The sequence below is a fragment of the Cryomorphaceae bacterium 1068 genome (assembly GCA_027214385.1).
In the GTDB taxonomy this organism is placed as follows: Bacteria; Bacteroidota; Bacteroidia; order Flavobacteriales_D; family Cryomorphaceae; genus JAKVAV01.
The window spans coordinates 57,672-115,342 of sequence record JAPVXR010000001.1 but is presented as its reverse complement, the minus strand read 5'-3'; the positions used below and the strand labels follow the sequence as shown (position 1 = coordinate 115,342).

Annotated in this window: 41 protein-coding genes (2 of these 41 cut by a window edge); 23 read left to right on the top strand and 18 right to left on the bottom strand. The window is 44.0% G+C overall.

Annotated elements, in window-relative coordinates; genetic code table 11:
• The 10 genes in view from O3Q51_00420 to O3Q51_00375 are tightly spaced (at most 16 nt apart) and all read right to left on the bottom strand, a layout consistent with a single transcriptional unit that may run on beyond the window.
• A protein-coding gene (locus O3Q51_00420) for a nucleotidyltransferase family protein (protein ID MCZ4407252.1) crosses the window boundary here: on the bottom strand, window positions 1-452 show its start. It extends 595 nt beyond the left edge of the window; the window shows 452 of its 1,047 coding nt (coding positions 1-452); its start codon is at window positions 450-452; the stop codon falls past the left edge of the window.
• Window positions 449-1,120, bottom strand: a complete 672-nt coding sequence (locus tag O3Q51_00415; GenBank protein ID MCZ4407251.1) for a PIG-L family deacetylase — start codon at window positions 1,118-1,120, stop codon at window positions 449-451. Before O3Q51_00415 ends, O3Q51_00420 begins: the two co-directional genes overlap by 4 nt.
• A 1-nt stretch (window position 1,121) precedes the next feature.
• The gene (locus O3Q51_00410) at window positions 1,122-2,006 is read right to left on the bottom strand and encodes a formyltransferase family protein (GenBank protein ID MCZ4407250.1); all 885 of its coding nucleotides are present in this window, start codon (window positions 2,004-2,006) and stop codon (window positions 1,122-1,124) included.
• Window positions 2,003-3,169 (bottom strand): UDP-N-acetylglucosamine 2-epimerase, encoded by a 1,167-nt coding sequence (gene neuC / locus O3Q51_00405; protein MCZ4407249.1) that lies wholly within the window; start codon window positions 3,167-3,169, stop codon window positions 2,003-2,005. Before neuC ends, O3Q51_00410 begins: the two co-directional genes overlap by 4 nt.
• A gap of 16 nt (window positions 3,170-3,185) precedes the next feature.
• Window positions 3,186-4,208, bottom strand: a complete 1,023-nt coding sequence (gene neuB, locus O3Q51_00400; protein ID MCZ4407248.1) for an N-acetylneuraminate synthase — start codon at window positions 4,206-4,208, stop codon at window positions 3,186-3,188.
• 2 nt (window positions 4,209-4,210) lie between these two features.
• Window positions 4,211-4,840: an acetyltransferase gene (locus O3Q51_00395; protein MCZ4407247.1), complete on the bottom strand. Its 630-nt coding sequence runs from the start codon at window positions 4,838-4,840 to the stop codon at window positions 4,211-4,213.
• Window positions 4,824-5,969 (bottom strand): LegC family aminotransferase, encoded by a 1,146-nt coding sequence (locus O3Q51_00390; protein MCZ4407246.1) that lies wholly within the window; start codon window positions 5,967-5,969, stop codon window positions 4,824-4,826. The genes O3Q51_00395 and O3Q51_00390 overlap by 17 nt, the downstream gene beginning before the upstream one ends.
• A complete protein-coding gene (locus O3Q51_00385) occupies window positions 5,962-6,948 on the bottom strand; it encodes an NAD-dependent 4,6-dehydratase LegB (protein MCZ4407245.1) in 987 nt (328 codons plus the stop codon). The genes O3Q51_00390 and O3Q51_00385 overlap by 8 nt, the downstream gene beginning before the upstream one ends.
• Window positions 6,920-8,176, bottom strand: a complete 1,257-nt coding sequence (locus tag O3Q51_00380; GenBank protein MCZ4407244.1) for an ABC transporter ATP-binding protein — start codon at window positions 8,174-8,176, stop codon at window positions 6,920-6,922. Before O3Q51_00380 ends, O3Q51_00385 begins: the two co-directional genes overlap by 29 nt.
• Before the next feature lie 4 nt (window positions 8,177-8,180).
• Window positions 8,181-9,035 carry an ABC transporter permease gene (locus tag O3Q51_00375; GenBank protein MCZ4407243.1) on the bottom strand — a complete coding sequence of 285 codons (855 nt, stop codon included), beginning with the start codon at window positions 9,033-9,035 and terminating at the stop codon, window positions 8,181-8,183.
• Between the two features lie 150 nt (window positions 9,036-9,185).
• Between O3Q51_00375 and O3Q51_00370 the strand changes: the two genes are divergently transcribed.
• The gene (locus O3Q51_00370; protein ID MCZ4407242.1) at window positions 9,186-12,494 is read left to right on the top strand and encodes a PKD domain-containing protein; all 3,309 of its coding nucleotides are present in this window, start codon (window positions 9,186-9,188) and stop codon (window positions 12,492-12,494) included.
• 60 nt (window positions 12,495-12,554) lie between these two features.
• On the opposite strand, the gene O3Q51_00365 is transcribed toward O3Q51_00370, so the two are convergent.
• On the bottom strand, window positions 12,555-13,889 hold the full coding sequence (locus tag O3Q51_00365) for a HAMP domain-containing sensor histidine kinase (protein ID MCZ4407241.1): 1,335 nt from the start codon (window positions 13,887-13,889) through the stop codon (window positions 12,555-12,557).
• Window positions 13,890-15,275, bottom strand: coding sequence for a sigma-54 dependent transcriptional regulator (locus O3Q51_00360; protein ID MCZ4407240.1), 1,386 nt, complete (start codon window positions 15,273-15,275; stop codon window positions 13,890-13,892).
• A gap of 161 nt (window positions 15,276-15,436) precedes the next feature.
• Between O3Q51_00360 and O3Q51_00355 the strand changes: the two genes are divergently transcribed.
• The 14 genes from O3Q51_00355 to O3Q51_00290 all read left to right on the top strand — a co-directional run bounded on the left by O3Q51_00355 (window position 15,437) and on the right by O3Q51_00290 (window position 31,765).
• On the top strand, window positions 15,437-16,681 hold the full coding sequence (locus O3Q51_00355) for an HlyD family efflux transporter periplasmic adaptor subunit (protein MCZ4407239.1): 1,245 nt from the start codon (window positions 15,437-15,439) through the stop codon (window positions 16,679-16,681).
• Between the two features lie 338 nt (window positions 16,682-17,019).
• On the top strand, window positions 17,020-17,706 hold the full coding sequence (locus O3Q51_00350; GenBank protein ID MCZ4407238.1) for an ABC transporter ATP-binding protein: 687 nt from the start codon (window positions 17,020-17,022) through the stop codon (window positions 17,704-17,706).
• Between the two features lie 10 nt (window positions 17,707-17,716).
• Window positions 17,717-20,131, top strand: a complete 2,415-nt coding sequence (locus tag O3Q51_00345; GenBank protein ID MCZ4407237.1) for an ABC transporter permease — start codon at window positions 17,717-17,719, stop codon at window positions 20,129-20,131.
• Window positions 20,132-20,237: 106 nt separating this feature from the next.
• Window positions 20,238-21,176, top strand: coding sequence for a hypothetical protein (locus O3Q51_00340; protein MCZ4407236.1), 939 nt, complete (start codon window positions 20,238-20,240; stop codon window positions 21,174-21,176).
• Between the two features lie 8 nt (window positions 21,177-21,184).
• Window positions 21,185-22,060 (top strand): TraB/GumN family protein, encoded by an 876-nt coding sequence (locus tag O3Q51_00335; protein MCZ4407235.1) that lies wholly within the window; start codon window positions 21,185-21,187, stop codon window positions 22,058-22,060.
• A 486-nt stretch (window positions 22,061-22,546) separates the two neighbouring features.
• Window positions 22,547-22,747: a hypothetical protein gene (locus O3Q51_00330; GenBank protein ID MCZ4407234.1), complete on the top strand. Its 201-nt coding sequence runs from the start codon at window positions 22,547-22,549 to the stop codon at window positions 22,745-22,747.
• A 48-nt stretch (window positions 22,748-22,795) separates the two neighbouring features.
• Window positions 22,796-25,384, top strand: a complete 2,589-nt coding sequence (locus tag O3Q51_00325) for a gliding motility-associated C-terminal domain-containing protein (GenBank protein MCZ4407233.1) — start codon at window positions 22,796-22,798, stop codon at window positions 25,382-25,384.
• 208 nt (window positions 25,385-25,592) lie between these two features.
• Entirely contained in the window at window positions 25,593-26,294 is a 702-nt protein-coding gene (locus O3Q51_00320) for a DUF2807 domain-containing protein (GenBank protein MCZ4407232.1), read from the top strand.
• Window positions 26,295-26,549: 255 nt separating this feature from the next.
• Window positions 26,550-27,206 (top strand): hypothetical protein, encoded by a 657-nt coding sequence (locus O3Q51_00315; GenBank protein ID MCZ4407231.1) that lies wholly within the window; start codon window positions 26,550-26,552, stop codon window positions 27,204-27,206.
• A gap of 99 nt (window positions 27,207-27,305) precedes the next feature.
• Window positions 27,306-27,848, top strand: coding sequence for a sigma-70 family RNA polymerase sigma factor (locus O3Q51_00310; GenBank protein ID MCZ4407230.1), 543 nt, complete (start codon window positions 27,306-27,308; stop codon window positions 27,846-27,848).
• A complete protein-coding gene (locus tag O3Q51_00305) occupies window positions 27,845-28,414 on the top strand; it encodes a hypothetical protein (GenBank protein ID MCZ4407229.1) in 570 nt (189 codons plus the stop codon). Before O3Q51_00310 ends, O3Q51_00305 begins: the two co-directional genes overlap by 4 nt.
• Window positions 28,386-29,462: a hypothetical protein gene (locus tag O3Q51_00300; protein ID MCZ4407228.1), complete on the top strand. Its 1,077-nt coding sequence runs from the start codon at window positions 28,386-28,388 to the stop codon at window positions 29,460-29,462. Before O3Q51_00305 ends, O3Q51_00300 begins: the two co-directional genes overlap by 29 nt.
• Window positions 29,463-29,708: 246 nt before the next feature.
• Window positions 29,709-30,146, top strand: coding sequence for an SRPBCC family protein (locus O3Q51_00295; protein MCZ4407227.1), 438 nt, complete (start codon window positions 29,709-29,711; stop codon window positions 30,144-30,146).
• Between the two features lie 35 nt (window positions 30,147-30,181).
• On the top strand, window positions 30,182-31,765 hold the full coding sequence (locus O3Q51_00290; GenBank protein MCZ4407226.1) for a T9SS type A sorting domain-containing protein: 1,584 nt from the start codon (window positions 30,182-30,184) through the stop codon (window positions 31,763-31,765).
• Between the two features lie 42 nt (window positions 31,766-31,807).
• Here O3Q51_00290 and O3Q51_00285 read toward each other — a convergent pair whose 3' ends face one another.
• Genes O3Q51_00285 through O3Q51_00270 form a run of 4 tightly spaced genes read right to left on the bottom strand, consistent with a single transcriptional unit; the run spans window position 31,808 to window position 37,907 of the window.
• Complete coding sequence (locus O3Q51_00285; protein MCZ4407225.1) at window positions 31,808-33,019, bottom strand: hypothetical protein; 1,212 nt, start codon at window positions 33,017-33,019, stop codon at window positions 31,808-31,810.
• Window positions 33,020-33,030: 11 nt separating this feature from the next.
• Window positions 33,031-34,047: a hypothetical protein gene (locus tag O3Q51_00280; protein ID MCZ4407224.1), complete on the bottom strand. Its 1,017-nt coding sequence runs from the start codon at window positions 34,045-34,047 to the stop codon at window positions 33,031-33,033.
• Window positions 34,048-34,074: 27 nt separating this feature from the next.
• The gene (locus O3Q51_00275) at window positions 34,075-35,862 is read right to left on the bottom strand and encodes a hypothetical protein (protein MCZ4407223.1); all 1,788 of its coding nucleotides are present in this window, start codon (window positions 35,860-35,862) and stop codon (window positions 34,075-34,077) included.
• Between the two features lie 8 nt (window positions 35,863-35,870).
• Window positions 35,871-37,907 (bottom strand): hypothetical protein, encoded by a 2,037-nt coding sequence (locus tag O3Q51_00270; GenBank protein MCZ4407222.1) that lies wholly within the window; start codon window positions 37,905-37,907, stop codon window positions 35,871-35,873.
• 230 nt (window positions 37,908-38,137) lie between these two features.
• Between O3Q51_00270 and O3Q51_00265 the strand changes: the two genes are divergently transcribed.
• Window positions 38,138-39,427, top strand: coding sequence for a hypothetical protein (locus O3Q51_00265; protein MCZ4407221.1), 1,290 nt, complete (start codon window positions 38,138-38,140; stop codon window positions 39,425-39,427).
• Between the two features lie 140 nt (window positions 39,428-39,567).
• On the opposite strand, the gene O3Q51_00260 is transcribed toward O3Q51_00265, so the two are convergent.
• A complete protein-coding gene (locus O3Q51_00260) occupies window positions 39,568-42,384 on the bottom strand; it encodes a triple tyrosine motif-containing protein (GenBank protein MCZ4407220.1) in 2,817 nt (938 codons plus the stop codon).
• Window positions 42,385-42,698: 314 nt separating this feature from the next.
• On the opposite strand from O3Q51_00260, the gene O3Q51_00255 reads away from it, so the two are divergent.
• The 7 genes from O3Q51_00255 to O3Q51_00225 all read left to right on the top strand — a co-directional run bounded on the left by O3Q51_00255 (window position 42,699) and on the right by O3Q51_00225 (window position 57,183).
• Window positions 42,699-43,568 (top strand): glycoside hydrolase family 16 protein, encoded by an 870-nt coding sequence (locus tag O3Q51_00255; GenBank protein MCZ4407219.1) that lies wholly within the window; start codon window positions 42,699-42,701, stop codon window positions 43,566-43,568.
• 40 nt (window positions 43,569-43,608) lie between these two features.
• Complete coding sequence (locus O3Q51_00250; GenBank protein MCZ4407218.1) at window positions 43,609-44,937, top strand: T9SS type A sorting domain-containing protein; 1,329 nt, start codon at window positions 43,609-43,611, stop codon at window positions 44,935-44,937.
• A 151-nt stretch (window positions 44,938-45,088) separates the two neighbouring features.
• Window positions 45,089-46,654, top strand: coding sequence for a sugar porter family MFS transporter (locus tag O3Q51_00245; GenBank protein MCZ4407217.1), 1,566 nt, complete (start codon window positions 45,089-45,091; stop codon window positions 46,652-46,654).
• Window positions 46,654-47,940 carry a family 16 glycosylhydrolase gene (locus tag O3Q51_00240; protein MCZ4407216.1) on the top strand — a complete coding sequence of 429 codons (1,287 nt, stop codon included), beginning with the start codon at window positions 46,654-46,656 and terminating at the stop codon, window positions 47,938-47,940. The genes O3Q51_00245 and O3Q51_00240 overlap by 1 nt, the downstream gene beginning before the upstream one ends.
• Window positions 47,937-50,219, top strand: a complete 2,283-nt coding sequence (locus O3Q51_00235; protein MCZ4407215.1) for a glycoside hydrolase family 3 C-terminal domain-containing protein — start codon at window positions 47,937-47,939, stop codon at window positions 50,217-50,219. The genes O3Q51_00240 and O3Q51_00235 overlap by 4 nt, the downstream gene beginning before the upstream one ends.
• A 100-nt stretch (window positions 50,220-50,319) precedes the next feature.
• Window positions 50,320-52,932 carry a T9SS type A sorting domain-containing protein gene (locus O3Q51_00230; protein ID MCZ4407214.1) on the top strand — a complete coding sequence of 871 codons (2,613 nt, stop codon included), beginning with the start codon at window positions 50,320-50,322 and terminating at the stop codon, window positions 52,930-52,932.
• A gap of 342 nt (window positions 52,933-53,274) precedes the next feature.
• Window positions 53,275-57,183, top strand: coding sequence for a T9SS type A sorting domain-containing protein (locus tag O3Q51_00225; GenBank protein MCZ4407213.1), 3,909 nt, complete (start codon window positions 53,275-53,277; stop codon window positions 57,181-57,183).
• A 92-nt stretch (window positions 57,184-57,275) separates the two neighbouring features.
• On the opposite strand, the gene O3Q51_00220 is transcribed toward O3Q51_00225, so the two are convergent.
• Window positions 57,276-57,671: the 3' portion of a DUF2490 domain-containing protein gene (locus O3Q51_00220; protein MCZ4407212.1), read on the bottom strand. It continues 354 nt past the right edge of the window; the window shows 396 of its 750 coding nt (coding positions 355-750); its start codon lies beyond the right edge, outside the window; the stop codon is at window positions 57,276-57,278.

The window sequence follows — 57,671 nt, the reverse complement described above, 5'->3', positions numbered from 1 at the left end:
ATGGGCTTATCTCCTACCTTCAGCATGGGCTTCGGTGTGTGATCAGTGAGGGGTTTCAATCGAGCCCCACGACCTCCTGCCATAATCAATGCATCTACAGGTAAGTATGACTTTTGAGAACGGAAGTTTACAACATTCACAATACGATGATCTTTATCGACAATAGGAAGAATTTTGAAGTTCTTCTCTCTGAAAGCAATGATCTCACTTAATTCAAAGTTGGCCTTTTGTATAAACTTTGGGTCGGGCTGAATAAAATCACTCAATGGGTTTTCAAACCCCAGTCCGCGAATAAAACCTCTACGAAAGTCGCCATCAGTAATGGAACCGATTAATCTATCATCTTCATCCACCAGAAACACTATGGCATCTGCAGCAAGCTCATCTAATACCTTTAAAACGTCTTTAACAGTAAAGTCTTCTCTGACCAGATGCTTTTGATAAGGAATCATTTATCGATAAATTTGATCAATTGAAAAGCCTCAGCATATTGAACCCCGGCAATTGCCCCTCTGTGAATTGCCAATGCTTTGATGTGGTCTAGGGATCTTGGAAAAGGATGCTGTCCTAATTCTGATCCATAAACTTTCATTATTTCTAGTTTTTTATCCAAATGATCGCTGATATCTACGAAATAGTTTGGTATGAAAACCTTTTCGTGCAAGGCAGGGGCAAATTCAGTTTCAGAAATACACTCATACAGCAATACCTTTTTTATAAAAGGATATCGAAATGATTTGGTGCAAGCCATCACAGCCTCGAATAAGAGTCTGTGATCAGAGTGTGCATCAGACCGATTTATACAATAGATAATTTCCGGCTTTTCTAAATGGAAAATATCAGAAATTTCAGGCACCAAATCCGGTAGACTGGAACTCGTCAATGTCATTGTTGGATAATCTAATTGATAGACTTTGTTAAATCCAAATAATTCAGAAACCCGCTTGATCTCAGCTTCTCTCGAATCAATTCTATCCTTTGTGAATCCTTGACTTTCAAATATTCGGGTTGCAATCAGCCAAGTTATTTTATCGTCCTTTCGTGCATGTTTAAGCAAGGTTCCCCCAACGCCAAGCGTTTCATCATCAGGATGTGCCGATATAACAATTACTTTATTCATTTCAGAAATATAAGCCAGTTTTAGGTAAAGGATAAATGTTATGATCTGTCAACCAGACTGAACCATCACCCGTTTTCACTTCTATCGCATTTTCGTCTATCTGTAGCACTTTTCCCGGCTCTATGTTAGTCTCATGGTTATGGCCAATCCGAACAGCATTTACTTTAAAGCTCATTTCATTGAAAATTACTTCAGCATTGGGATAAGGTAGTGCCAATGCCCTGACTAAGTTGTAAATAGACAAGGATGCCATTCTAAAATCAATGAGCCCATCTTTTCGCGACCTCTTTCTCCACTCGTTCCCTTCTTCATTTCTCTTGATACCCGGTTCCGAGGACTCATTCCCCAAATTTTCGACAATCTCTTTAATTTGACTTTCAGCCGACAGGATTATTTTATCATAAAGCGATGATGCGTTGTCGTCAAAATCAATTGGAATTTCATTTTGACTTATTATGTCACCGGCATCTGCTTTCTCTACCATCTTAAAAAAAGATGATGCTGTCTTTTCAAGCCCAAGCACAAGTGCCCAAATAATGGGATGTCTGCCTTTATTACTTGGTAAAGCCGATGGATGAAATCCGATCACTCCTTTTGGTGGAATGCCCAAAACTTCTTTACCTAAAAGTGACGACCATCCCATGCAAAAAATTATATCAGGCTTCATTGATTCAATCCACCCATAATTATGTTCAGCATTAATATCCCTCACATATTTATATGGTATATTGAAGTTTTCAGCGATGGGAGCTAGGTTACGGTGATCACTGTTGAATTTAGAAAATTGTTTTGTGACTATTCCAACAACTTTAGCTTCGTCCATTTCAATCAGGACATTGAGCATTCTCTCTGAGAAAATCACATTCCCAATTAACACTATTCTCATAAGTCGTGAAATGATTTTTTCAGAATATCGGTCAAATCAACACTTTTCAAAGCGTCCGCAATTTTTGACGAAGCACCAGCACCTCCGTATGGATTGATAGCTCTATTTGCTACTTCCTTAAATTCAGAACTTGATGCCTTTTTAATGGACTGAATCAAGTCTTCCAAGAGAGGCTCACAATGAATCACAGATTCAGCTCTTATTCTTCCTTTTTGTCTATCTCCAATATCTATCGTAGGTATGCCAAATGAAGGTACTTCTATCAAACCACTGGAAGAATTACCAATTACAAAGCTCACATACTTTAAGGCCGAAAGGTACCGCAACTGACCCAGCGAAATAAATGAACAGGCCTTCTCAGGATTTCTTCTAACGTAATCATCAATCATCTTGATAATCACTCGTCCATCGGTATCCGAGTTTGGATTTGTGAAAATTATTTTTAGATCCTTGAAGGTATCTAACGCTTGTAATAATTGCTCAAACTGTACCGCTGAAGTTCCTATTTCAAGAGTTACGGGATGAAAAGTGAGCAAAGCGGTAGGATGATCCAGATTGAAATTCAATGAAGCTTCTAATTCAGCTTTGGTTAAAAGCGGAAGCTTGAATACATTGTCAATACCCGGTGAGCCAAAGTTAAATACTCTATTAGGATGTTCTCCAAGCTGGATCACTCGCTTGCGATAGGCGTCTGTCGCAGTAAAATGGAGCTGAGACATCTTGGTAATAGAATGTCTAATAGGCTCATCTATCAATCCTTCTGTTGCTTCACCTCCATGTATATGTGCAATTGGAATTCTGCAAATCATTGCTACTGATGCACAAGCAAACATTTCAAAACGGTCACCAAGTACTACTACAAGATTAGGTTGAAGTTCCTGAAATGCCTCAGACATTGAAATCATGGCAAGGCCCATTGATTTCGAAATCCCAATCGTTGAATCAGAGGAAAGCAGAATCTCCACCTTCTTATCTATACGAAACCCGTCTTTTTCAATTTGCTGATAGGTTAACCCAAATTCAGCAGAAAGATGCATCCCTGTAACCACCAATTGAAAGTGCACATCAGGTGCATCATTCAAATACTTCATTAGCCAATACAAAAGTCCGTATTCGGCGCGTGTTCCGGTTACTACACATATCTTCCGCTTGTTATTTGTCATCTATCCAATTTGCCTTTTATGAAAGATCTTCCAGTGAGAGCTTGTCAAATTTATTTAAATCAGAAGAAGCGCTCTTACCAATCACAGCATCAATTTTCATAGGAGATATACCATCACCAGGTCGAAGCATTATTAAATCGTCTTCATGAATAATATGGCCCTTATGTATTGATTTATTAAGATGAATGCTTTTCCGGACAACTGTAATATTCTTTTGTTCAGAAGGACTAGGCTTCTTTTTTCCATCCCCTGAAAGCGCCGCTTCAATATTCCTAATGGCTGCTACCATGGCTTTAAGTTCGTGTGGTTCGAGAGACGCGGCATGGTCTGGACCAGGCATCCTGCGATCAAGCGTAAAATGCTTTTCGATCACTTTCGCACCCAAAGCTACTGCAGCAATGGGTACTTCAATACCTAAGGTGTGATCCGAGTATCCGACTTGCACTCCTAACTCATCTTTGATTTGCAACATAGCCTTAAGGTTCACGTCGCTCATCGGAGTCGGATACTCTGTATTGCAATGCAATACTGTAATCTGATCTTTTACCAAACCCTTTTCGGTCAATATCTTCAAAGCATCCTCAATTTCCAGCAATTTGGTCATACCAGTTGACAATATCACCGGTTTGCCTTTCGATGCTATATGTTCAAGGTAAGGTTTATTGGTAATCTCCCCAGATGGGATTTTAAACAGTGGAGTGAAAAGTTTATCTAGAAAATCAATACTCTTTTCGTCAAAACCAGTGGACAGGAATTTAATTCCGCGGGATACGCAATAATCAATCAATATTTGGTGGTACTCCGGTCTCAGCTCTAACTTCTTGAGCATATTAAATTGATTCTCATCATTACCACCCAGATTATTCTTTTGATAAGTTGCTTTTTTAGCACCTCCGCTGACAATTCTTTCTGCACTAAATGTTTGAAATTTCACAAAGTCAGCGCGAGCTTCAGCAGCAGCATCAATAAGCATTTTGGCTTTTTCTAAATCACCATTATGATTTACACCAGCTTCCGCAATAATCAATACTTTTTCTATCATTATCTAAACCTGTAAGCAGGATTTCCTACCCATGTTTCATCTGAAGGTATATCTTTTAAAACAACTGCCCCTGCACCTACTATAACTCGATCACCAATTTGTACTCCTTCCTTTATACTCGAATTCATCCCTATAAAACACTCCTTACCAGTAGTAACATTTCCAGCGAGCACAGCGCCCGGAGCTATATGAGAATAATCGCCAATAGAACATTCATGTTCGACTATGGCACCTGTATTTATAATACATCCCTTCCCAATGTGTACTCCACTATTAACAATTGCACCAGGGGCAACAAGTGTCCCATACTTAATAAGTGAGTTTGATGAGATAATCGCTGCGGGATGTAGCAAAGTGCTAAGCGATAAATTCTTATCCTCCGCTATTTCCACCAATCTCTTTCTCAATTCAGACTTTCCAAGAGCTGGAAAGAAGACATCGTGATCGTCCAACCGGGTAAAATCAAATTGCGTTTCCTGCCCCATATATTTTAAGGCGTATGGATTCTTCTTCTTTTCTACTTGCTCAAAATATCCTTCCGGGGAAAGTTTAAGAGCCAGAGCTGTATCGAGCACGACGTAGGCATGTCCTGAGTATCCAAATATGTAGAGTTTACCTTTCCGTGACACTGCTCGGTAAATTTACAACTCTCTCTTCGAGCCATTCTGCGTTTGAAAGATCAGCCGATTGCATATTTTGAAACATAGGGGCTCTGTTCAGCAACTGCCATATAGGCCTGCATCCAATATTTTGATCATTGGAAAATTTAAGAAAGGCATCTCGCTCCGACTTGTCTCTCATTATGATGGCATTGAGCCAGTAGTTTGCATGTGCCTCGGGTAATTCATTTACCGTCGGGAATTTGTCAGATAAAAAAGATCGGTAGCTCAAGGCGGTTTCTCTTTTGTTTGCTATAAAAGTACCAAGCTGTTCCAATTGCGCGCATGCCAAGGCAGCACTCAGGTTCGTGAGCCGGTAATTGTATCCGACCATATCATGCATGTACTCCCAACGATGGGGGGTCTTGGCGGTCGTTGTGATGTGCTTTGCAAGTCGGGCTAATTTTTCATCATTGGTTAGGACGCATCCGCCACCGCCACTAGTGACCAATTTATTGCCATTAAAACTAAAAGTACCCGCGAGTCCGAAGGTACCGGTATGCCGGTCATTGTAAGTACTTCCCAATGATTCAGCTGCATCTTCTACAACGGATACCTGATATTCAGAACAAACAGATACGATTTCCTCAATTCTGCATGGAAATCCGAAAGTATGCATAGGAACTACTGCAGCAATTCGTTTGCCAGTGCTTGAATTGATGCAGTCTCCATCTGAATTGACCGTGGTATTGTTCTTTAAAAAATACTCGAGATGCTCGGGCGACAAGCCCAAGGTATCGCGGTCCACGTCAACAAAAACCATTCGAGCACCCGTATAGCTTATCGCATTGGCGGTAGCAATGAATGAAAGCGGTTGAGTAATGACCTCATCATCTCGCGTCACTCCTGCCAAAATTAGCGCAACATGAAGGGCTGCCGTACCATTCATGGTGGCCACGGCATACTTGGCACCTGTAATATCGCAGATCATTTGCTCAAAACGGTTCACGTACTGCCCAACCGATGAAACAAAAGTGGAGTCAATGACATCATTGAGGTATTTCTTCTCATTGCCCAAAAATCTTGGCTCATGGAGCGGGATAAATCCCTCCACATGACCATAATGTGCCCTGATGAAGTCCGTAATCTCCTTAAACATTGTAGATGTCTGCCTTGTATTTTGTCAAATTACGGCTATTGCTGAACCATTCGATGGTTTCTTGAAGTCCTTTTTCCAATGTGTATTGCGGTTGCCACCCTGTGAGTTCCGTAAGTTTTTGCCTACTTCCAAACAATCTGAAGACTTCAGATTTCTCGGGTCGGATTCTTTGAGCATCGGATACAATGCTTGCAGATGGATTTATCAAATTAATTAGGATTTGCGCCAAATCGCCAATGCTAATTTCAGATTCGGTGGCAATATTGACTTCCTGTCCAATTAGATCCGCGCATTCAGCAATTGCAAGAAAAGCACTTGCGGTATCCTTAACAAAAAGTAAATCTCTGGTTGGAGTGATATCTCCTAATTTCACCTCCGACGCTTGATTGAGCAATTGGGTTATTATGGTTGGAATCACTGCTCTGGCTGACTGTCTTGGCCCATACGTATTGAAGGGCCTAACGACGGTAATGGGGAGGTTAAAACTTCGGCAAAATGAATCGGCTATGGCATCCGCACCAATCTTCGAAGCGGAATAAGGCGATTGCGCCTGCTTGGGATGCTCCTCTGTAATTGGTACAAATTGCGCGGTGCCGTAGACTTCTGAAGTGGAAGTAATCAAAACTCTTTCGACATTATAATCCCTGGCCGCCTGCAGAATATTGAGGGTTCCTTTCACGTTGGTATCAATATAAGAATCGGGTGAGTGATAACTAAAGGGAATGGCGATTAAAGCGGCGAGATGATAGACAATGTCCACTCCTTCCATAGCGGTTCTTACCCCGTTGGGGTCTCTGATATCGCCCGAAAAGATTTCGATTTGTTCTAGTTTCTCTTTGGGCAGGGTGTCCAGCCACCCCCAGCTATTGAATGAATTGTAGTAGACAAAAGCCCTGACATCAAAACCAAGTTCCAGCAGCATCTCTACCAAATGGCTGCCAATGAAGCCGTCAGCCCCCGTTATTAAGACCTTTTTCATTTCTCCTTTGATTTTTCTCAATCAAAATTTTCCCATTCTGATAAACCTTGCCAAAAAGATGCACACTCGCAAATAGTGTATCACTCAGACCCATCATGCGGAATGTAGATAAATAGCGATAAGTGGCTAAAAACTCGTAGTTCCCATTCTCCTTTTCCTCTGCAATGAAATAGGTAATGGCATAATCTCCATCTATAAAGTTAATATCCTTCAGCTCAAAAGTTATTTGGCTTTTTTCTAAGGGCTCAAAATTATCATGGAACAGATTGCTAAAATATTGACCTACAATTTTCATGTCCTTATCGGTAATTTGAACCATGACATAAAAATTATCTGCGCTCTGCTTAAGGTTAATTTCTAAATCAATTTTTAAGTCTTCCCCATATCTTACTTGTGCCTTTGATTCACCACCATTTAAAAACACTTTATCAATTGTTGCTCCGCTGTCATATTCTACAATGGCTTTTTCTCCCTCAAAATCTGCGAAATATTGACCGATTGCAGTTTGAACACTGTTTCCCTGGTACTTTTGAATACCATGACTCATGTAAGAACCGTGATTACAAATTCGCGCAACAGAAGGCATTGAATGGCTTACGAATATAACTGCGGCATTTCGCATCATTTCACTAATCTTGTTAAAGGATTTTATTCTGAAGCCAGCATCACCTACCGCCAGTACTTCGTCCAAAATCAGTACATCTGGTTTAAGGTGAACAGCCACTGAAAAACCTAGCCTAACCTTCATTCCCGAACTATAATATTGCACGGGCGTGTCAATAAAATCCTTTAGTCCTGAAAACTCAATAATGGCATCAAGGGCATCATCGATCTCTCTTTTCCGAATTCCCAAAACGACACCGTTATTGTAGATATTCTCTCTGCCGGTAAGAATTGGGTTAAACCCTGCCCCTAACTCAATGATGGCGGCAACTCTGCCTCTAATTTTGATTAAACCTTTGTCAGGAGTTATCAGACCATTTAACATTTTGAGCAGGGTGCTTTTACCTGCGCCATTGTGCCCAATTAATCCGAGACAATCTCCTCTATTCAGGCTGAAACTCACATTGTCAACAGCCCAAAACTCATGCTTTCGTAAATGCTCATGATGTTTCCCCTTTATTCCAACTAATTCTGAAGAAATATCTTTCACCCCGTACCAAAGACTGGTTTTTAAATCTCTACAGAATTTTTTAGATACCCCTTCTACTCTGACTAATTCCTCCATTTAACTAAGAGCCGATACGTTCGATAAGTTTGGGCAAAGCTATACGAAAAGCTACAAGGCCTAAAATGAGAATTGAAAAACCAAGTAAAACAGAAACTAAGAAACTTGAGTCAATACTCAGGCTCTGACCTGTCAGCCAATATCTTGTCTGTACTATCAATGGCGTTAATGGGTTCAAGTCAACAATTCTAGACAGCACTCCTTTTGTGGGATAGACATAAACCACAGGAACCGAATACATAAGAAATTGAAGTAATAGTGGAAGCGCCTTTCCAATATCGCTGTATAAAACACCTATTGGTGTTATGATCATGCCGAGTGCAGTGCCTGTCAAAACCAAACAGAACAATCCAATGGGGACCAACAATAAACTTGCACTAGGCGAAATATCTAAAAACAAAAGAGCAGGAATGAGAATAACAAGTTTGATTAGCCCATTAAAAAAAGAGTGATACACGCCGCTTAAGATTATTCCCTCTCTTGGGAAATTCACTTTTGTAATAATAGCTTTGTTGAGTATTGTCTTATCCAATGGGGCATTAAAGCTATCAGCAAATATGGCCCATATCATGGTACCCGAAAGAAGGTAAGCCGGATATGAAATACCTGTAGATTGCGTATTTATAAATCCGGAACCGTTTAAAATCAACCACACCAGAGTAGTCATTAAAGGGATAATAAAGGCCCAAAGTATGCCCAGAAAACTCTGCCTATATGTAGCTTGTATGTCACGTTTTGCAAGTTGAAAGGCTAACTCATGGGAAGAAAATAAAGCTTTAATAGCGAAGATGATCTGAAACCAAATAGCACTTCTTACACCACCTGCTTGATATATGGTTTCGTTTAAATTATTTTTCATTCCATTCAAAATCTAGTTTTTACTGAAGTAAAAAAACCAAAATGAAGTGTCAAAGAAAAGACAACGGAATGATATATTAGAAGTCATATGTTATAAAGTATCCAGACAAGAAGGCTCGTTAATTTAAGAGTGTAGTACTTTCACAATTTAATGATCAGAAACTTCATGCGTTTTACCATAGCCCGAGCCAAAATATTTAGTGCGATTTCCAAGTGCACATTTCTGTTTTTTGCCGGGCTGATCTCTCCATTACTATTGAGTGCTCAGGATATTGACGACCTTATCAACTCGAGCATATTTTGGCTTGAAGCCAATACAATTTCTGATGACGTGGGTTCCAATATTAATCAATGGAATGGCCTATCAAATTCTGAATTCTTTAATCAAATATTTGAGATCAGGTTTCCAAGTTTAGAAGCTGGCGGATTAAATGACCAGAATGTCGTAGTTTTTAATAGGCCAGGTAACTTTGAACATCTTATCAATAATCAGGGTTTGGATATTCTTTCAGGTGACAGAACGTTTATAATGATCTATAAGACAGATGCATTAACACACGGTCTTTTTACCAGAGGTGCCTCTTTCGCGGCTTCACCTGGAGAAGGCACGTTTGGCATTTTCCCGTTTAACGCAAATTATCGTGTCATCTGGACTGAAAATTCAGTTACGAGAACTTTGGCTGGGCCAAACATTGAAATTGGCAAATACACTTATGTAAAAATAGAACTTGACAGAGAGGATGCTGAGGCTCGGCTATATTTCAACGGTACTTTGATGAGTTCAATCACAATATCCGAGGAATATTCATCAACTAATTTTTCATCTATGCAGATCGGAGCATACTCCTCGGGCTTTTCTTTCCCAGGTGAATTACAGTTTTTTGCTTGTCTGGATCGAGCTTTATCTAATGGGGAGCAAAATGCATTAGATCTCTATCTCGGAAATCAATATGGTAATTATCCAATCGACTTAGGAGAAGACGTATTGATCGCTCCTTCTTTGCCTTGTGAAAATACATTTTCCGTCCCTGATATTTATCTCTCATATGAATGGTCCACAGGTTCGGAATCTAATTCCGTGACGGTTTTCGGGACGGACACTATCTTTTTAACTTGTAGAGATACGTTAGGTTTTCTATACAGTGACACGGTTAGGACATTCTTTGATTATTCATCAATTGACAATTTGAATGTGGTTTGTTCTTATGATTCTTTGTTGTGGGACCTAAATCTTGCCCCTGGCTTTGATGTTCTATGGAGTGATGGGTCTTCAGAAATTCTTAATTACTTAGAACCAGGAGAGTCACTATCCGCCCAAATTTTTCATCCTGAAGGCTGCTCTGCCTCTACAGAAACAATAACAACCCTGAACGATACTTACTCTGAGACTGTTGAACTCGATGAAAACCCAAATTTCTGCCTCGGCAACGACATCTTCCTCTCCTCAGGATTTGAAGAAGCGGAAACGTATCTCTGGAACACCGATGAAGTCACCCCCTTTATCCAACCGCAAGAGAGTGGGGAGTATTGGGTAGAAGCTACCAATGTTAATGGATGCGTGGGGAGAGATACGGTGGAAGTAGATATAGTTGGGATTGCTCCGGAAGTGGAGTTTGGGTTTAGTCCGCCATGTGAGGAGAACGATGTGGTATTTGACGATCAGACCGTTCCTGACGGGGGTATGATTACCGAGTGGGATTGGACTTTTGAGAACAATGATGCCGGTTCATCGACTGATGAGAACCCCGAAATCTTTTATCCCGCTACGGGAGAATATCCCGTAGAGCTAACAGTGACCTTGGACAATGGATGCACGGGAACGACTCGGGATACGCTATTTGTGAACCCGCTGCCGCTGGTCAACTTCTCCGCCCCCATCGTTTGCGCGGGGAATGAGGTGTTTTTTGAGAGTCAGTCGGTAGTGCCGGGTGGTGGCACCATCTCTCTGAGGGAATGGTCGTTTGGCAATGGTACCACAGATGCGGGATCGATTGGATCAACCACTTTTGAAGTGTTGGGATTTAATACCGTGACGCATATCGTAACCACGGAGAGTGCCTGTGTGGATAGCTTGGTGCGGAATGTAGAGGTATTGGGCAGCCCCATCGTCGACTTTGACGTGGAGGACGCCTGCCTCGGAGAGACGGTGGTATTTGATGAAAATGTAGACACCTCCGTTTCGGGACCTGTTTTTTACAATTGGCAATTCGGGGATGGGTTCTTTTCCAATTTTCCGAATACCTCGCATGAGTACGCCCAGCCGGGGGTATATGAGGTGACGCTAAGGGCTACCGGAAACAATATAGGGGTGAACGGTTGTGTGGACGAAGTGACAAAGGAGATCCGAATTTATGAGCCCCCGACGGCGGAGATTACCACGGCAGATGCTTGCATAGGCGCCACAACGGATTTAGTAGATGTTTCTGAATGGAATAGTATTGAGGGCGTAGTGGACCCCGTGACGGTTCGCACTTGGTCGATTACCGATGGTCCGACGGGAACGCAGGAAGGAGTGATCGGCAGCGACTCAGCGCAGGTGTTTGTCCCCGAGGCGGCGGGTACGTTTGACGTATCGCTGGAATTGGAGACAGCTGCCGGATGCGCGGCTACGGCCAATGGGAGTTTCTTGGTACAGGCCATCCCAACGGCGGATTTTGATTTGGAATTGCCGTCCATCGATCCGCCTTTTACCAGCATGCCCACCAATCTATCGGAAGATGGAATCAACTTCGAGTGGTTGATCAACGGCGCTTTTGTGTCTTCTGAGTTTGAGCCCGACTTGACTTTTGATGCGGCGGGAGATTACACGGTGGAGCTCGTGGCTACAAATGACTTAAATTGCAACGATACGGCCACGGCCCTCTACACGGTAATCGTTCCCGAATACGATCTTGCCTTGATCGACTTGCAGTATCAGTCGCAGGGGAATAAGCTGGTGCTCAACTCCATTATTGGGAATAACGGGAATGTTACTGTAGAGACCTTCGATACGGAGATACAGGTGGGTCGAGATATTGATTTTACGATAGAATCGGAGTTTACGATCCCTCCCGGAGAGGTGGTTGATTATCCACTGGGATCTGATATCGGGTACATTCCCGGAAGGGACTTGCCGTATACGTGTATGCGGATCTCCAACCCGAACGGAGCGATGGAGACGGACACCACGAATAATTATTTGTGTGTGGGCTTGAACCGACAGCGGGCGACTTTCGCAGCGCCCTACCCCAACCCTGCGACGGACGAGGTAAAGTTGACGTTCGTAATGCCCGAAGATGGTCCGCTGAATGTGGAGATCACGGGGGCTGATGGTCGGTTGATTGAATCGTTTGTCCTCGAATTGAAGGAGGGGTTAAACACGGTGGATTATCCACTGATAGGCTGGAGCGAGGGGATGTATCTCTTTAAGTTTTCTTTTAAGAACCAGGAGGAGGTCTTTCGGTTGGTGGTGGCGAGGTAGCCACGGAGGGTGGTTGTGAGGCGTGGTTCAAAAAAGTGAGCGGAGCGAACCTAACACGTTCTACCCTTCCACATCTTTCGCCGTATCTTGAATAGGCATTTTAATCACAACCTCAAAGCCAGGCAATGCATTACCGGCACTCAGCGTACCTCCGTGGGCGCGGATGATTTGACGAGCCAGCGCTAATCCCACTCCCTTCCCTTCTTTGCGGGTGGTGAAGAAAGGGATAACGGCGCGATCGGTGTCTCCCTCCATGCCGATGCCGTTATCGCGAAAACGGATTTCTACCCACCGATCATTAATTAATTCAGCGGAGAATCGAATCATAGGGTTCTCGGTGTTTTTGAGCGCGTGAGCAGAATTGAGGTAGAAGTTTTCGAAGCAATGGATAAGCTGACCTTCATCGGCCATGATAACCATGTTTCCCGGGCAGGACACTTCCACCTTGATTTTCGGTTCTTGGAGGTTCCATTCCTCGGCCATCGTTTGCATAAGAAAGCGCAGTTCGACGGCTTCCACTTGTGGTTGGGGAAGTTCGGCGAGTTTGCGGTAGTCGCTTACAAAGCCAAAGAGCTTATCGGATCGACGGCGGATACCATCGAGGGCGGTATTCAGATCGGGTGAGAGGTCGGGCTCTAACTCAGCAATGCTCAAAGCCGATTGCGAGAGGGAACTGATCGCGGTAATCGAATTGGCAATCTCGTGAGTGAGAATACCCAGCAACTTGTCCCAACTTCTCATTTCAAGTCGCCCGTACTCGGCGTCCATCTCGTGGAATATGAAGGTTTCCACCTCCTCATTGCGAATGGAAATGGAGGCTTTACGGATAAAGAGCTTGGTTTCTTGTCCGTCTTTCGCGTATGCAAAAACAGCAGAACCTCCATAGAGAATAGCCTGAACGCGCTTGAAAAAAACGGGGCGAATTTTCTCAAGTCTTCTTGCATGAGTGACTTTCCCGGTGCCGAGGAGATGCGCTCCCTCTCGATTAAAAAGTGCGATATCGCCCGATTGACGAATGGCGATAATTCCGATAGGCACTTCTTCGACGATCGACTTGAGGATAACGAGGCTTTCCTCGGTGTCTTTTACCAAGTCTTGGTAATCCTTGCGGATGGAGCGCATGGTGGAAAAGAGTTGGCGCAACGAGTCGGGGTGTTTGGAGGTATGCGGAGCTATGGAAGTATCGCGGTAGCTCAGTGCTTCGAGGAAGTGATTGAGTTCGCGAAAGCCTTTTTTAGCGTATCGGGTGGTGGTGATAAACGCGGACAGAGCCATCACAAAAGCCACCGATCCCGAGAAATAGAATTGGAAATAAAACAGCACGAATGAGGCTGCCATGGCCAAGGCGGTGGTCAGGATAAGCAGAAAAAGCCTTAAGTATATGCTGCGAAACATTTAGGAAAGATCGTATTTATCCAATCTGCGGTAAAGGGAGGTGCGGGTAATACCGAGTTCCTTGGCTGTTTTGGTCATATTGCCGTGGCAGGCCTCGAGTGCTTCCACGATGAGGCGGCGTTCCATATTTTCGAGGTTGTATTCCTTCTGAGCAGAGACGTTGTTCTTCTGCTTAGTGCGCTTGGCATTGGGCAGAATATTCTCAGCCGTAAGGGCGGAGTTTTCGTTGAGGATCACAGCTCGCTCCACGGCGTGTTGCAATTCGCGGACATTTCCTGGCCATTGGTATTCGATGAGATCTTCCATGGCTTTCTCGTTGAGCCATTTGGTGCTTGTTTGGTATTTTTTCGAATAGTGTTCGATGAAGTGGTTGACGAGAGGGATGATGTCCTCGGGGCGGTGACGCAACGCCGGCACATTCACCTCCACTGTATTGATTCGGTAGAGAAGGTCAGTACGGAACTCCTGATTATCGACCATTCGCGAAAGCGGCATATTGGTAGCCGAGATCAATCGGATATCTACGAAGACTTCCTTGGAACTACCCACGGGAAGGATTTTCCTGTTTTGCAGCGCCGTGAGGAGTTTTGACTGCATGGGGGGAGTGAGGTTTCCGATTTCATCGAGGAAGAGAGTTCCACCGTTTGCCATTTCAAATCTGCCTTTCTTGTCATAATTGAGGTCAGTATAAGCGCCTTTTACAGCGCCAAACATTTCGCTTTCAAAGAGCGTCTCGGTGATGGCGCCACAGTCTACGATGATAAAAGGTTCATTGGCGCGGTTGGACGCTTCGTGAATCATTCGGGCCACGACGTCTTTTCCCGAGCCATTTTCACCAAGGATGAGGACATTGGCTTCGGTAATCGCGACCTTTTTAACCAATTCCTTCACTTGTCTAACTTCCTTGCTTCGTCCTTGGATTTCCGTCGATTCTTCCTTTTTGGGTTTATTGAGGAAGGAGCGGGTTTGGCGGAGCTTGGCAATCTCTCGACGGCTGATGCGAAGTTGGAGCACTGACTGGACAGTGGAAAGAAGTTTATTATTATCCCAGGGTTTGGTGACAAATTCGGCTGCACCATACTTCATGGACTTTACCGCCAGGTCGATATCGCCATATGCCGTCATGGTGATAACCTCGACCGCGGGATATTCGGCTTTGATTCGGCTGAGCCAATTGATTCCCTCTTGCCCGGAATTCTCTCCGATGCGGAAGTTCATATCGAGGAGCACCACGTCAATGTCGTGCTCGTGAATAAGAGGAATCACATTTGTGGGTCTATCGGCAGTAAAAACCCGTTGGAAATGATTTTTAAGAAAGATCTCGGCAGAGAGTACGACATCTTGGTCATCATCAATAATAAGCAGGCCTCCTTCAATTTTATTCATGAGTCAAAATTAACGGTCAATAATGTACGAAAACGAACGATTTACTGTATCAAAACCGAACAGTTTTAACAGGAATTCGCAGAAGCCAACCACCTTATAGATCCTGATTTTCAATATCTTGTATTTTGTGGCACGGAAATCACTCTTAAAGAGCCATGAGTATGGATAGACAGATTTCTCCTTCCAAAATAAAGCGCAAGAAGTTGCTGCGATGGCTCCCTGTGGTGGTACTGATTCCCGTACTCTATTTTATGGCGCGTGCGGGAAATGAAAAAGTCTTTCGCGTAGATTCCAATTCCATTAAAGTGGGAACGGTAAGTTTCGGGGAGTTTCAAGATGTGGTATCGCTAAACGGGGTGTTAGAACCAGGCAGAACGGTGCATATCACGGCGCTCCAAGGGGGGCGTGTTGAGGAAATATTGGTGGAAGACGGAGCCTTTGTTGAGGCGGGTGAGGACTTGATGTACTTGGCCAATAGTGATTTGGCTTTGGATTTTATGAACAGGGAAACACAGATTGTGGAGCAGATCAACAATTTACGGAGCACGCGGATACAGCTTGATCAGAACAAGCGACAGGTACAAGAGCAACTGCTGGATGTGCAGTACCGATATCAAGAACGAGTGCGAACCTTTGCGATTGATTCGAGCCTCTATAAGCAAGGAGCCATTCCTAAAGGAGATCTCGATGCATCGGCAAATGAACTGATTTACCTCAAGGGCTTGATCGATTTGACGCGGGAGAGATTGGAAACGGACGAGGCATACCGAAGGATGCAGTTGGGAAGGATCGACCAATCCATTGAGTTGATGGAGCGAAATTTAGAAGCAATACGAAGAAGTTTGGACGATTTGGTCATCAGGGCTCCGATTTCGGGTCAGATGAGTCAGTTTTCGCATGAAATCGGTGAAACGAAACAGAAGGGTGAAAGCCTGGGTAGGATTGACGTCCTCGACTCATTTCTGGTTTCGGCGCCTGTCGATCAGTTTTACCTCAATCGAGTAAGTATCGGTCAAGAGGCCATTGCCGACTTGAACGGAGTCGGATATGAACTGGAGGTTTATAAGATTTTTCCCGCGGTGGAAAACGGACAGTTTGAGGTTCACTTGCGGTTTACGGAAGCGAAGATTCCCAATCCGCGGAGGGGGCAAAATGTCCGTGTGCGGTTGAGTTTGAGTGCCACCGAAGAGGCGTTAAGAATTCCCAAGGGAGGATTTTACGGCAGCACGGGTGGTAGATTTGTCTATGTGCTCACCGATGAGGGCTTGGCCCAAAAAAGGGAAATTGAATTGGGAGCTCAGAACCCTGAATTCTACAAAGTCCTGCGAGGACTCGAAGAGGGGGAGCAAGTCATATTGAGTAGTTACGAGAGTTTTGGTGATTCGGAAACGATAAAAATAAAATGATCTTAAGCCACGATGAATATGTAATCATACAACACTGAAGATGAATAAAGTAGATCCATCCATTAGTATACTTCTGGTTTTCCACCTTTTGACGTCAAAAGGTGGAGCCAAAAGACGCCGAAAGTTCCAACCGTCGTTTTTTGGCGCAAGACCTACGCTGCCCCACAACGAAAAACTCAGGTTCACACTAACTTTCGGACTCCTAACGCACGGTATCACTTCTCATATTCATTAAGGAGAATTTAATAAGAATGTCAATTGCAAATTGGATGTTGAAAATTTGAAAAAAATCATGCTTCACGGCGATTCGGAAACGATAAAAATTAAAGCAAAATGAAATGATCAAAATCAAAGACTTAGTCAAAATCTACCGCACGGATGAGCTCGAAACCATCGCGCTCAACAAGATCAACTTAGAGGTAAAAGAAGGTGAATTTATCTCCATCATGGGTCCGTCGGGATGCGGTAAATCCACTTTGCTGAATATCATCGGCCTGTTGGATTCTTTTTCGGAAGGGGAATACCTTTTTGACGGAAAGGAAATGTCAAAGGAGCGCGATCGAGCAGCCATTCGAAAGGCCAATATCGGTTTCATCTTTCAAAACTTCAATTTGATTGAAGAATTGAGTGTATTCGAAAACGTCGAGCTTCCTTTAGTTTACTTAAAGGAGGGAAAGACGGAGCGCAAGGAAAAAGTCGAGAACATATTGGAGAAGATCGGGATTGCACATCGCGGAAAGCACTACCCGACTCAACTTTCGGGAGGGCAGCAGCAGCGAGTGGCGGTTGCGCGAGCCATGGTAACTGCACCAAAGGTGATATTGGCCGATGAGCCCACGGGAAACCTCGATAGCGCAAACGGAAATGATGTGATGGAGTTACTCAGTTTATTGCACGATCAGGGGAGTACCATCATCATGGTTACGCACTCATCTCACGATGCATCTTATTCTCAGCGGACGGTTCAACTCTTAGATGGCTCAGTGGTTTCGGAGAGCCAAGGGGAGCGCATTTCCATACTTTAAGACCTACTCTATGTTATTGAACTACATCAAAATCGCATTTCGACACCTCGTCAAGAATAAGGTGTATGCCTTTGTAAGCATCGTGGGTTTGGCCTTTGGTATTGCCTGCACCATACTGATTACCCTTTACGTATCGGACGAGCTGAGTTACGACAGTTACCACAAGGATGACGACCGGATTTATCGCATTCAGTCTTTGCTCAATATGAGTGGAGAGATCAACGCGGCTCTTTCGAATATGGCCTTGGGCCCTACCCTTTTGGAGGATTATCCCGAGGTAGAGTCCTACACTCGTTTTATGTCTATGGGTGTTGGTACTGAGATGAGTCGGGAAGATGTGGTGTTGAAAGAAGGCAGTCTGATGTTGACCGATTCCACTTTTAATGAAGTCTTTACTTACAAGATTTTGCATGGAAAGGAGGAGGGGCTCTTACGAACACCGAAAACGGTTGTGCTAACGCGATCTTTGGCGCGGAAGTTTTTTGTCAATCCGGCAGATGCCATCGGAGAGCAGATCAAAGTCAATAGCAGCCTTTGCGAAATTGAAGCAGTGATTGAGGACATTCCAAAAAACAGTGAAATCGCAGCTTCTGGGTTTCTGTCGTTATCGACTCTTCCAGAGCAAGTTTTGGCTGACTTCAATAGTGATTGGTTCAGAATCGGTCTGTACACATTCGTGAAATTCAAGTCAGAAATCGACGAAGCAGCATTTGACGAGAAGCTCGCAGCTGTGACGGACAAATACGTGAAACCTTGGGCAGAAGCCAACGGAGTTGATGCCACAGTAGACTTTTCGATGACTCCACTGGATGAACTGCATTTTGCCGATGGATTCGATTACGATTTACCGAAAGGGAACATGAACTACATTGCAGTATTCAGCCTCCTTGCCATTTTCATATTGCTGATAGCGGCCATTAACTTTATCAATCTATCCTTGGCTCAGAGCAGCAAACGCGCAAAGGAAGTGGGCATTCGAAAGACCTTGGGGGCAGATAAAAATCAGATTGCCGTCCAATTCTTGGGGGAGTCGCTTATCATCACTCTATTGGCGTTGATTCTTGGTCTGGCCATTACCGAGCTCACCATTGGTCATTTCAATAGTATCAGTGGAAAGGACTTCACCTTGGCGAATGTTTTTGAAGGAAATACGCCCGTCATTTTATTTTCCATTTTGATTGGGGTGGGCATTTTAGCGGGAAGCTATCCTGCTTTTGTGTTGGCCAGTTTTCAGCCCTTGCGGGTTTTGCGGGGCTATATACCAAATGGCGGAGGAATCGGAGTCTTGAGAAAGGGATTGATGTTGACGCAGTTTGTCTTCTCAATTTTTATGATCACAGGAACGCTGTTTATCAATCGACAGCTCAACTACATACACGAGAAGAATTTGGGATTCGATCAGGAAAATGTTGTGACCATTAATTTACCTCGAGATACCGTGGTGACGAAGCGTCTCAATCCCATTCTCGATCAGCTAAAAGCGGATGAGCGGGTTAAAGCCGTCTCCAATACTTCTATGCCTACGGGCCAAACGGGAGAATTGATGTTCCGCATAGAAAGCAATGCAGGCGAGCTCAAAGAGCAACCTATTCGCGTACTTTTCGTGGACGATCGCTTTTTGGAAGTGCTCGAATTGGAATTGCTCGAGGGGCGGAATTTTTCGCAAGACCGCCCGACGGATGCGCAGACAGCATTTGTAATCAATGAGACGGCGGCCAAGACTTTTGGTTGGGGTGATGAAGCTTTGAATAAACGCATGCAATGGGGATTGCTGCCAAATGGAGGCGCAGCCAATGATGGGAACGTTGTCGGTATCGTCAATGATTTTCACTTTATGAGCTTACATAGCCCACTGGAGCCCTTAGCTTTGTGTTACAACCCGAATGCAGGGACGACAATAAGCATCAAATTCAAAAAGGGAGATTACACACAAGTTCTGGACGAAGTGGAAGAAAAGTGGGCGGCTTTGGCGCCGAATCATCCGATTGACCTCAACTTTTTGGACGAATCGATAAGCGCCAACTACAGCGAAGAGAAGAACCTCTTTTCGATTTTCGGGTTTTTTGCGATCGTCTCGATTGTAATTGCGGCGATGGGATTGTTTGCCTTGATCAGCTTTTCGGTCCAGTCAAAAATCAGGGAAATCGGGATTCGCAAAATATTGGGAGCGGGATCGATGCGCATTGCCTGGACGCTCCTGCGCGACTTTGTGCTGGTCTTGGTGATTGCCTTCTTCGTTGCCACGCCTGTCAATATTTACTTGATGAACGAGTGGTTGAGCGACTTTGCTTACAAGGCGGATATCAGTCCTTTGTTGGCGGGACTCAGCCTCCTATTGGCGCTTCTGCTTTCCGGAGTGATCATCTTATTTCACATCGGTAGGATTAATCGAATTGACCCGGTCATTGCTTTGAGATATGAATGATTTTGTTGGCTTCAAGCTGCTAGCCTGTAGAGGGTACTCTTGAAGTAGCAATCCAAAAAAATGCGGGATTTCGCACCACAAATGCAATAACCGATACTTAAGTGGAATGAGGTTGACTGTTAAGTCACAGTACCAAATGAAGACAAACGGAGTCCTTTATTTATCGCTTCTTCTCATTAGCCTGTTGGCTAAAACATCTCCTCTTGTAGCACATCCCACTGGAAATATCGCCCTTTACAAGGGAGATATCTATTGGCCATATGTCCATCCAATCGATAATAAGGAGCATCATTCCTGTGTAATGGTGCACGATGAGTCGGGACAAACCCGGGTTTTCTTCACATCTGATTATTCTGCCAGTGACTTTATGCTCTACGCTGACCGTGATCTTCTCTACCTCTTAGAGCGAAGATTTATCCGGTCGGCTAATAAGTTTGAATTCAGAATTCTGAGGTATCAGGAAGGAGGCGAAGTCGAGCTTTGGTGGGACTGGGCCGAAGACAAATGGCACGTAGGTGAGGGTGGTTTTTCGGTGGAGTCTGAACACTCAATAGTCTTTGTGAGATACCCCGAAATATATCGGATGGGCAAGAATCAATCAGTTGAAAAGCATTTTAAAACCGAAGAAGAAGTCTCCCGAATGAAGCGTATCCCATCGGTGGGGTTTATTTTAAATACCGAAACAGGTTGCTTGCTCGTAAACGAAAACGGTGAGATACTCAGCAAATGGGAGCACTTGATTCAAGAGGAGATAGACGATCCCCCTTTAGGAAGAAATACACTTTTTGCAGCGGATTATAACGATGGAAACTTGATTTACGCCTATTGGGGGAAGCGCACATTTGAACGAATTGATCCAACAGGAGAGAAGTCTATCTTGCTCAGTATTCGGGAGCCTTTTGCGCCTCATTGGATCGCATTTTGTGAAAAAGGATATTTACTTTTCTCGTCATCAATTTTAGCAGGAAAAAATCCGCGTCCACAGTTCTTTCTCATCACTCCGGGGGGCGAGAAAACAATCATTTGGGAGGAGCTTCCTGAATAGGAAAGACCATGAGAAAAACCAGCATTGCCATTTTACTAGTATTCGCTTTTACTTATATGATTGGTCAAGAGGGAAATAATACGCCACGGGATAAAACCATTCTTTTCAAAATATTCGGTCAAGATTCGACTATGACATCCTACCTTTTCGGAACCCATCACGCTTTCGGAAAAGCATTCTTTGATACCTTAACCAGTGCGAACCAAGCTCTGGAGTCTTGTGATTTGTTGATCTTAGAAAGTGCAATTATTTCAGGAAGAACGGCAGAGGATATTATTAATCAGAGAACCGCTAAAACCGAATGGAAACAATATTTGAGTAAAAAAGACCTAGCCTTTATTAAAAACCTCTTTTCTACAAGTCCGACTGATTTCAATAAGATAACACCAACAGAGATGTATGTATTTCTACAAAGACATTTCAAACAAAAAGTATGTTTGAACAAAAGTTCAAGTGACACCTCTCTTTCTTTAGATGGCTATATCAGCTCAAGGGCAAAAGAAGAGAACATACAAGTCCGTGGTCTTGAAACAACGGAAGAGCAAATCGTCTTCATCAATAAAGATGTAGAGGGGATGCCTCGAAAAAGACATAGGAAACGTCTTGCCGCTATTATTGATAAAATTTGTAGCGAAAATTCAAAGTACTGTGAAGAAACAGATTGGTATTCCACCATGGAAATAGACTACAAATTCGATGAGCCTTGCAGAAATTCTCTAATGCTAACCGACAGAAACAATAAATGGGTGGGTAGTATTACGGAAATGCTGGAATCAAGTAGCTGCTTTATTGCCGTTGGGCTTAGCCACTTAAAGTATGAGTGCGGATTAATCAACCAACTAGAGGAACTCGGGTATACCGTAACACCAATTGACCTGAAATAAAAACTACTTCCAAAAATGTGTTTAGCGTATCGATCTTAGAACGATGTTAAAATATGCATTGGCAGTAGTGTAGTAAAAAGTGAAGTTAGGAGCAGACAAAGGTGGCAGGAGCGGCAAATTTCCCATCATCGATTTGTACGTTTTCGCACGGACATAGTGTACGCAGGTTAAATACTGTGTAATCATTTGTTGATCAACACTTAATAAATAGATTTGAAGGAACAATGTTTTTCGCGAAACAGTCGGGCGAGGTGAGGAAAGTCCTTATGGTCCGAATTTTTAAGCGTCATTCAGCACTAATTTGGTGTTAGTAATAGCTGAACGACATGAAATTGGAATGGAAGGCTTCAATGTCTTTCCATTCCTTCTTTTTCAGAATAAATTTAAAAGGTTAAAAAGAAGATCCCGTGTGGGATCTTTTTTTTTGGCTTCGCTTCTCTCACTTGATAGGACCACATTGAGGAGGTGACACAGCAAAAAAGATGTATGAAGCTCATCTTTGTTAACTTAAACGAAAAACTGAAATTGAGACTGAGCGGTGGTACCCTTTTTGCACCCGACGAAGCTTTTTCAGCTGAGTGGAACGCACAGGCTGTGGACGGTAATCGTTCGCTAAAGCTCACTAGGGGTTTAATCAGGGCGGCACAACTGCACGGCGTCATGACCAATTTGGCAAGAAAACTGTAGGAACCAATTCTGAAGAAATCCTAACTTTAACTGACCAATTGCAGACGGATGAAAGACCAATCTGACTTAATTAAAGATGTGTTCGCGAAATTTTTGGCGAATACTAGCCTGATCGTCCTGCTTGTTATTGCGTTGCCGACTTTATGCCTGAGTCAGAATACGAATATCGGAGGAGTAATAAACTCTTATACTCCTGTTACTCAAGTAGGCGGTCCGTGTAGCAATCAAATTGAGGTAGAGAGTATATCCGCTTTTTCAGTTGGCGATAGGGTACTCTTGATCCAGATGCAAGGCGCAGAGATTGACCTTACCAACGGCGATTCTTTTGGAGAAATCACTGATATCGCATCGGCGGGATTTTATGAGTTTGGGACGATTTCTTTGATTACAGCCATTCAGAACACTATCAATCTGGAAAATCAATTGGTAAACGAATACGATGTAGACGGAAAGTTACAGCTTGTCCTCGTTCCACAATTCGACAACGCAACGGTAACGAGCTTTCTCTTTGCTCCTCAATGGAATGGCGAGACGGGAGGTGTTTTAGCATTGGAAGTGGAAGGAACATTGAGCATGGAAGCCCTGATAAATTGCAGTGGCCAGGGTTTTCGTGGTGGTGAAGAATCAGAGAATTATTTTGTAGAAGACTTCTGTGCTTCACAAAATTATTTCTTTCCAAACAACCCTGAAAGAGGAGGTTCCAAGGGAGAAAGTATAGCCCTATTGCCTCAGAATGGTTTCACAGGCAGAGGTGCTCCTGCCAATGGCGGTGGAGGTGGAAACAACCTGAACGCCGGAGGTGGTGGTGGCTCCAATTTCGGAGCAGGTGGAACGGGAGGAAACGAATGGAGCGGATGCACAGGGGCAGCAGTAGGCGGAAGAGGAGGAAAAGCACTTGATTTTTCAGATCGCCTGTTTCTAGGCGGAGGTGGAGGCGGTGGTCATCAAAATGATGGGGCAGGCACTCCCGGACAACGAGGCGGAGGTATTGTCTTTATCCAAGCTTCAGATTTGGTCTCCAATGGTTTTAGCATAAGTGCCGATGGCCGATCCGTTGATACAGAAGCCGGCATTGACGGAGCTGGTGGCGCTGGCGGTGGTGGCACTATCGTCTTAGATGTAGGTAATTTTCAAGATGAAGTGGATGTCTCCGTAAAGGGTGGTGAAGGAGGTAGTGTCAATAACAACTTTTCCGGAGGACAAACGGGGGCACAATGCCACGGGCCGGGTGGTGGTGGCGGAGGTGGTGCGATAGCCTATACCTCCGCAACTATTCCTACGAATACCTTGAACGCGATAACAGGCGGTGAGTCCGGCCTTACGGTAAATCCACAATCAGCCTGTCAAGGCGATTCTTACGGAGCAGTTTCCGGTTTGGACGGCACTATCCTCACTTCCTTTTCATTAGTAGAAGGGACAGTTCCGGCTGAAACAAATATTGAAATAGAAGGAAACACCAATATTTGTGCGGGCAATTGCACCGTGCTATTGGTGACAGGTGCCTTTAGCGCTTTTTGGGAAGAAGCACCCGGGTTATCAGAAGACAATACGTTTAACCCTACGGTTTGTCCTGAGGAAACAACGACCTATTCTGTTTCAGGAGTGGGTTTTGGTGCATGCAACTATTTCGAATCTATAACTATCAATGTTTTCACACCTGTTGCTGCAGAGACTGATCTAATCATTTGTGACGGCGATAGTGCGTTTTTGGGTGGAAGCTTTCAAAATTCCCCGGGGCTGTACACTGATACGCTCACAGCTACATCAGGATGTGATAGCTTATTAACCACCAACCTCGTGCTAAGCCCGTTCGCTGATTTCTCCAGAGACCTTTCCATTTGTAATGGCGACAGCATATTCTTAGAAGGGAGCTTTCAAAGTTCTGCGGGTGTCTACACCGACACCTTGTTTTATGAAGCAGGTTGTGATAGTATCATATCTACTACCCTATCGGTAGTAGCAGCGATTGAAGAGAATCTAAGTGTTTCGATCTGCTCGGGTGATAGCATCTTCATCGGGGGTGCCTTCCGATCAGAATCAGGGCAATACACAGATACTCTGACCGGTATTGATGGGTGTGATAGTCTCGTTATCGCTAGTCTAATGGTAAATCCCATTCCGTTAATCACTGCTGAGGATGTGCAAATACTTCCTTGTCAATCCGCTCAACTATTTGCGAGTGGAGGGCTCACCTATAGCTGGTCACCGGATAGTACTTTAAGCTGTGCGAACTGTCCCGATCCGATCGCTACGCCGAGTGAAACTACTACCTATGTCGTAAACGGAACGATAGAGGAATGTACAGGGACAGCCACCGTTTTGGTGTCAGTAGAAGACATTGATTTCTCGGAATCCATTAAGGCTCCCAATATTTTCACTCCGAATGGCGACGGACTTAATGACTTTTTCCAAATCGAATTGGGAGAGTGCATCGAGTTAATCGAAGTTCAAATTTTCAATCGTTGGGGACAAGTGGTGTTCGAGTCTTCGGATTCGACTGAATTATGGGATGGCGAGTCATCTTCGGAGATGGATATCTCAGAAGGGTTGTACTTCTATCTGATCACATTTCGAATATTGGAGAATGCAGGTTTTTCGGATCAAGTAATCGAAGGATCCGTGACCATACTCAGGTAAGGTCTTAGCTGTCCAGCAATTCTATGGGATTTCTGCGGATGCTCTGAATAGCTATTAGCCAAATAAAAACTTCGAATCCCTGTCCAAATAGCTCCTCTGATAGGTTTGTTAAGAGGGTTGAATAGCCGTTCATCAACTTTTTCTTGTGGCTACGTGCAACCTTTTGCAATTTCATTGTCCTTAAGCTGAACACTAAAACAAACCTATCATGAAACAATCAATATTAATTTACCTACTGGTCATACCCTTAGTCTGGGCATGTGATAAAAAAGAAGATGCGGGACCTATCATTTCTGAAATACGAACAGCATCTCAATTCAGCGAAGTAGAATTGGACGGATCTCATGAATTTCGGATTAACCCTGATTTCGACTTTGACATTAGAGTCACTGCTCCTGATAATTTGATGCGGTACATAGAAACATATGTGACCAACGGCAGACTGGTGATTAACGAAAAAAACAATGACATTGACCACGATCGGGTATTGGTCGAGATTTCTGAGAATTTCTTGGATCGAATCTTACTCAATGGATCGGGCATCATTATAGCCGAGGACACCATCTACTCCGCTGATCTCGAAGTAGAGATTGACGGATCGGGATCGGCAGACATCATTGCTAAAAGCGATCTTCTACGGTTGATTATTGACGGATCGGGAAGAATTGAAGCCCTGGGGGAATCAGAAGAAGTGCGAAGCGCTATTTATGGAAGTGGACTCATCACGTCGCCAAACATCGAGAGCAATATAGCCGAGGCGCGAATAGAAGGCTCAGGGAGCATAGACATTCACGCGGGTTATAGCCTCTTTGCAAGAATTGATGGAAGTGGAGTAATCAGGTATTGGGGTGATCCCGAGACCATTGATTCCAGTGTTGATGGATCGGGTGCGATCATCGAAATAAACTAAAGCTGTGGGGCTGCGAGAAGGGTTTGCGGGTTCTCCCGATCGCTATCGGGATTAGCTTCTTTTTCCATAGCTCTTCATGAGACTCGCTGAAGCCTGTCTGGCGGCAGGCTCACTTGTGGTCCACGAATGGACACGAAGAGACACGAATGAAGGGGGTGAAGTGTAGAGCGTGAGGTTCGCTAAAGCTCAGAGTAAATTGATTAAAGAATTGTCAAAGCATAGAATAAACAACCTTAAAAAACTTAAATCACTATCATGAAAACTATCATCATTACAGCCCTAGCCATATTGGCATTCGGCTACAGCAAAGCACAAGAAACGGAAGTCATCTACACAGATGCAAAGAAACCCCGAGAGGTGGAAACACTGATGAAGTCGGACGGCGGATTTGGAGGACACCTTTCATTAAACGTCAAGGGAACGGAAGTAACGGATCAAGCTGCCGTGATGGTAGGTGGCGAATTGGTTTTTACACTGAATCACGCACTCAATATTGGTGTAGCAGGATACGGAATGCCTACAAGAATTGACTACGACGACAAAGACAATTTTTATAGAGACAACCTATCCGTGGAGTTTGGATATGGAGGCTTTTTTATTGAGCCTGTTTTCTTCGATCAAAAGGTCGTTCACTTTTCCGTACCCGTTCTGATCGGAGGTGGCTGGGCAGGCCTGTCTAACCTCACAGACGCTTACGATAGGAGTTATCCGAATGACGTTTACTTAGTAGACGAGTCGATCTTCTTTGTCTTAGAGCCCGGCATCAATATGGAGGTCAATTTGGTGAAGTATGTGAAGTTAACGTTGGGCGGTTCTTACCGATATGTCAGTGGAAGTGACTTGAGAAATATTGAGGACAGCGACCTCAGCGGGTTATCTTTCGGGGCGGGCATTAGAGTTGGCTGGTTCTAATTGGTGTCAGTCTGCAGAGCTCAAAAATTGCCTTACGCTAGTTCTTGAACTCTGTAATTATACCTCTTGACCAAATTGACAATCGCAAAATAGACTTCATTGTCCGGAAAGGAATACAACATCCACTTTGACCTGATCGCCCGTTGCAAGCGGGGAGAAAGACGGGCGCAACAATCGCTCTACGAATTGTACGCTAAAGCGATGTACAATACTGCACTCCGGATATTGGGAAACGGCGATGACGCGAGTGACATTCTGCAAGAGAGCTTCGTGGACATGTTCCTCAAATTGGAATCTTTTCGGATGGAGTCTTCTTTCGGAGCTTGGTTTAAACGAATTGTGGTAAACAAGTCGCTCAATCATCTAAGGAAATCCAAGATGGTGTTCCAAGACACTGAGGACTTTCCGGATATGGTTGAGGAGGAGGCTGAAGCCCCTTTTGAGTACGACATAAGGGATGTGAAAAAGGCGGCATCCCTTTTACCGGAAGGGTACAGATTGGTACTCAATCTGTACATGTTTGAAGACTATTCGCACCGCGAAATTGCGAGCGAATTGGGAATAAGTGAGGCCACCTCAAAATCGCAGTTGAGCAGAGCCAAAAGGAAATTAAGAGAACTAGTAGAAACTCAGGCAATATGAAAGACAAGGATGAAATAAAGGCATACTTCGATCGACACCGAGAGGAGTTTGACGATGCGCAGCCGCCTGATTTGTGGGGGAAAATTGAAGATGAGCTTCCGGCAGAGCGGAAGGAAGTGAAGATGGTGCCACTGCGCGTAGTATGGCAAGTAGCAGCAGGAGTGGCGATCTTAATTGGTGCGGCGTGGATTTTCTCTTTGCGAGAAAGCAATCCCGACAACCTGGCAAGTGAGGGCCGGAGCAATACCCCAACTCAGCAAGTGGTGAATGAATATCCCGAGCTCGAAGAGGCGGGCATTTACTATCAAACGAAAATAGATGCTGCGGGTGAAGAACTCCAAGCCTATGCGCTTGATGAAGAAGACTACGAATCAATGAAGATTTTGGAAGATGAGCTTGACGCTTTGCGCGAATCATTGGGAAGTGAGCCCGACGACGAGCAGGTGGTGGAGGCGATGATTCAGATATACCGCTTCAAGCTCGACTTGATGCAAGATTTACTCAAACAACTTAAAAACGAACCTCAAAATGGCGAAGATGAAGATATTGTTGTGGTGCCTCTTTAGCCTGTCAATGGCAGCAAGCGGCCAAGATTCGATGACAACGAATCAGTTGATCAATCGGACCTATCCGGTTGGAGAAAGAGACCGACTGGAGGTGGAGAATAAATACGGGGATGTAATTATTGAAACTTCGGAAGGAGATGAATTGAAGATTCGCGTGGAGGTGACCCTGAGCGGAGGGAGTGAAAAAGCTATTTCGGAGTTGAAGGATTTCGTAAATGTGGAAATCAACAAGAATGGTTCTTTCATTGTGGCCAAGACTCATTGGGGCAAAAATGCTTCCTTCTTCACGAAGAGCTTGGAAGGGATAAAGGGAGTTTTTGACGGCGATCGATCGGTGGAAGTGAATTACCTCATCGAAGCTCCTTCTTATCTGGACATGCGCATCACCAATAAGTTTGGAGATGTTTACATCGGCGACCACGAGGGAAGGCTGGATATTGACTTATCGCACGGTGACTTGAGAAGTCGCAGGATCGCCTTTCCCGAGAAGGTGAGCGTTTCCTACGGCAAGATGATCGTGGATGAATGGGGAAAGGGTCGCGTGGAGATTTACTTTGGTGAGATTGATTCCAAGTTAGCCCAAGACCTGACGATCAAGTCAAAGAACAGCGAAATAGAATTTGAAGAAGCAGGGAAGTTGTTTTTCCACTCACAGAACGACGAGATTCACATCGAGAAAGTCGGAGAATTGGGTGGTGATTTCAGGTTTACCAAAACGCGGGTAGATGTCTTGACAAAGAACTTAAATATCGAGCAGGATTACGGCGATTTGAGAGTCAGTTCAATGGATCCAAATTTTGTTGGCGTTGATTTGAGACTGAAGAAGAGTGACGTGACTTTGATCATCGATGAATCCACTCCATTCAACTTCTCCGTTTACCTCACAGATGGGGAAACATTTTCATCGGTGCCCGAGCTGGTTACATTGAAACGGGATGAGCAAATCGGCGACGAACGCCAAATGGAAGGATTTTGGAAGGCGCCCCACCCTAGTCGGAAAGTTACGGTGAAGGGTGAATCGGCGGTGGTGAATATCGCGAAGAAGTAGATTTGCTCGCAGGCTCGTAGGGTGGAACCACGGCGACACTGTGGTATGGAGAGTAAGGCGTAGACTCGCTAGAGCTCGTTAGGCTTTATCCACGGATGGACACGAATGAACACGAATGGAGGGACGAGGGTTCGCTTCAGTTCGGCTGCGCTCACTGACCACTTGATGGAACCACGGCGGCACAGCGGCACGGCGAAGAGTGTATTTCAGGATTTTTCTATCTTGAAGAACCTAAATCTATCAACCATGAACTACGAATGCGAAGTGACCATCGACGCTCCTGTCGAGAAGGTATCGAAAGCTTTTATGGATCCTAAGGGAATTTACGAGTGGATGGAAGACTTGGAATCGACCGAGCTTCTGGAGGGGGAAGAAGGAAAGAAAGGAGCCAAAACCAGGATGAACTTCCAGTCAAAAAACCGCAGTTTCTCCATGGTAGAGACCATTTGGGAGAACAGTCTTCCCGAAGCATTTTCGACTTCGTATGTGATGGGTGCGGTGACGAATAACATGACGATTACCTTTCAGAAAATAGACGAGAATCGAACGCGCTACTTGAGCAAGCAAGAATTCATTTTCAGAAATTTCGGTATGAAGATGATGGGTAAGCTCGCTCCCGGACTTTTCAAAAAACAGACCTTAAAGTATATGAAGGCTTTTAAAACCTACGTAGAATCCAGATAAGTCAGTTGCTCTATTTTAACCTAACCACATGTCTCATGAAAAATCTATATGCTCACTGCTTTTCGATATTAATCTTTTTCGCTCCTTTTCTTTTACAAGCACAATTGGTTCCCACCGAATCGGTTATCCAAGGAACCCAAAACGCTGAACAATACTACGATGTGGCCATTGATGTGCTCGGTGCCAACACTTCTTCTCTTTATATCGGGTATGGGGTGGTCGCCGGGACTGCCGATATTATTGTGAAAAAGGAAGATGGCATCGGAGTAACTGAATGGATTCGCAATTATGACAGCTCCGGCAGTGAATTCGGCCACAGAATTATTTTCACTTCTGACGGTGGTTTTGCGTTTACCGGATGGACTACGGCGAATGGATCGGATGATCTATTGGTGGTCAAATGCGAATCCGATGGAACCATAGAATGGACTAAAGCAATTGGCGGTTCAGGCATCGAGCGAGGTCGAGATCTCAAAGAAACTGCCGATGGCGACCTCATCGTGACAGGACATACCAATACGCTCACGATGGGTGTGAATGACATCTTGGTCGTGAAACTAAATGCAGATGGTGAAGTACTTTGGAGAAATCGATACGGAGGCAGCGGCAATGAAAATGGATGGGGAGTAGAGACTTTGTCAGATGGTTCGCACATTATAGCGGGAAATATCGGCAGTGTGGGGCCGGGATTTACCAATTTGGCCTTGTTAAAAATCGATGCTGATGGCACTCTCATTTGGTTGCGTGGCTTTGGTAGTGATGAGGGAGCAACGGCCGCAACATCTATGGACATCGACTTTGAAGACAACATTTACGTTGGTGGCTGGACAGACGCCGCAGGTGCGGGAGATAGAGACGTCTATGCCGCCGTTTTTGATTCGGATGGCACACTCATTAACGACATGACTGCCGGTGGAAACGGATTTGAAACGTCCAACGATATTGATGAGTATTCAGCATTTGCTCCCAACAATATGGTGCTTGTTGGGAAGACGGGAAGTTTTGATGAAAACAACCTCATGCGTCCTTTCTTGGTATGGCTGAATGCCACAGGTGAGGGAGCAGTGAACTTTCGGCTCGTAGGATCAGGTATCGAAGACGGTGAACTATTTGGAATAGAAGTAAACGTTCCTTTGGACTTACCCGGAGTGATTACTACAGGACTTACAAATTTTGTCGACACCGAAAACATCGACACCTATCGATTTAGGGGAACCATTTTCGGTGCATGTTTGGAGAGCAATGAAGTGGTGATGAGCTCACCCGGATTTGATTTCGAAGAAGGAGGGATGAGTGAAATAGATGAGAGCGCTGAAACGGAGCCCTCATTCACCAACGACGAGCTCAATTGGGAAGAAGTAATTGAATGCCAAGAAACAATCGGATTGAACTCTGACCTAGAAAAACCGGTACTCAGAACCTATCCGAACCCAACCGATAGTGAATTCTTAATTGAAGGTTGCGAGAATACGCTCTATCGAGTTTTTGACGTTCACGGAAAGCTCGTTGAACAGGGCATTTATGATGGGCAACCCATCTCTGTGGCTGACTGGAATAAAGGATTCTATTTCATTCGAACAGATCAATGTGGTACGGCTAAAATATTTGTCAATCCCTAGGAAAGAAATTACCTTGGATGAACAGGTTGCCGGCTAAACAACTTAGTTCACGTTTCTTCGAACCATTCTGATTTCATCTATCAGCAAATCTCCCGATTTGTTCAATTGGAAACCAAGCTGCTTGATATTGGTGTAATCTATGGCTAAACCTGTCAGGTCAGTAATGGGAATGTAAACTCTTGTCCAGGACTGGTTGAATAGGTCCTTGTCGGCATATTTTGCGGTAACTTCAGTAGCAATGTAATTGCCATTGTAATCTGTTAACCCAAACTTCAAGTTAAGGTCAGATGAGGCCTCCCCTCGATTATAGATATAGAATTCAAATGCAAAGTCTTCGTAATTCCCTTTCGTAAAGTCAATGGGGTTCCACTTGTTCCAGCTGGCTGCGATAAACATGACATCGCAATCGCCGGTGTCATTCCACTTCGCACTGATTGCTTTAGACCCTTTAAAAGCCAGCTCATCAGTAATTTCTACTGTGCGGCAATTGTAATCCATCATTCCCCAGCCATTATTATTGATAAAGGCATCATCAAAGATGGTTACGGGCATCGCTAAAGGATCGGGAAGAACTTCTTCTTCCAGCCATGGCTCTACCACGGGTGGTGTGTAGAAAACCAAATCAATATCATCGATATAGACACTTCCCGCTTGTTGAAGTTCAAACTGCAGCTGTTTAACGTTCGTGATATCCAGGTTTTCGGTATCCAAGTCAAAGTCAGCCAGAGGCACTTCTATTTTCTGCCAAAGGGTATCGATAAAGGTTCTTTCAAAATACTTGTTGGCGGTATAACAAAAGCCCATACCACCGCTATAATCTTCGAGTGTCAGAACGATAGGTAAACCAAAGGCACGTCCCTCAGTAGTGCGAACGTAAAAGCGAAAGGCGGCATGATCCATGATGGCTGTCAAGTCTTTACCTGCCCAACCATCCCATCCGATTCCAAAACCGGCAAAGATGCATCCCTCCTCATTTCGGTCCCAAGAGATTTTAATCGCCTGTGTTCCGGAGTAAACCACATCCGAAGTATACTCCGCACGTTTGCAGATTTCATCTTCAATACCCCACATATCAGATGGATTATCGTCGTACACCACGGGTTCAACAACCTTACTGATCATTTCAGGTTTTTTCATTTCGGGAGCGGGCTTCACACCGTCGTAGAGCGTAATTTCTTTAAACTCTACACAGCCACTTAAGAGAAGCGCAATGCCGAAAAAACCAATAAATGTTGTTTTCTTAAAGTTCTCCATTTGCCTAATGATTATAACTCAAGCGGTCCGTTCTGAGTGAAAATAATGTAATCAGTTTCAAATCCGACCTCCTCTCTTGGCGAGGGCTGCAAATTATTCAACGAGATCAGAACAAGTTCTATTCCTACGACTTTTTGCAGCTCTTCCTGAGTGACACCAAAATCAGCACCGGTGAAGGATTGCAATCGCCAGCCTGTGTATGTAGGGTCAAATTCCAAGGACCGTATAGCATCAGGCCCTTCTTCAAAATCACCACTATCGTTAGAATCGATAATTAAACCCAAAACCACCCTGGTATAGGGTGTTGCACGACCCTCGACGAATAAGTTGAGGTAAAGGTTTTCGGGCACGGTAGTCGGCACTTGAATATAGGTCTCTCCGGTGATACAGGCAAAAATTCGGGCAAGACCAACGAAGAAGTTGTCGGTGGGTCCACCGGTCTCATTATCTGTTCCTGCCAAACGGTAAAAGAAATCCCCTTGAGCGGCGGTGATGATATCATCTCTTCTTCCTGAATTGGCCAATTCAAATTCAAAATCTCCGAGTTGAATACATGCGCCGGGATTGTCTTCAAAGTCCGTGACCAAGGTTCCTTCGTAGTTCAGAGTACCCACAATTTCCACCATAAGGGTGTCACCAAAATCAGGTTCTTCAGGAACCTTAAGCACGACCGTGCAAGGTTCTGTTCTGAAGAGAGGAAGTTCAGTAGTATTCCCACTCCATGTGGCATTGGCAGGCTCTACAAAACGATCAAATCCTTCGATACGTTGGATTCCTCCACTGACTTGCCCCGTAATCTCAACTACCCAATCAATATTCTTATTGAACTCGGCAGTGAAAGAAATAGACTCGCCTGCACTGAAATCTACTTGAACGCTGCTGGCTTGCAAAGAGTCTATGAGCTCAAGTGGTGCAAATCGATCAAACAAAGATGGGGTTTCAGGTTCGGTGTCGTGATCACAAGCAGCCAACAAAACGAGAATAAAAGCCAATGGCAGTATTCTCTTTAATCCAAATTTATTTTTCATTGTGTTGTTCCTAGTCGTTTCCATTACTTAAAATTTCATGGTGTATAAAACAAAGATTTGATTCAGGGTATAATCTCTGAACGAGTCAGAGCGTCCCGTTGCATCAAATGATTGGTACTGGAGTGTTAGATAAATCCCTTCTTTGAACGTGTACTTGACCCCTCCCGCAAGGAGCGTTTCAGTGTCATCATACTCAGTTCTACCGGGAAAATCTCTTACATCGTTAAATTCGTCGATTCGCGGGATGTAGTCGCTTCCTACTGCATCCAAAATCTTAGCTCCTAACAGTACTTCAAAATCTTCAAAAAGCTCAAGTTCCAGACCCGCTTCGAAGAGATTCGAGTTCAAGTCAACTTGCTCGACTTCAATCCCGCCTCTGTTTGTACTCTCATATTGGTAACCGAAAGTCACGTTAATGTTGTTTTCCCATTTCAGGAATTTGTTCACATTCACACTTGCCTTTGCTTGAATCAAGAAGAAGTCTTTGAGCTCTTCTGTTCCCTGCCCGCGAATTTCAGACATTACAGCACCATTTAAGCTGGCTTGAACCTTTGAGTTCTCGTAATCGGCTCCATAATTCAAACCACGTCGGTTTGGAGTGGCGGGGCCATAAGGGAAGGTATTCGAAAAACGAGGGTCATAAGTCATCAACCTATCTGAAAGTTGGTAGGTATAGATGGCCACATCACGGCTAAGGTCGAAGAGAGTCGTATTTCTCACATCTTGATCCGCACCCGTTCTATTGTAAAATGATTTAGTGGCATCGAAATCTACTCTTTTGCTTTGCGCACCAATACTGAAGAAGTCGGGACCTACGTCAGAAAAACCGGCATGAACGAAAAGGTCTTTTTCTTTAAAACGAGCTCCTGCATTTACCGTTGCGAAAACGTCATCGGTTGTAAAGAAGGTGGCTGAATCATTTTTTGAAGTCAGCACACTTCTACCCATTTCACCAAAAAGAGAGTATTCCATCTTATCGGTCTCGTAACCTATTACATTGTATTCGAATGTGTACACCGTGTTTCTGATACCTGAATTGGCGTCACCCGATTGGAGGTCGTCGAATGTGTAGGCGATATTAAAACCTAAATCGGCGTGCGTTCCGGTTTTATCCACCAGCTTTCTGGTTCGCAGTTTCAATTCCCCTCCTGATGACCAGCGGGTGGGTATCGTCAAAAAGTCAGTACCTCTAACCCGTGCAATAAAACCACGGAGGTCGGCATCCTTTAGTACTTGCGAAAACTTTAGTCCGAAGTTCAGGTCGGCACCTTGCATCCTTCGCGAATTTTCATTGGTATAAAACTGCTCGTAATAGATCACATCTCTTTGCAATTCAAAGGCAGAAGGCTGATTGATCACTCCTTCTTCAGTAGGCATATAGAATGTAAAAGGAGACATCTCTATGTCCATATCTCCTACGCGATACTCTATTCGATTGGCTATAATTCCTCTAGCCCATAGTTCACGTACTTCGACTGCCTGACCTGCTCCAAAAAACCCTCCAAACTCATTTCTAAGACGAAGAATCGATTGAACTTCCGTCTTCTCATTGGGAGTAGCGTTGATTTTAAGATCGAGCAAAAACTCACCATCCGTAAGTCTTCTCGGTGTTAGCGAGTCATTTTCCAGTACATCACCTTCAATATCCGTTTGGCGCAGGTATACCCGGCCAAGACCATTAAAGTTGACGCCTTTAAGAAAAGTTTCTGCCTCTTCATCAGATAAGGCTCCTTCGACCTGCGCTTGTCCTTCGATAGCTATCGAAAAGAAAACGGCTACTGCCAAAAGGTATTTTAATAGTATAGAATTCTTCATACCCAACATTAGAAAAAGGTTTTGAGTTCAACGGTTAGTTCTGTTCCTCGGAATTTATCATCCTGAAAACTTCGGTCTTCAAGGCTCATCCATCTATGGCGAACATAGAGTCCTGAGTTTTCGGCTATTTGCCAGTCAAAGCCAATACCGATAGCGGTGCCCAATTGATCAAGCGGAAGCTGTGTTACCTCATCCCACTGCGTATCGTTTCCACCTCGAATATTTTCAAGACCGAAATATGCGGTGGCAATGAATTTTGGAATCACTTCGTAGTAAAGATCCACTTCGTGATATTGTGCATATAAGTATGCCTCATCGTTGTATACCGGCACAGCCCCCAGCTTTGTTGAGACGGAATTAAACGAACCGATATAGTTGAGGAATAAATCACGATCGAACAGTGTTGTCTTGTACTTGGCTTGAATATCTACAGCCTTAAAGAATTTGCGGTTCTGCGCCAAGGCCGTTTCGGGATCCAAATCAGTCGTCTGAACTACTTCTGATACACCTCTAAAGAAGGAAAACTTTCGACCGTATGGACCGAAAACCGTAGGTCCCGTTGCGCCTTCAGGAAATGGATTGTAAACACGTGAAAGTGCCAACCCGTTGATTCTGTGTACGAAACTCAATGCTTGGGCTTCTGTATCTATTTCAGCTGACCATCCTATACCACCGGCAAGGGTCAGCTTTCCGTATTCAAGTTCCGTGTTGATGTTTACCCCTTGCCTATTGTGCACCAACTGGTTTACGAGCGCCATCTGCCCTCCTGCCCCATTGGCGTTCACTGTTAGACCACGATCCGCTAGGATTTCAGGATTTGAATTTGTTGCAATTTCTCCATTTTCATTGAAGAAATTCTTGGATATTCTGTACACCTGGAAGTCAATCGGAATGAAGGTGTACTTTTTAGGAATTAAAAAACGAAGCATTAAAGCCTCGCCCCATTTTTCTGAGTATGTCGGACTCTTGTAGGAGCCTGCGCCGAGCTCACCCGTCACAGTTACATCCATTACTTTAAGGTCTAAAGCAAGGGTATGAACTTGATACTGTCTAACCAGATCTTGATCTATACTATCAAGAGCGGTTTGACTCACAAAACCATTGTAGGAGAGCGTCTGTCTGCCTCCGTCAAAGGATTTGGCAATCTTACCCCCTTGAATAATGGAAGGTAACTGACGATCTGTCCCTGCAAAACCGCCATAAGTTGGAATATTTCCTGCATCCAGTGTGGGAGGAAAGTAGCTTTCATTGTTTGGGTTCAAGCCACCTGCTAATCCTCCGTTGACTTGAGTTTTTCCCCACATCAGGTCAAAGGCCCAATCGCCGGGTAAACGCCCTCCATTAATAATAAGCCCTTGAAAAGCTTGATTATTCCATCTTAAATCTCCTGCGCTGGTGAGTCCCGACTTATAGTAGTTATCGTATTTCTCAGTATTGTTGACGCCTTCCCAAGGTGTCCTGTCAAATATGGTGAAGCGGTCCAAAATCTGGAAAACGCCCATTGTAAAAGGGCTCAAATTGTACCAGTGTATACCCCCTGCTCTTACACCAAAATTCCCGTGTTGAGTTCTAAAGTTTCCGTAAAAATTCAAACCCAAGTTGGTAGAGAACACATTTCCTTCTATACTGCCATCATAAGGAGTAAATATGAACAGTTCCGTTCCGAAACTGGCCTTTCCATTCGGTCGGGCTACTACGGATAGAGACAGCATAGGCTCTCGGTATCCATCACCTATACTCAAGGCTTTTTCAAAAGGAGCCAAACCGGGATAAGGTTCTGTAATGTTTCGTTGATAAGCGAATAGCCTATAGTATCCAAAGGCTGTAAGTTTTTGTGGTCGCTCACGAAGCTTTTTATCCACAAAGAGAGAGTCGTATTGAATCCCTGCAGACTGCTTTAAAAATTGATCCTCAAAACTTCTTATTGCCTCATTGGCCAAAGCCGAGGAATCGGCTGCAGTTCTATCTTGGCCTTTTGCCGTTAGGCTAAAAAGACCAATCAAGAGAATCAATGTACATCTCATAAAAGAGAAGTGATTGGGCATCTTACATTTTATTGGTTATTGCTCCCACACACAACCATTCTTACGAGCAAGAATTATATTGGTGTGATGAATACACAATGTTAAATAATTCTTTGACTAAAAAAACTTTTGTCTCTTACATCAAGCCTACATCTTGTCGATTAACACTACATCATTAACACAACATTACTTCATTAAAAAGTCTATATACCTAACGAGATGTGTAAATTAACACCTTAAATAAGATCCAGATGAAAATGTTAAAATCCTCGTTGGCCGCATTTGCACTAATTTTTTTATTCACGGTTTCAGGTTATGCGCAAGTCATAAAAGTAGAAGTGGTAGAAAAGGACGGCAAATGGGAATTGTTGAGAGACGGAAAACCTTATTACATCAAAGGCGTAGGCGGTCAAACCGAAATGGATCGGGCGAAAGCTTACGGAGCTAATTCAGTGAGAACATGGGGAGCACATGAGGCGATAGCCGTTTTAGACGAAGCCCACGAGAAAGGAATGACTGTTCTATTTGGCCTTTGGGTTGGTTGCGAGCGTCAAGGTTTTGACTACGATGACTCCCGAGCCGTAGAAGCTCAACTTGCCCGCTTCACGGAAGTCGTTCAAGAGTACAAGGATCATCCGGCTATTCTTATGTGGGGAATCGGCAACGAAACGGATTTATTTTATTCTGACTTTAAGGTTTGGGATGCCATTAACGACATAGCCGAAATGATTCATGAGATAGATCCGAACCATCCGACGATGACCGTTACGGCGGGTCTGGATGTTGCCGAAGTGCAGCTGGTCAAGGAACGAGCTCCTGCAATTGATGTATATGGCATTAATACCTACGGTGAGATTATCGGAATTGACAATATGCTCCGCGCCTTTGGATGGGATAAGCCTTACGTAATCACGGAATGGGGGCCTGACGGTCACTGGGAAGTAGCTAAAGCACCATGGGGAGCACCGATTGAGCAGACGAGTACTGAGAAGGCAGCATCGTACAAATTGCGCTATGAGCAAGGAATCCTGCGCGATCCCGACATGTGTATAGGTTCGTATGTTTTCCTTTGGGGACAAAAGCAAGAGACCACTCCTACTTGGTACGGCCTTTTCTTGGAAGACGGAAAGGAAACCGGAGTAATGGACGAATTGCAGAAGGGGTGGTCAGGCAAATACCCGGACAACAGATCTCCTCAAATTGAAAATTATCTACTCAATGGTAAAACCAGATTTGACGGAGTTTACCTCGAAAGCGGAAAGGTAGCTACGGCTAAAGTGGAAGCAACGGACGCCGAGGGTGATCAATTGACTTACCGCTGGGAAATTCTTCCTGAAAGTACTGATATTAAAGTGGGTGGAGACAAAGAGTCCAAGCCTGAAGCCATCGACATGAAAGTAGAGGGCGAACCGAAAAATGGGGAGATTAGCTTTCGCGCCCCGACGAAGGAAGGGCCTTATCGATTGTTTCTTTACGTCTATGATGGAAATGGAAATGCCGCTACAGCCAACTTTCCTTTCTACAGTGGCGGAGAGCTTTAAGATTCTACCTCAAAAATTCATTTGCAACCGGCTCCGGAGTGACTTCAGGGCTGGTTTTTTTTTGCATCAGCCCTGTGCTGCAGACTTTTTATTAAACCGCCAATCACCACAACACCTGAAATCCTTGCATCGATAGGTGATTAAATTTCCATGATAAAGGAGACCAAGTTGGTATCTGAATCGAGGTTCAGTTTTTTCCTAAGTCGGTATCGACTGATTTCAACCCCGCGCACGGAGATATTGAGAAGCGGTGCGATTTCTTTAGTGGCCAAGTTCATTCTTAAATAAGCGCATAACTTTTGATCCTTGGGCGTAAGCTCCGGATACTTAGCGCGTAAGTTCTTGAAGAAGTTGGCGTGAACCTGATCGAAGTGCGTCTCAAACCGCTCCCAGTTCTTGTCAAGCCTCACATCATCTGTAATCAATCGCTGAATCTGTTTAACTCTTTTTTTGACGGATTCATCCCCATCCGTAGACAGGTCACTCAGATCTTTTTTGATGTTTTGCAACATCTCGCTTTTTTGCACAAGGTGCATTGTCGTGGAGGCCAGTTCCGCGTTTTTGTGACTCACTTCTGCACGGAGTTTTTCATTTCGAAGACGAATAATCTCATTTTCCGACTGCTCCTTTTCACGCTGGTGCTCTTCCTCTTTTTCACGAATGGTTAGGATGGACTGCTGCTTTACCTCTTCCGTCTTTTTAGCCTCTCGAATGGCAACAAATCTTACGACAGTAAGAAGAACCAGGAAGCCCAGAACGACAAAGCCAACCTGCGCAGCAGTAGTCTTGTACCATGGAGGCATTACAGAAAAACCAAATGAAACCGGCTCAGAAATACGGCCAAATGCATTCTTAGCTCTTACTTGGAAGGTATAGTCTCCATGAGTAAGGTTGCTGTATTCTTTTTTTGTCTCGGTGGTCCAGTCAGACCAACCGTTATCTTCATCTGATAAGGTATACTGATAGACTACCTGATTTAGCTTTCCGAAAGTGGGCAGATTAAAGTGAAAACGAATATCACCTTCCTTCGGTGGCAATTTGGTTTCAGCAATAGTATCGGAAGAGTAGTAGTCGGAAATTAATGAATCGGAGGTACTTGTCAGGTAAATTTCCGTAATCCTCAGTGGGTATTCAAATTCAGGAGGCTGTGCGGACCATCTTAATTTGTATTTGTAGAATCCGCTTTCAACGGGTATAAAGGCGGCGGCATCTGATAGAGTAAAAACATCTTCGAAGCCATCTACCAATTCATCTTGAATCTGGTTAAAATAGAGCACTTCGACATCGTTGTATAGACCGGTTTCCAAAATTTCCACAAGCCCGAATTCTCTATCCGTCGAAAACCAGATATTCCCAAGCTTATCCTCTACAAGTCTTTGTACGCTCCTCTCTTTACCCAGCAATGTAGTGAGCTCCTCATGCACTTCAAATTTCTCAGTAGATCTATCAAAACGGAATATCCCTTTCATTGTCGCAAAAACCATTTCGTTTCGAATCTTAGAAACGGTTATGTACAAATCTTCCGGCAGTCCTTCTGCTACTCCAAATTGCCTCACTTCTTCAAATCGCAAGTTTTTATAATCGGGTTTCAACCGGAATAGCCCGCGATAAGCATGGGCCACCCAGATGTAGCCATCCTCATCTTCCTCAAAGATTCGTGAAGACTCGTCAAATCCGTCCAGTTTTCCAAGGAACTTCAATGGTACTGCGTCCCTATCGGATTTTTGATAGAGATAAAGACCCCCATACGATCCTTGAAGAAAGAGGCCATCTGATCCGGCAAGCTCATAGAATTTCCAAGAGCTTCTGACATCAGAAATTCTTGTAATCACATCATTCTCGAAATAGAGGGCTCCACCATCTGCGTTGATGATAAAACCGTCATGAAGGGTCTGTAAGCTCCAGATCTGCCCCTTTGTATTGTCAACAAGCTCGAAGTTATCCTCCCCGCTTTTCGCGCGGTACAATCCCAAGTTGGTCCCAAAGTAATATGACTCCTTATGCAGCAACGCAGCGTAGCCTGTTCCTTCGAGGCCATTGATCTGATTGATCTGACTGAAGGGAGAGTTAATTTCTAAGTAAGCTATTCCATTATCCAGTCCCATCCAGATGTTTTCTGAACGATCTTGGTAGAGAGAGAGCAAGGTATTGTTGGCCAGCCCCGAATCGGAATTGTAATGCTCCAAGACCTCACCCGACTCATTGATAATTATCAATCCATTTTGGGTAGAACCTATGGCTATTGATCCATTTTTTAATCGGATAGAAACATATTGTTTGAATTCTTTGGTAAAATTTTCAGCTTCGCCGCCAAAAGGCTCTAACACGGATCCATCGAAGCGAAAAATTGCTCCTTCTTGCGTGAAAAGGAGATGATCACCATCCGATATGCTCAGCATCGAAGCAATCCTTTGACCAACAATTATTGGATCACTTAAAAAAGGGACGAGCTTGTTACCATCAAAAAGAAGTAGCCCCGTTCCGATCTCTTGAACACAGAGTTGATTATCAAAAAGAAAAAAATTCTCAAATCGCTCATCCTTAGGTAATAGCACCTCACAATTGCCATTACTGATTATAAAAACAGCCTTTTCTGTACAAAAATAGGTTGACTCGCCAGTGTCAAATATTTCCCAAACATCTTCAAAATCAGCGTACTCTTCAGGGACCAAATGTTTCAGGCTATGGTAGTTTTCGACTGATAACCTTCCGTTTGAGAAATATCCAAATTCATTTTGACCACCCACATATAATTGACCTGAGTCTTTTTGAAGCAGTGATCGCACAAATGTGCGGTTTGGCAAGGGAACCACTGTCCATTCATGCCCATCGAAAACTAGCACACCGCTATTATTACCGAAATAAATGACTCCATCTTTATGAGCAGTTATAGACCAATTCTGTGTGCCTCCACGGTGAACTTCCTTTCCGTAATTAGAAATCAGAGGGGTTTGCATTTGCCCCTTACTTTCGAAAGTATGAACAAGACTGAATATGTAAATCAGACACAATTGGGCGAAAAGTGCCCTGATTTTGAATTGGGACGTTTGTTTTTTCACAATGCGCAAGATGATGAATTTTATTCAAAATACCTAAATGCCGTTACAATTTGATTACAAGCTTTTTATGTCATTATATATTTCGCAAATCAGCCTAATGATGTAGTCTTGTTGAGGAAGCCTCAATAATCGATGTAGGCAAGATGTATATTAAAAGGTGACAACCACCTTGCTCTGAGTTATGTTTGTGTATAATGTACAATCCAATCGAAATGAACATTAGAATTTTAAGAATTTCTCATTCTATTGCTGTTTTATCAATAATTGCTTTAGCACTATCCTCTTGCACCAAACCTGTTACAGAAGTCGGGGGATGTCAGTTTCCAGCCAAGGAAAATATGACCTTGACGTGGGCAGATGAATTTGACGGCGACATTATCAACACTCAATACTGGGGCTACGACACTGCAGACGGATGTCAACTTGATACTGTCAACGGAACCTTATGTGGTTGGGGAAACAATGAGCTTCAGTACTACACCATGCGAGAAGAGAATGCTCGAGTGGAAGATGGAAAATTGATCATTACTGCCAAAAAAGAAATCCCTTTCTATCAAGGAAGGCAATATACCTCCGCCCGCATGGTGACCAGAAATAAAGTTGATTTCAAATACGGCCGAGTTGATGTACGCGCCAAGCTTCCTAAAGGTCAAGGACTATGGCCTGCGATTTGGATGCTTCCCACAGATACTGTCTACGGCATCTGGCCTGCCAGCGGAGAAATCGACATTATGGAAAATATTGGTAGTGAAACGAATAGCATATTCGGCACCATACATTACGGTCACGACTTTTGGCGGTACGATACTCAGTATTTACCCGTAGATACCGTAGATTTTTCTGAAGATTTTCACACTTACTCAGTTCTATGGACTGAAGACTGCATTCTCTTTCAGGTGGACGGTATAGACGTTGGAGTGCCTAATACACGATCTTCAGTGCTGCCAACCACATGGCCTTTTGATCAAGAATTTCATGTTATTCTAAATGTAGCCGTTGGAGGAAATCTTCCCGGAAATCCCGATTTTTCTACTCAGTTTCCACAAACAATGGAAGTTGATTACGTCAGAGTTTATCAATAATTCAAACCATTTAATTTCAAACCACTTAAACCCTATTATCATGAAAAAAATTTACTCAACATTACTTTTGACTGCAGCGCTCAGCATGGGCTTGCAGGCCCAAACGCTTTGGGAGAACTTCGAAGATGTACGAAAGTGCGAATACTTCTTTGAAAACGGTGTTTTTATCCCTTACCAATTAAATCCTGATCAATCAGGTGTAAACACCAGCATTGTAGCAGCACAATACATCCGCGATCCGGGCGCACCCTTCGATGTGATTGTTATTGATAACCCCATGCTTAATGTGACGGACTATATTACCGGAGCGAAGCAAATGAGTATCGACGTTTGGAGTCCGGCTGCGGGAACAACAGTTCAGATTACCCTTGAGAACTCGACACTTGCGCTACCGGAAAATTTTCCAACGGGGAGACATTCAGTATATCTGACTTCTACTCAGACTTCGAATGCTTGGGAAACTCTTACTTTCTCATATTTCGAGCAGCCTGATGCAAGTGTTCCAAGCAATAGCGTTGATCGTTTGGCACTCCTTTTTAACCCAGGGGCTACCACGAATGAAACTTATTACTGGGATAATTTGAACGGACCTGAATTGGTAAGTGATCCTTGTGCAGACGTAGAGACTAACGAATCAATTTTGAACGATTTTGAATGTCAGCAGAATGTGAATTACATCGCTGCTTCGAATGCTCCTGCATTGCGTCGTGTTGTTAATCCTGACATGTCTACTAATCCATCGGAATACGTAGGAACGTATGTTCGTAGTGGTGCCACTGACGATAATTTCATCGCAAGAACGGACGGAGCGCTTATGCTGAATGATAATTCAAGTCAGGTTACCATGGATATTTGGGATCCTAACGCACCCAGCACGGTTATTTTCTCTCTCCAGACATCAACAAATGAATTGATTCAAGAGATGGTAGCTGAAACTTCAGTTTCAAGTACTTGGGAAACTTTGACCTTCGATATTGCTCCGGATGTAATTGGATCTACCGATATCGAGCAGTTTGTGGTTTTGATTGATCCGGGATCGACAACAACTGACACATATTACTTCGACAACATTAGCATTCCCGGTTTGACTTCAGCAGAAGACACTGAATTTGTTTCAGGTCTTACTGCATATCCAAATCCGTCAACTGATTTTGTTACCATCGAGTACAACCTCGAAAAGCAAGGTGACGTGAATATTACACTTACTGATATTACGGGAAGAATAGTTGAAAACAAGATATTCGACAATCAACCCAACGGAAACTTCCGTGTAGAGTTTAATACCAATAATTATGCTGCTGGTATTTACTTGTACAATGTGAGTGTTTCAGGTCAGAACCACACGGGTAAAATTGTAGTGAATAACTAAACCATTTAAAAGTCTCGTGCAAAGCGCACGGGACTTTTTTCCCCCATTAACCAACCATCATGAATTTTAACCGATTGCTTTTCAGCCAACTGAGAATAGTAGGCTCACTGCTAGAGTCTCCTATTTCCCTCAATCCAAACACGCCATTACTATGAATAAGACCAGATTTATCGTAATGGTAGCGCTCATTGTAGCGCTTGGAGGATTTCTTATGGGATTTGATGCCTCCGTTATTTCAGGGGTAAATAAGTTTATCGAATTGGAATTTGAGCTTACTAAGCTCCAACTCGGCTGGGCTGTGGGCTCACTTACCTTAACGGCCACACTTGCAATGATGGTTGCAGGTCCTTGGAGTGACAGGGTTGGTCGAAAAAAAGTCCTAACCATTGCAGCTTTACTTTACACTGTTTCTGCAGTCTGTTCTGCTCTTGCACCCAGTTTCACTTTTCTTGTTGCTGCCAGAATGCTTGGTGGAATCGGGGTAGGTATTTCATTGATTATTGCCCCCATGTACATTGCTGAGATATCACCTCCGGGGATGAGAGGGAGAATGGTGTCCTTCAATCAGCTAAACATCGTATTGGGTATATCAGTAGCTTTTTTCACCAATTATTTGATTTTGCAGCTCGGAGATTCTGAAGCTCAGTGGGCTCAAGATCTGAAATTTGGGGAATACAATTGGCGCTGGATGCTCGGGCTGGAAGCTCTTCCCGCCATACTTTACTTTTTTGCTCTTTTCTTAGTACCAAGGAGCCCTAGATGGCTTGCCATGAAGGGCAAATACGACGAAGCCATGACAATCATGTGCCGAGCTTTGGATGAATCTGAGGCGAAAAAAATTATTGACGATGTAAGAGACAGCATCAACAACAAAAAGAATGAGGATGAGGAAGAGGTCACCTCAGTCTCCAGATTATTTCATCCATCACTAAGGTTGGTCTTAGTTATTGGTCTGGTGATAGGAATCTTGCAACAAATTACGGGTATCAATTCCGTTTTCTTCTATGCTCCAATGATATTCGAGCAATCGGGAATCGGAACGGATGCATCATTTTCTCAAGCCATCTTAGTCGGGTTAATTAATCTTGCCTTCACTGTTCTTGCGATATCGCTTATCGACAGATTGGGCAGAAAGCCCCTTCTGGTATTCGGTGTGTCGGGAATGGCGATCGCCCTATTCATCTTGGCCTACGGATTTAGTTCGGCAACCTATGAATTGACTGATGAATCGGTAAGTAAGCTCTCTGTCGAAATCGACCAATCTTTGGTAACCCCATACATAGGAAAAGTATACGAGGATGATCTATCCTTCAAGGCCGACATGAGCGAAGCTATTGGAGAATTGGAGTTCAAGAAATATGAATCCCAGTTTTTAACGGCTGCTGTGGACATGAACGCGGTTTTAATTCTAGTGGGAATTCTCGGTTTTGTCGCCTCATTTGCGGTTTCAATCGGCCCCGTCATGTGGGTGCTCTTTTCGGAGCTTTTCCCGAATTGGATACGTGGCGTCGCGATTTCTTTTGTGGGTTTGATCAACTCCGCAATCAGTTTCTTGGTTCAAGTGATATTCCCATGGGAATTAGAAGTGCTGGGAAGTGCCACCACCTTCTTTTTATACGGATTCTTTGCCGTCTTGGGCTTGATATTTATTGTTTTAAAAGTCCCTGAAACCAAAGGGAAATCACTGGAAGAACTGGAAGCAATATTGGTAAAGTAATGAAGGTAAGACCCCATATAATTAGAATTTGCACGCTTTTTCTCGCTGGAGCCATCCTGATGGCTTGTGAAGCTGATGCACCGGCTAAAGAAGAAAAGAAAGAAGCGGAAGCACTTACTGAAATTCTGAATGATTTTTCATTGCAGCTGGGCGATTTCACATCATCTGAAGGAGAAATAGCTGCAGTTGATTCCGTACTTTCTTGTGCCGATAATTGCTGGCTTGAATATTCGGTTAACGTTCCTCTTTCGGGACGTTACAGGGTGAGTCTTTCGGTTAAAGGGATGTCTGATTCATCGATGGTATGGATTGAAGATCACGTTCACAATACAGATGATCGCACCTACAACATCACGAGTAATATGGCTATCGCCAAATCGGATAAGGTGCAAATAATCTCTCGAGACGGTAGTCCACTTAGAGAAGGTAAACATGACATTCGCCTGCATTTGGTGAACGGCGTTGAGATCCATTCGGTAGATTTTGAGCTTTTGCGCAAGCACGAAGAAACCCCATTAACACTGACCCAAAATATGGAAGGTGATAGCTGGGAGATCGTATGGGCCGATGAGTTCGATGGAGATGGTATTGCAGATACCACAAAATGGACCTACGATATAGGAAACTGGGGATGGGGAAATGGCGAGCTCCAATACTATACGGTCAACAGACCTGAAAATGCTCGCCAAGAAAATGGAAATCTCATTATTGAAGCGCATAAAAATGACTTAGGTTACCCATGGACTTCCGCCCGCTTGACGACCAGAGGAAAGACTTCATTTCTGTATGGAAAGCTGGAATTTCGTGCAAAGGTGCCCGCCGAAAAAGGAAATTGGTCAGCGGGCTGGACTCTCGGAGACAAATACGTCGATGAATTGTCATGGCCATATTGCGGTGAAATTGACATCCTCGAAAGTGTAGGTTATCAAATGGACAATGAGACCGGAAATGGCACAGCTCACGCTTCTGCGCATTGCGGAGCTTACTATTTCAAACTTGGAAACCAGCCGACAGGGACCACATCCGTCGAAAACATGAATAGTGAGTTTCATACCTATGGTGTAGTCTGGACTCCTGATGGAATTACTGCCTATGTTGATGATGTAGAATACTTTACTTACGACGATACGTCTTCTGAACTTTCATGGCCATTTGGTCAAGCTCAAAACCTTATTCTAAACCTCACCATGGGTGGCGGCTGGGGAGGCCTTGAAGGAATGGATGAAAGCGTGACCAAGCAGCAGATGGTAATCGACTACGTTAGGGTGTATCAAAAAACAAATTGAAAACAAGAGCTTACATAGCGCTGATCGTTTTGCCTTGGCTTGTAAGCTGTGGGAGCACTTCTACAAACAATAATTCAAGCGAAGATGAATCCATCCTTTTTGCTGATTCATTGTTAGCATTGATGAGCTTGGAAGAGAAAGTAGGTCAAATGACCAACCTCAGCTTGATGGCTTTGGCCAAAGGTGAATTTTGGGATCGTCGGGACACAGTGATTCTCGATACCGCAAAAATGAGGCTCTACCTCGACAAGCACAAAGTTGGATCGATTCAAAACTTAGGTACTTACCCTTTTCCTCCAAATGAATGGAGGCAAAATATTCAACTCATCCAAGAGTACGTTGCGAATAATACCGAACATGCCATCCCCGTTTTGTATGGAATAGATGCCGTGCATGGTGCCAACTATTCGGCAGGATCGACACTCCTCCCCCACCAAATCAATTTGGCCGCAGCTCGCAGCAGATCAGTGGCTGAAGAGATGGGAAGGATCACGACTTACGAAATGCGTGCTTCGGGTATTCCTTGGAATTATGCGCCCGTACTGGACGTCACGAAAAAACCGCTTTGGGGTCGCACTTTCGAAACTTTTGGAGAGGACACCTACATAGCCAGTGAGCTAGGTGTTGCCATGATTAAGGGAGGAGGCTCTGACAGCTTGAGTTCACCATACTCGAGCTTAGCTTGTTTGAAGCATTTCATCGGTTATGGCGCCCCTCATAACGGAAAAGATCGATCAGCGGTTTACATGCCCCGGCGCATCATGCGTCAAGACTATTTACCACCGTTTGCAAAAGCTATTGAAGCAGGAGCTTTGACTGTAATGGCTAGCTCGAATTCAATGAATGGAATTGCGTCGCATGCAGACAAAGCCTTATTGACCGACCTTCTTAAAAAAGAACTCGGTTTTAAAGGATTCGTCATTTCTGACTGGAATGACATCGACAATTTGGTCTCAACGCATCAGGTTGCAGCAGATGAAAGAGAGGCCGTTAAAATTTCGGTGAATGCAGGTCTCGACATGTGCATGGAGCCTTACGACGCGAGTTTTTCAGAACACTTAATTGACTTAGTCAATGATGGAGAAGTCTCCATTGAAAGAATTAATGATGCCGTAAGAAGAATACTTTTCGTCAAGCATAAAATCGGGTTGTTTGACCAACTTCAAAGTGATCCCGACTTATATCCTCTGTATGGTTCAGAGGCTTTCGCCGAAAAGGGCAGACAAGCCGCAGTAGAATCGATGACCTTGCTCAAAAATGAAAATGGTCATTTACCACTTTCTAAGACAAATACGGTTTTACTGACAGGAGTTGGAAGCCATTCCATCAATTACCTGAATGGGGCATGGTCTAGAACGTGGAGCGGACAGGATACCACTTTCAACGATAAAGAAAAGCTTACGCTCAAGGAAGCCATGGAGAAAGAGATCGGAAAAGATCGCGTTCTCTGGGCAGAGGGGACTACCTATGATCAGGATATAAGTACCAAACAGGCTGTAAACTTGGCAAGTCGGGCAAACCAAATCGTTGTCGTTTTAGCGGAATTACCTGCAACGGAAAAACCAAGTGACATTGATGAACTTAGTTTTCCTGAAGCTCAGGTCAACTTAGTGAAAGAATTGGCCAAGAAGGGCAAACCAATTACGTTGGTTTTGCTCGAAGGTCGACCAAGGCTTATTCGTGAAATGGAACCGCTTGTGGAGTCTATTGTATTGGCTTATCTGCCGGGCAACGAAGGGGGCGTGGCTATAGCGGATGTCCTTTTTGGAGATGAAAACCCCAGTGGAAAACTGCCTTTTACATATCCGAAGTATTCAGGAGCCATTTGGTCATATGACCATGTAAAAGCCGATGCCCGTGATAAGGGTTTTGGCTTTGAAGCTTATGATCCTCAGTACTCTTTCGGTCATGGATTGAGCTATACCAATTTTGAATATTCATCACTGACTCTCGAGTCGGACACCTTATTGATAAATGACACGCTGAATTTTTCGGTTACTGTAACCAATATTGGAAGCAGAGCAGGTAAAGAGACAGTTGAGCTTTATTCATCGGACTTAACGGCATCTGTCGTTCCGAAAGTAAAGCAGCTTAAGGGATTTGAGAAGATTTACCTGGATATCGGTCAATCTCAAGTAGTAACTTTCAAATTAACCAAAGAAGATTTGGGCTTTGTGAACAACCAAAACGAATGGATAACAGAGCCTGGATTATTCAAGGTTAGCATAAACGAACTAGAAAAGACCTTTTTCCTCAAAGAGGCCAATGAAAAAACATAAGGTACTGAACAGAGCTTTCCCCGAGAACTATGTTCAAACCACACAGCCAATGAATTAAAGCTTTTTCCAATCAATTTTAACACAAACAAAATCAATTATTATGAAAATTAAATCACTATTATCAGCGATGCTGCTTCTTGTAGCAGCTATAAGCTGGGCGCAGAACGATAACTGCAACGGTACTCTTACCGACAATATCGAAATGGACGGAGGTACTCCATTTGTTAATGGATACACCTACAGTTTCTTTACGGTAGGAGATGAAGTAACTGCCACATTTGAATTGCTTGATCCGGCTGTTGGCCTGGTTGGTTTTTATCAGACTCTCAACCCGGACTTTGTTGAAGTAGGACCTGTGTTTCCTGAACCTGGAACACAGATTATGACTGAGACATTCTCAGGATTCAGCAATGGAGATGAATTCAGAATGAGAATTCAGTTCAATTTTGCGGGAGGATTTTCGAGAGGTGATACCATTACTTACATCGTGGGAGATAACTGCGGTATAGAGCCACCTCAGCCATTGGCATTGCCCATTGATTTCGAAAATTCAGCAGTAGACTATGCTTTTGAAAACTTCGCAGGTGGGGTATCAACGGTAATTCCTAACCCTGATGTATCAGGTGAAAACACAAGTGCTACTGTAGCCGAAATGGTAAAAGAAACAGGAGAAGTTTTTGGTGGAAGTGTACTTGTACTGGATGACCCAATTGATTTTTCCGAAAACAAGCTCTTTAGAATGAAAGTACGTTCTCCTCGCGTAGGGGCTCGAGTTCTGCTTAAAGTTGAGAATGCCGGTAACCCTGGAATCTTTTTTGAAAAAGAAGATACCTCTACGGTTGCGAATGCTTGGGAAACACTTGAGTTTGACTACAATGGAATCAACGTTGCTAACGAGTATTCAAGAATCGTATTGATCTGGGATCTTGGTGTAGTTGGTGATGGATCTGCGAACTTTACTTTCCAATATGATGACATCGAACTCGTAATGGGTGGAATGGTTACTCCCCAGGTTACTCTTCCGATTGACTTCGAAAGTGAAACATTGGATTACGGTTTGACTGATTTCGGAGGAACTGTCTCTTCGATCGTTGCTGATCCGGAAGATGCAGGAAACACCGTAGTTCAAACAATCAGAACAGCAGGTGCTGCAGTTTTTGCGGGAACGACAGTTGGCCAGCCTTTGGGGCTTGAAGAGCCTATTCCATTTGACTTCGACAATACAGGAATGAAAGCCAGAGTATGGTCTCCTGAAGCAGGTGTTATCGTGAAACTCAAAGTAGAGCAAGTTGGAAATCCGGGAATCTTTGTAGAACAAGATGTACTTACATCGACTAGTGGCGCTTGGGAAACTTTGGAATTTAATTTTGCTACTCCTGTAGCAGGTGGATTGAACTTAGATCTTGATTACAATTTAGTTACTATCTTCTTCAACTTCGGAGCAGACCCGGGTACCACACCTGAGCAGACTTACTTCTTCGATGACATAGACTTTGCTCCAGGTGTCGGAGGATTTATTCCTGTTGAACTTCCTATTGATTTTGATACACCTGATGTGACTTTTGGTTTGATCGATTTTGGTGGAAACGTTTCTACTATCATTCCTGATCCGGAAGATGCCGGAAACAACGTCGTACAATCAGTACGAACGGAAGGAGCTGACTTCTTTGCCGGAACAACAGTTCCAGCCGGTGGATTGACTGACCGCATTCCATTTGAAGCAGGAAGTACTACTATGAGTGTGAGAGTTTGGTCTCCTGAAGTAGGAGTGCCTGTGCGCATGAAACTTGAATCAACGAACACTCCCGGGTTAGTAGCTGAAAAAGAAATAGCTACTACTACCTCAGGACAATGGGAAACGATCGAATTCGACTTCAGTGTTGATGCTTTGGTCGCCGTTGATGTAAATGCAGATTACAATGTTGTGAGCCTTTTCTTCAACTTTGACGTTGATCAAGTGAATCCTGCTCCTGAGCAGACTTATCTTTGGGATGACATCGCATTTGGAAGTGTTATAGCTCCATGTCAAAATCCTTATCCACAGGTTGACTTCAATAGCTTGAATGGTGTTATTCTTCCCAACGGAAAACTCAGATTTGAGTGGGAGCCTATCGCAGGACAAATCGGATGTCAGATTAATATCGTCGTAGGTGACGGACCTCAACAAGCAACTAAAGTTGTAGGGGGTGCAAACGCAAGTTCATTTACAGCGCCTGTGGGCCAATTGGTTCCATTTACTACTTATAACTTCAGAGTAAGATGTGGTTGTCAGCAAAGCCCGATTATCGCAGGAGCCTACACGGCATTTGCACCGGTATTCTACTTTCCTCCGGGAATCACTGAGGAAACGGGAGAAGCATATGCTGACACTCCACTTTCTCAAGTACAGGGTGATGCACAATGGAACAATACGAATCTTAGTTCAGACGCAATCGGCGATCTATTCGCGATGAAAACTTCTGAATCTTGGGTACGTGTAGCTCCAAATCCTGCACAAGACAATGTAAACTTGTCTTACAACTCTTTGGAAGAAGGAACAGGATTGATCCAAGTATTCGATGCTCAAGGAAAACTAGCCTTAGAAAGAGTAGTTACTTTCAATGAAGGTCTGAACAATGTTAACCTTAACTTGAATGAACTTGGAAACGGAATCTACGTGGTAGAAGTTCTAAAAGGTGAAAGCCGCGAGTCAGTAAGACTTTTAGTGCAGTAGTAGTAAAAGAGAGGGTTAGTGCATGTCGCTAATCATTTTTTTGGTTTGAAAAGGAGTGATGTAGGTTTTCCTATATCACTCCTATTTTAACTAAATTTAGTGTGATCATCAGACGGTAAAAATTGTCTGATTGCTGTTATTGACTTTGAGTTAAACCCTACAGATACTGTCATCAGCGAAAATAGTCCAATGAGTGAACGAGTAATTTCTCGTAAACATGTATTAGACAAAGCAGCAGAAACAATTAAGACACAATAGAATTCTCCCCAAGAACTATTGTTCAAAAAGAACAGCCAGTGAAATAAATAATTAAATCCAATCAATCTTTTAAAATCAAATCTCATGAAAATTAGATCATTACTATCAGCGATGTTGCTCCTTGTGGCATCATTCAGCTGGGCCCAGAACACAGAGTGTTCCGGAACACTAACCGCAAATAATGCCATCGACGGGGGAACCCCATTCGTCAATGGCTACAATTACAACTTTTCCACAAGTGGCGGAGTTGTAACTGCTACTTTCGAACTACTTGACCCACAGATAGGTTTAGTAGGTATTTTCCAAACGTTCAACCCTGATTTTTCCGAAACAACAGTTGTGGCAATGGGTGGTTCGCAAGAAGTAAGCGCAGACTTTCCAGGTTTCACCGATGGAGATACATTTACGTGCAGAATCCAATGGAATTTTGCGGGTGGATTTTCCAGAGGTGAGGAATTGACCTATACTGTAGGAGAAAACTGTGGTATCATACCTCCCGATCCGGTGGTATTGCCGGTTGATTTCGAATCAACGACAGCAGATTATGCCTTTGAAAACTTCGCAGGTGGATTTTCTTCTGTAATTCCGAACCCTACTCCTTCGGGAATAAACACAAGTGCTACCGTAGCGCAAATGGTAAAAGGGCCAGGAGATGTCTTTGGTGGAAGTGTCCTTCCATTGGATAGCCCTATCGACTTTTCAGAGAATAAACTTTTCAAAATGAAAGTTTACTCTCCAAGATCTGGCGCACGTGTGCTTCTAAAGGTTGAAAATGCAAGTAATTCCGGGATCTTCTTCGAGAAGGAAGACACATCAACAGTTGCAAACGAATGGGAAACACTTGAATTTGATTTCAGTGCAATCAATACAGGCAACGAGTATTCCAGAATCGTTTTGATTTGGGACCTTGGTGTAGTGGGTGATGGAACACCAAACTTCACTTTCCAGTTTGACGACATCGAGCTTGTGATGAGTGATATTGAGCCTCCTTCACAAGTCGCTCTTCCGATTGACTTTGAAGATGAAACGTTGGATTACGGTTTGACTGATTTCGGAGGAACTGTCTCTTCGATCGTTGCTGATCCGGAGGATGCCGGAAATACCGCTGTTCAGACAATCAGAACAGCAGGTGCTGCAGTTTTTGCAGGAACTACAGTTGGCCAGCCCTTGGGGCTTGAAGAGCCTATTCCGTTTGACTTTGACAATACAGGAATGTCTGCAAGAGTGTGGTCACCTGAAGCAGGTGTTATCGTGAAACTTAAAATAGAACAAGTTGGAAACCCTGGAATATTTGTAGAAAAAGATGTTCTTACCACGACTAGTGGTGCTTGGGAAACGTTGGAATTTGACTTTGCTCAGCCGACAGCCGGTAGTTTGAATTTGGATTTAGTTTACAACTTGCCAACGATCTTCTTCAATTTCGGAGCTGATCCCGGTCTTACACCCGAACAGACGTACTTCTGGGATGATGTGGACTTCGCGCCAGGCGTAGGAGGATTCATTCCTACCGCACTTCCTATCGATTTTGATACACCGGATGTAACTTTTGGTTTGATTGATTTTGGTGGAAACGAATCTACCATCATTCCTGATCCTGAAGATGCAGGAAACAATGTAGTTCAGTCCATTCGTACGGAAGGTGCTGCATTCTTTGCGGGGACTACGGTTCCGGCTGGTGGATTAACCAATCGCATTCCATTTGAAGCAGGTGAAACGACTATGAGTGTGAGAGTGTGGTCTCCTGAAGTGGGAATTCCCGTTCGCATGAAACTCGAGGCAACAGGATCACCGGGATTGGTAGCTGAGAAAGAGCTCACAACTACAACTTCAGGAGAATGGGAAACCATCTTTTTTGACTTTAGTGTTGATGCGCTTGTTCCTGTTGACGTAAATGCTGATTTCAACATCGTAAGTCTTTTCTTCAACTTTAATGTTGACCAGGTAAACCCAGCTCCTGAGCAGATTTACCTTTGGGATGATGTAGCCTTTGGAGGTATACCTTCTTCTGATTGTCTGAATGACGCTGCTTTCGGTAGCGCTGACATTAGCGTTGAAGGACCGAACGGTCAGTTGATCACTATCTCTACCTGTTCTTACGAAGAAGAGTATTCTACCATTACAGGAGTTCCTGTAGGAGAAGACATCGAATTCACTCTTGATGCAGATGGCGATGGAGGGTACATCACTGTGCGCAGTGATTCAGCAACTGGTCCTATCGTAGCGGAAGGCCCTAGTCCATTGACGGTAGCAAGCGCAAGCGGTGCTGATCTCTATCCTCACTGGAATACGGACGACTCGTGTGGCACTCTTGCTGAATGTGTTGTAACAACAGTTCAGTGTGTTTCTTGCGAAACTGAATGTCCTGATGGAAACATCGGTGATGCTTGCGATGATGGTGACGAGAATACCGTTGGAGATGTGATTGGTGAAGACTGCGTTTGTGCAGGTCAGCCGCTTACGGGTGACTGTTTGAATGAAGATGCTTTCGGTTCTGCTGATTTAAGTACTGAAGCAAATAATCTGGTAACAATCAGCACTTGTTCATTCCAAACTGAGTATTCTACGATTACCGGAGTTTCTGCGGGTGAAGACATTGAGTTTTCTATTGTAGAAGGAGGTTACATTACAGTAAGATCTGACTCTGCAAACGGAGCTGTTGTAGCTCAAGGAACGTCTCCGGTTACGGTATCAGGTGCAAGTGGTTCAGACCTCTTTGCACACTGGAATACAGACGCAGCTTGTGGTCAAGCTACAGATTGTGTTGAAACAACCGTTCAATGCCTCACTTGCGGTACTGACTGTCCTGATGGAAACATTGGTGACCCTTGTGACGATGGAGACCCATTGACAGAAGGAGAGACGATCCAAGAAGACTGTTCTTGTGGTGGTGGCATAGTAGTGCCAGCTAATGACAACTGCGAAGGAGCGACTGATATTGCTTGCGGAACTACAATCGAAGGCACTACAGTAGGCGCCAGCGCTACGGAAGGCCTAAATAATCTTTGTAACGGTTTTGCATCGACTACTCCTGAAGATGTATGGTATACATTCCAAGCTAACGGTTCTGACAATTATACAGTAACTGTTTTACCTGCTGAAGGGTCTCTAATTGATGGAGTCCTTTTTATCTACTCCGGAGATTGTGGAAGCTTAACGGAAGTCGCTTGTTCAGACACTGGTTTAAGTGCTGGTTCCGGAGAAGGTATAACTTTGGAAGCTCCTGCTGCAGGAACTTACTATGTACGCACATTCGCCTATTTTGACGCTGGTGACATCACCGTTTCTCTAGACTGCGAGTCTGGTTGTGCAAATCCATTCCCTGCTGTTGATCAATCGAGCCTTACGTCGACTGTGCTTCCGAATGGAAAACTTCGTTTTGAATGGGAGCCAGTACCAGGACAAATTGGTTGCCAGATCAATATCGTTGTTGGAACAGGACCTCAGCAAGCCACTGTCGTAAGAGCAGGAGCTTCAGCGAGTTCATTTACGGCTCCTCTAGGTCAGCTAGTTCCATTTACCACGTACAACTTTAGAGTAAGATGTGGATGTTCACAAGGCCCACTTGTTGTAGGACCTTACACTAACTACGCTCAAGCATTCTATGCTCCGCCAGTGATCACTGAAGAAATGGGTACGGGTTATACTGACACCCCTCTTTCTCAAGTTGATCCTGATGCACAATGGAATAACAGCAATCTCAGCGAAAATATCGTTGGCCAATTATTCGATATGGCATCTTCCGGATCTTGGGTACGTGTAGCTCCAAACCCTGCACAGGATAATGTAAGCTTGTCTTACAACTCATTGTCTGAAGGACAAGCCTTCATCCGAGTATTTGATGCACAAGGAAAACTAGCCTTTGAGAAAGCAATCACTTTCAATAAAGGCTTCAACAATGTTAACCTGAACTTGAATGAACTTGGAAACGGCATCTACGTGGTAGAAGTGCTGAAAGGTGAAAGCCGTGAGTCAGTAAGACTTTTAATGCAGTAGTAGTGAAAGAAAGGATAAGTGCAAGTCACTAATCCTCTTTTTGGTTTGAATAAGAGCGACGTCGGTAATTCGGCGTCGCTTTTTTTTAACCTTCAGTTTGTGCTTCTCTTCAAATAGACCCGCAACCTCAATACGAGTTGATCAGTGGTAAATTCATCACCGAAAACATCACGTGAGCGCTGCCATATAAATAGGAGCGAATAGCTCCAACCTTTTTTCAGCAATTGACCAAATCCTGCGCTTATACGGCTATCATTGAACCGGCGTGAATCCGTCCGGCTTTGAAAGGTTTCAAAATATTCCGCCCCAGCGAGTAATTTCACATTACCAATTTTTGAAGTCACATTGAAATAATTGGTTTCTACCCCTAAACGGTAACGCAATCTATTCTCAAAATTCGAATCGTTCTCGGGAGCATCTTCAAATCGATCTTCGAAGTAAAAACGCTCTTCGTTGCGCAGTCGATGTGTAAAGTAGATGCGATCCAA

What these genes read in the sequence shown, in the direction of transcription:
- O3Q51_00415 (MCZ4407251.1), bottom strand. Translation starts at nt 1,120, where the DNA reads ATGAATAAAGTAATTGTTATATCGGCACATCCTGATGATGAAACGCTT.
- O3Q51_00410 (MCZ4407250.1), bottom strand. Translation starts at nt 2,006, where the DNA reads ATGAGAATAGTGTTAATTGGGAATGTGATTTTCTCAGAGAGAATGCTC.
- neuC (MCZ4407249.1), bottom strand. Translation starts at nt 3,169, where the DNA reads ATGACAAATAACAAGCGGAAGATATGTGTAGTAACCGGAACACGCGCC.
- O3Q51_00390 (MCZ4407246.1), bottom strand. Translation starts at nt 5,969, where the DNA reads ATGTTTAAGGAGATTACGGACTTCATCAGGGCACATTATGGTCATGTG.
- O3Q51_00385 (MCZ4407245.1), bottom strand. Translation starts at nt 6,948, where the DNA reads ATGAAAAAGGTCTTAATAACGGGGGCTGACGGCTTCATTGGCAGCCAT.
- O3Q51_00380 (MCZ4407244.1), bottom strand. Translation starts at nt 8,176, where the DNA reads ATGGAGGAATTAGTCAGAGTAGAAGGGGTATCTAAAAAATTCTGTAGA.
- O3Q51_00375 (MCZ4407243.1), bottom strand. Translation starts at nt 9,035, where the DNA reads ATGAAAAATAATTTAAACGAAACCATATATCAAGCAGGTGGTGTAAGA.
- O3Q51_00370 (MCZ4407242.1), top strand. Translation starts at nt 9,186, where the DNA reads ATGATCAGAAACTTCATGCGTTTTACCATAGCCCGAGCCAAAATATTT.
- O3Q51_00365 (MCZ4407241.1), bottom strand. Translation starts at nt 13,889, where the DNA reads ATGTTTCGCAGCATATACTTAAGGCTTTTTCTGCTTATCCTGACCACC.
- O3Q51_00360 (MCZ4407240.1), bottom strand. Translation starts at nt 15,275, where the DNA reads ATGAATAAAATTGAAGGAGGCCTGCTTATTATTGATGATGACCAAGAT.
- O3Q51_00355 (MCZ4407239.1), top strand. Translation starts at nt 15,437, where the DNA reads ATGGATAGACAGATTTCTCCTTCCAAAATAAAGCGCAAGAAGTTGCTG.
- O3Q51_00350 (MCZ4407238.1), top strand. Translation starts at nt 17,020, where the DNA reads ATGATCAAAATCAAAGACTTAGTCAAAATCTACCGCACGGATGAGCTC.
- O3Q51_00345 (MCZ4407237.1), top strand. Translation starts at nt 17,717, where the DNA reads ATGTTATTGAACTACATCAAAATCGCATTTCGACACCTCGTCAAGAAT.
- O3Q51_00340 (MCZ4407236.1), top strand. Translation starts at nt 20,238, where the DNA reads ATGAGGTTGACTGTTAAGTCACAGTACCAAATGAAGACAAACGGAGTC.
- O3Q51_00335 (MCZ4407235.1), top strand. Translation starts at nt 21,185, where the DNA reads ATGAGAAAAACCAGCATTGCCATTTTACTAGTATTCGCTTTTACTTAT.
- O3Q51_00330 (MCZ4407234.1), top strand. Translation starts at nt 22,547, where the DNA reads ATGAAGCTCATCTTTGTTAACTTAAACGAAAAACTGAAATTGAGACTG.
- O3Q51_00325 (MCZ4407233.1), top strand. Translation starts at nt 22,796, where the DNA reads ATGAAAGACCAATCTGACTTAATTAAAGATGTGTTCGCGAAATTTTTG.
- O3Q51_00320 (MCZ4407232.1), top strand. Translation starts at nt 25,593, where the DNA reads ATGAAACAATCAATATTAATTTACCTACTGGTCATACCCTTAGTCTGG.
- O3Q51_00315 (MCZ4407231.1), top strand. Translation starts at nt 26,550, where the DNA reads ATGAAAACTATCATCATTACAGCCCTAGCCATATTGGCATTCGGCTAC.
- O3Q51_00305 (MCZ4407229.1), top strand. Translation starts at nt 27,845, where the DNA reads ATGAAAGACAAGGATGAAATAAAGGCATACTTCGATCGACACCGAGAG.
- O3Q51_00300 (MCZ4407228.1), top strand. Translation starts at nt 28,386, where the DNA reads ATGAAGATATTGTTGTGGTGCCTCTTTAGCCTGTCAATGGCAGCAAGC.
- O3Q51_00295 (MCZ4407227.1), top strand. Translation starts at nt 29,709, where the DNA reads ATGAACTACGAATGCGAAGTGACCATCGACGCTCCTGTCGAGAAGGTA.
- O3Q51_00290 (MCZ4407226.1), top strand. Translation starts at nt 30,182, where the DNA reads ATGAAAAATCTATATGCTCACTGCTTTTCGATATTAATCTTTTTCGCT.
- O3Q51_00285 (MCZ4407225.1), bottom strand. Translation starts at nt 33,019, where the DNA reads ATGGAGAACTTTAAGAAAACAACATTTATTGGTTTTTTCGGCATTGCG.
- O3Q51_00280 (MCZ4407224.1), bottom strand. Translation starts at nt 34,047, where the DNA reads ATGAAAAATAAATTTGGATTAAAGAGAATACTGCCATTGGCTTTTATT.
- O3Q51_00275 (MCZ4407223.1), bottom strand. Translation starts at nt 35,862, where the DNA reads ATGAAGAATTCTATACTATTAAAATACCTTTTGGCAGTAGCCGTTTTC.
- O3Q51_00270 (MCZ4407222.1), bottom strand. Translation starts at nt 37,907, where the DNA reads ATGCCCAATCACTTCTCTTTTATGAGATGTACATTGATTCTCTTGATT.
- O3Q51_00265 (MCZ4407221.1), top strand. Translation starts at nt 38,138, where the DNA reads ATGAAAATGTTAAAATCCTCGTTGGCCGCATTTGCACTAATTTTTTTA.
- O3Q51_00260 (MCZ4407220.1), bottom strand. Translation starts at nt 42,384, where the DNA reads ATGCAAACCCCTCTGATTTCTAATTACGGAAAGGAAGTTCACCGTGGA.
- O3Q51_00255 (MCZ4407219.1), top strand. Translation starts at nt 42,699, where the DNA reads ATGAACATTAGAATTTTAAGAATTTCTCATTCTATTGCTGTTTTATCA.
- O3Q51_00250 (MCZ4407218.1), top strand. Translation starts at nt 43,609, where the DNA reads ATGAAAAAAATTTACTCAACATTACTTTTGACTGCAGCGCTCAGCATG.
- O3Q51_00245 (MCZ4407217.1), top strand. Translation starts at nt 45,089, where the DNA reads ATGAATAAGACCAGATTTATCGTAATGGTAGCGCTCATTGTAGCGCTT.
- O3Q51_00240 (MCZ4407216.1), top strand. Translation starts at nt 46,654, where the DNA reads ATGAAGGTAAGACCCCATATAATTAGAATTTGCACGCTTTTTCTCGCT.
- O3Q51_00230 (MCZ4407214.1), top strand. Translation starts at nt 50,320, where the DNA reads ATGAAAATTAAATCACTATTATCAGCGATGCTGCTTCTTGTAGCAGCT.
- O3Q51_00225 (MCZ4407213.1), top strand. Translation starts at nt 53,275, where the DNA reads ATGAAAATTAGATCATTACTATCAGCGATGTTGCTCCTTGTGGCATCA.